Raw genomic sequence first — 57671 nt, 5'->3', positions numbered from 1 at the left:
TCGCCGGCACGGCAGCCGACGCGCAGGCCGCGACACAGGGCGCCACCAGCATGTCGCCGGCCGAGCGCAACGAGGCGCCGCTCGGCGCGCGGCTCCAGGGCGTCCAGCATTTCGGGCTGACGGTGCAGAACATGGAGCGGGCCTATCAGTTCTACACGGAAGTGCTCGGCGGCACCGAAGTGTTCCGTCACGGCGACTTCCAGGGTGACGAGGTGCAGAACACGCTGCTGGCCGACCAGGAGATCGAGGCGAATGCGCGCGGGGTCAATCCGCGAACCATCGGCGTGCCCGACTTGCGGAGCGGGGCGCAGCGGCTCGATGTCCGCTTCATCCAGTTCGACAACGTGGTGATCGAACTGCTGCAATATCGCGAGGCCGACCAGCCGATGGGCGGCGCGAAGAGCTTTGCCGAGCCGGTGGAGCATATGAGCCCGGCCTTCCCGCGCATGATGCACATCTGCTTCTATGTTCGCGACGATGTCGACTTCAACAAGTTCATCGCCGACCTTGAAGCCGAATCCGCGCGGCGCGGCATGACGCAGGTGCGGGCAAACCGCACCATCCGCGTCATGACGGAGGCGGATCGCAAGGCCGCTCCCCGCAGCACCAACACGAACCGGGTCACCGCAGAACCCTCGAATGGCTGGGAGCTGATCTATTGCAAGGGGCCGGAGGGCGAGCAGCTCGAGTTCGTCAAAGCGCTCGGCCCCGTCAAGCAGCGTTTCAGCGAGGCCCTGGCAAAGCGGCAGCAGACAATCATTCGCTGACCCGTCAAACGTCGCGCGACCGGCTTTTTGCCGGTCGCACGACAAAGCGCTCACCATCACGATGTGAAGGACTTCATCATGCGAACTCTCGTCCGCAATTCGCTATGCCCCCTGCTGTTCGCCGCCGCGATGGCCATGACGGCGCCGTCCGCGGTCGCCCAGGAAGCCCCGCGCGTTCGCTATCAGGAGATTCCTGAAGGTGCCTATTCGGTGGTGGCGCAGGTGCGAGCCAAGCCTGGAAAGGAAGACGCGTTGCGCGCGGCCACGCTGCCGCTGATCGATCTGGTTCGCGGCGATCCCAAGAACCTGGTCTATTTTCTGCAGGAAGACCGCGCCAAGCCCGGTCATTTCATCTTCTACGAGGTGTTCGCGAGCCAGGCCGATTTCGACGCCCATAATGCAATGCCTTACGTGAAGGACTGGTTCGCCAGGCTTCCCGAGCTTGCCGATGGCGGCGTCGAGGTCATGCGCATGGCGGTTCTTGGTGTGCCCAAGAAATAGCCGGCGCCTGCGCGAGCCGTTTTGTCGCAGCCATCCTGCGGGCAAATGCCCGTCGCAATCGTGCGAATTCAGAACGGCTCACTCCAACAATTTTGCAGCGCATGATAATTGCTGGTGATCTCTTCGATCGATTGGCAATGATCCATGCAGGCTGCCACCGAGACACGGCAACGGGGCACACGCCGACGGGAACTCACATACTGTTTCGGCCCGTTTCGACTGGTTCCCAGCCGCCAGCTCCTGCTTCTTGACGGGCGTCCTGTCAAATTGGGCGGGCGCGCATTCGAGCTCTTGCAGCTGCTGGTGCAGCGCCGCGGCGATCTGGTCAGCAAGAATGAGCTGATGGCGGCGGCCTGGCCGGGCACCTTCCTCCACGACAGCAATCTCAAGGTCAACATGTGGAGCTTGCGGCGCTCGCTGGGAGACGCCCAGATCGAGCCCGCCTACATCGCGACCGTGGCGCGCCGCGGCTACAAGTTCATCGCGGAGGTGCAAACCAGCATCGGCGAGATCGGGGACGATCCGGCACTGGCCGGTCCACTCCCCCTGTCCAATCCGCCATTGCCGCGCGGCATCGTCGGCCGCGAGGCGGAAATCGTCGAGATCGCCGATCTATTGGCCGACAACAGGCACGTAACCCTGGCTGGCGCAGGAGGCATCGGCAAGACGACCGTTGCCGTGGCCGTCGCCAAGGCGTTTGCGCCGCGGTGCCGCGACGGCGTCTGCTTCGTCGATCTCGCGACAATTTCCGATCCTACGCTGTTCGGTGCGGCGCTCGTGACGGCACTGGGCATCAGAGGCAATACGGACAACGGTCTGGCTGCAGCCCTCGATTATCTGAGGCCGCGGCAGATGCTGCTCATTCTGGACAATTGCGAGCATGTGCTGCCCGCCGCCACGATCTTCGCCGGCAAGTTCCTGACGGACACATCGCCGTCCAGGCTGCTGGCGACGAGCCGCGAGCCGCTCGGCACTGCCACCGAGCACATTGTGCGGCTTGGTTCGCTGCCCTCACCGAAACCCGGCCGCACCCTGAGCGTCGATCAGGCCGTGACATTTCCGGCTGTGCAGCTGTTCGTCCGCCGCGCCGCCGAATGGTCGGGCTACCAGTTCGTCAATGATGATTGCGAGGCCGTCGCCTCGATCTGTCATGCGCTCGACGGCCTTCCGCTGGCGATCGAACTGGCGGCAGCCCAGATCGGCAGGTTCAATCCTCGCGAATTGGTGGCGCTGCTCGACCAGAAACTGGGCTTTCGCGCTCCCAGCGCCGAGGGTGCGCCGCCGCGCCATGAGACCCTGATGGCGACGATCGACTGGAGCTTCCGGCTGCTGTCGCAGAAGGAGGCCACACTGTTCGGCCTGCTGTCCGTGTTCAGCGATGCCTTCGAGGTCGAGGATGCTCTCTTCGTCGCGGAAGCCGCAGGGCTCACTCCGGTCGACGTCGTCACCGGCCTCGGCAGTCTCGTCACCAAATCGCTCCTCGGCGCGCAAGCCCGCGGCGCGCACCTTCGCTACCGACTGCTCGACAGCACGCGCCGCTATGCGGCCGAGCGGCGCCAGGCCGATCCCGCCTGCAGCCAGGCGCTGCGCCGCCATGCGCAGCGCGTTCTCGCGCTCTTCGAACGGTCCGAGGAGGAGTGGAACTGGCGCGAGCCGGCCGATTGGACCCAGCGCTACCTCGGCCGCATCGCCGATTTGCGCGCTGCGCTGTCATGGGCGGTTGGCGAGGAAGGCGATCCCGTCCTCGGCATCAGGCTCGCGGTTGCGGCAATCACCTTGTGGTCGGAAACCTTCATCCTGTCGGAAGCACAGGCGCGGCTGGAGGACGCGCTCGCCCTGGCCAAGACCGTCGCGTGCGACGATCTGTCAAAGGCAAAGATCGCCTGCGCTCTTGGATGGAGCCTGTTCTACGCCCGCAACATGTCGAACGAGAACGAGGTTGCCTGGCTCGACGCGATCGCCTTCGCAAGGCGCGCCGGCAGCATCGAGTACCAGCAGCGAGCGCTGGTGGGTTTTTCCTTTTATCTGTTGCAGATCGGTGAGATCCCGCGCGCCATAACCTATCTCGAGGAGGCCACCGCGCAGGCCGACCGGGATCGCGACCTCACGGCGACGTCCGAAGCCGATCGGGCACTCGCCTGGGCCCACGCCTTTGCCGGAGAGTTGAGCAAGAGCCGCCCGGTGCTGGATCGTCTCGCGTCAACCTATTCGCTGGCCGAGGGCCATTCGCGCAAGGATGCGAACGAGGTCTACCGGTTCATCACCGTCCGCTTCAACCTGCCCTTCGTGGCGTGGATGCAAGGGCAAGCCGACTACGCGGCGAGGCTCGCCCGCGACGCCGTCGACGCCGCAGACCGCAGCGGCCATTGGGTGTCGCAATCGAACGCACTTGGGCTTGCCGCACTTCCGGTCGCGCTCGAAACCGGCAATCTGGACGCGCTCGAGAGCTTCACGATGCGCCTGCGTCGCAACCTGGAACGTGAGCGCATCTCGCGCTGGGTTCCGGTCGAGCGCTATTTTTCCGCCTGCCTTCGCGACTTGCGCGGCGATCCGCGCGCGGTGGAGGATATCCGGGCCGCGATCGACGAACTGATCGAATGCCGCTTCCTGATGCGGATCGGCAGCTATCTCGCGGCCCTCGCCCGCGCCTATCTGCGGCAAGGGCGGATCGCTGAGGCAAGCGAGGCCATCACGCGGGCGATCGGCCATCAGGAACGTCAGGGCGAGCGCTGGTGCCGATCGGAACTTCAGCGGGTCGACGCATTGGTCCTTCTCGATGCCGGCGAGCCGCTGCGCGCTGAAAAGCGGCTACAGCAGGCACTCGCCGAAGCGCGCGCCATCGACGCGATGACCTTCCAGTTGCGGATCGCCACCGATCTCGCAGCACACTGGATTGCGACCGGCCGCAGGGCCAAGGCCGTCCGACTGCTCGCCCCGATCTATGACGAGTTCACGGAAGGCTTCGAAACGCTGGATCTCGTTGCGGCCAAGCGGCTGCTGCAGCGCGTGCAGCCAACGGCGGGCGGCTGCGGCCACTATCGCCGGTCGGAGCCGGTGCACGCTCGCGGTGCATAGCTGGCCTACCGTCGCGCTCACGGCGCGCGCTTTACGCCTCCCGGATTTCCTGATCCTCTCTCACTAACAGCCGGATCAACCGGCCTCGCCAGGGAGAGAGACGCCATGAAGCTCGGCACTGCGATTGCGGAAATCATGCGGCGCGAGGGAATCGAGATCCTCTGCGGCTATCCGGTCAACCACCTGATCGAGCATGCGGCCAAGGCCGAGATCCGTCCCGTCATGGTGCGGCAGGAGCGCGTCGGCATTCACATGGCGGATGCGATCTCGCGGGTGACGTCGGGGCGCAGCATCGGCGCATTCTGCATGCAGCACGGACCCGGCGCCGAGAATGCGATGGGCGGTGTCGCCCAGTGCTTCGGCGAATCCGTGCCCGTGCTGGTGCTGCCGATGGGCTACCAGCGCCGGCTGGCGCATATCGAGCCGAACTTCAATTCCAGCGAGGCGATGAAGCCGTTCGCAAAGTCCTCCGAGCCCATCATCCTGGCCGCGGAGGTCGCCAACATCTTCCGCCGCGCCTTCACCAAGCTGAAGAACGGCCGCGGCGGGCCCGTGATCGTCGAGATCCCCTCCGACATGTGGAACGAGGAGGTGCCGGAGCCGCTGAACTACACGCCGGTGCTGCGCACCCGCTACGGCGCGGACCCCGTGCACGTGAAGGAAGCAGCCGGCCTGCTCGTGAATGCGAAACGGCCGGTGATCTATGCCGGCCAGGGCGTGCATTACGCGCAGGCCTGGCCGCAATTGAAGCGGCTGGCCGAACGGCTGGCCATTCCCGTCACCACCAGCCTCGGGGGCAAATCGTCGTTCCCGGAGACGCATCCGCTCTCGCTCGGCTCCGGCGGCCTCGCGGTGCCGCGCGCGGTCCCGAAATTCCTCGCGGAGGCCGACGTCATCTTCGGCATCGGCTGCTCGTTCACGGAGACCAATTTCGGCATCGCGATGCCGAAAGGAAAAACCATCATCCACTCCACGCTCGATCCGAACCATCTCAACAAGGATGTCGAGGCCAGGATCGGCCTCGTCGGCGACGCCGGCCTCGTGCTCGATGCGTTGCTGGAGGAGATCGGCAAGACCGTTACCGCGGACCGCGACGCGTCGGCAGTCGTGGCCGAGATCGCGGCCTCGCACAAGGAGTGGCTGGCGAAGTGGATGCCGAAGCTGACCAGCAATGACGCGCCCTTGAGCCCCTATCGCGTCCTGTGGGACTTGCAGCACACCGTCGACATCAAGAACACCATCATCACACATGATGCCGGCAGCCCGCGCGACCAGCTCTCGCCGTTCTGGAAGGCGGTCGAGCCCCTCACCTATCTCGGCTGGGGCAAGACGACGCAGCTCGGCTACGGCCTCGGCCTTGCGATGGGCGCAAAGCTGGCAAAGCCCGACAAGCTCTGCATCAATGTCTGGGGCGATGCGGCGATCGGCTTTACGGGCATGGATTTCGAGACCGCGGTGCGCGAGCGCATTCCGATCATGTCGATCCTGCTCAACAATTTCTCGATGGCGATCGAGCTCAAGGTGATGCCGGTCTCGACCGAAAAATATCGCTCGACCGACATCTCCGGCGACTATGCCGCGATGGCGCGCGCCTTCGGCGGCTATGGCGAGCGGGTGACCAAGCCGGAGGACATCGTCCCCGCGATCAGACGCGGCATCCAGAAGACACAGGAAGGCGTCCCGGTGCTGCTGGAGTTCATCACCAGCAAGGAGACCGAGGTGTCGCGGCCGGGCACGTGAGATCTTCTTGACTTGAGTCTTGGCCGGCCGGGCGTTTGGCGCTAAAGGCGCAGGCTAAGGGACACGCTCCCGGCCGCACCGGACGATCAATGACCGCGCTTACCGAGGATATGGCCGACGCGCTGAGGCGCAGGATCGACGAGCTCGAGCAGCAGCTGAAATCGAGCGCGGCGGAGAACGCGCGCCTTACCGATGAAAGACGGGAAGCCCTCGAGCGGCAGGCCGCGACGACCGAGATCCTGAAGGTGATGGCGGCCTCGCCGTCCGACGTGCAACCGGTGTTCGACGCCATCGCCGCCAATGCCAACCGACTGATCGGCGGCTTCTCCACAGCTGTGCTGCGCTACATCGACGGCGCCGCGCACCTTGCGGCCTTCACGCCGACCGATCCGGCCGGCGACCGCGTACTGCAGGCCTCGTTCCCGGTGCCATTCGCGCAATTCCCGGCGTACGAGCTCGTGGCCGATGGTGCGGCGGCGCAATTGCCCGACACCGAGCTCGAGCCGGCCGCGCGCGACATCGCGCGCGCCCGCGGCTTTCGCAGCATGCTGTTCGTCCCCTTGATGAGCGAGGGTGCGGCGATCGGCGTCATCATCGCCACGCGCCGGACGACCGGCATGTTCGGCGAGCACCATATGCGCCTGCTTCAGACCTTCGCCGACCAGGCGGTGATCGCGCTGAGCAATGTCAGCCTGTTCAATACGACCAGGGAGGCGCTGGAGCGTCAGACCGCGACTGCCGATATCCTGAAGGTGATCGCGGCCTCGCCGGCCGACGTCACCCCGGTGTTCCGGGCGATCTCCGACAGCGCCAAGGCGCTGATCGGCGGGCATTCCTCTACCGTCACCCGCGTCATCGACGGCATGCTGCATCTGACCGCCTTCACCACGGACAACGAGGCCGGCAATGCGGATCTGCTCAGCTCTTTCCCGGCATCGCTATCATCGTCGGGTATCCACAGCCGCGTCGCGACGAGCGGGCAATATGCCTCCCGCAGCGACATGCAGAACGAGCCCGACCTCACCGACGCCATGAAGGAGCTGGCGCGGACCCGCGGCTATCGCAGCATCCTCGTCGTGCCGATGCTGCGCGACGGCGTCGCGATCGGCACCATCGCGGTGACGCGGCCGGAGGCGGGTCAGTTTCCGGACAAGGCGATCAATCTGCTCAAGACCTTCGCCGACCAGGCCGTGATCGCCGTCGAGAACACGCGCCTGTTCAACGAGGTGCAGGACCGCACGCGGGAGCTCGCCAGATCGCTCGACGATCTGCGCGCAGCGCAGGACCGGCTGATCCAGACCGAGAAGCTGGCCTCGCTCGGCCAGCTCACCGCCGGCATCGCGCACGAGATCAAGAACCCGCTCAACTTCGTCAACAATTTTGCCTCGCTCTCCGCCGAGCTGACGAGCGAGTTGGACGAGGTGCTGGCGCCCGCTCCGCTCCCTGACGATGTCCGCAGCGAGGTCGACGAGCTGACCGGACTTCTGAAGGACAATCTGGACAAGGTCGTGCAGCACGGACGGCGCGCCGATTCCATCGTCAAGAACATGCTGCTGCATTCGCGCGAGGGCGGCGGCGAGCATCGCTTAAGCGACATCAACGCGCTGGTCGAGGAGAGCCTCAACCTCGCCTATCACGGTGCCCGCGCCGAAACACCGCGGTTCGACGTAACGCTGAAGCACGAGCTCGATCCCGCGGCCGGGCAAGCCGAAGTGTTTCCGCAGGAGATCACGCGGGTGCTGCTGAACCTGATCTCGAACGGTTTCTATGCGATGGCCAAGCGTACCAGCCAGGCCGGCGGAGACTTCGAGCCCACGCTCAGCGCCGCAACCCACGACCGCGGCAGCCATGTCGAGATCCGCATCCGCGACAACGGCACCGGCATCCCGCCGGAGGTGAAGGAGAAGATGTTCAATCCCTTCTTCACGACCAAGCCGGCCGGCGAAGGCACAGGCCTTGGCCTCTCCATCAGCCACGACATCATCGTCAAGCAGCACGGCGGCACGCTCGACATCGAGACAGAGCCCGGCGAGTTCACCGAGTTCAGGATCGTGCTGCCGCGAAAGAGCAATTTTTCGGACAAGGACAGCGGATAGCCGTATCGTCTACCGGATCAGGAAATCGTCGCTCGATGGGTGCTTTGAAGAATCTGGCTTGGCTCATTCGGCGACAATTGGTCTCGCTAACCGGCGTCGGCCTCATGCTGGGCGCCCTGTTCTTCGCGGCCGCACTGACGCCGACGCTGGTACCGCGGAGCTATCTCACCCAGGGCGCCCTCGCCGGCGCCTGCTTTGCGATCGGCTACCTCGCCGGCAACCTCTGGCGCTGGCTGTGGCACTATCTCGAGCTGCCCGAGCCCTCGCCGCGCCTGCGCTCGCAGGCCAATGCGCTGGTCGCGGCCGGCTGCCTGATTGTCGTCGTCATCTATCTCTGGCGCGCCGCCGAATGGCAGAACTCGATCCGCGCCGTGATGGAGATGGCGCCGGTCGAGACCGCGCATCCGCTCAAGGTCTGCGCCATCGCGCTCGTCACGTTCATGGTGCTGCTGGTGCTGGGGCGGCTGTTCGCAACCGTCGCCCGCTTCCTCGCGGCGCGCATCCGACGCGTCATTCCGCGCAAGGTCGCGAACGTCATTGGCGTCGTGGTTGCAGGCCTGCTGTTCTGGTCGATCGCCAGCAATGTCCTGATCCGCACGGCGTTCAACGCGCTCGACTCCTCCTTCCGCGAGCTCGATGTCCTGCTCGAGCCCGAGCGGCCACAGCCGACTGATCCGGGCCGGACCGGAAGCCCGGCATCACTGGTGAAGTGGCAAGAGCTCGGGCGCATGGGGCGCCGGTTCATCGCCTCGGGCCCGACCGCAACCGAGATCAGCGCCGTCACCGGACGGCCCGCGCAGGCCCCCGTGCGCGTCTATGTCGGCCTCGCTGCGCAAGATACGGCGCAGGCGCGCGCGAAGCTCGCGCTCGAGGAGCTCAAGCGCCAGCACGGCTTTGAACGCAAGATCCTGATCGTGATCACGCCGACCGGCACCGGCTGGATCGATCCGTCCGCCATGGATACGGTCGAATATCTCCACCACGGCGACGTCGCGAGCGTCGCGATGCAATATTCCTACCTCAACAGCCCGCTGTCGCTGCTGTTTCAGCCGGAATACGGCGCAGAGGCTGCGCGCGCGCTGTTCGCGGAAATCTACGGCTACTGGACGAGCTTGCCGAAGGACAAGCGACCGAAGCTGTACCTTCACGGGCTCAGCCTCGGCGCCATGAACTCGGAAAAATCCGCGGAGCTGTTCGAAACGATCGGCGATCCCATTGCCGGCGCGCTCTGGAGCGGGCCACCGTTCGAGAGCCGCATCTGGCGCTCGGTCACCGCGAACCGCAACCCTGGCTCGCCGGCGTGGCTGCCGGAATTCCGCGACAGCCGCTTCGTGCGCTTCATGAACCAGAACGGGCCGACGGTTCCGCCTGATACGCCCTGGGGTCCGATGCGCGTCGTCTACCTGCAATATGCCAGCGACGCGATCACGTTCTTCGCCTATCGCGATGCCTTTCAGGCCCCGGCCTGGATGAGCGCGCCGCGCGGACCGGATGTCTCACCGGAGCTGCGATGGTATCCGATCGTGACGATGCTGCAGCTCGCCCTCGACATGGCGGTCGCGACCAATACCCCGATGGGCTTTGGCCATGTCTACGCGCCCGAGCATTACGTCGATGCCTGGGTCGCGGTCACCGATGTCCGTGATTGGACTTCCGATGCGCTGGCGCGGCTCAAGGAACAGCTCGCGGCGAAAGCGCGGAAGACGGGCGCAGGCAATGCCGACGACGATCCCGACCGCGGGGGCTAACCCCTACTCTACTCGGCCATCTCCACCTGCTGCGTGACGGTCGGACCGGCCAGCGGCCGCTCCTCCATCATGATCAGACAGAGCGCAGCGCCCGTCATCAGCGCGGTGGCGGCGCCGAAGACGTAGCGGAATGCGTGCCGCATGTCCTCTGTGGGGATCGCAGGAATGCCGCCCGCGACATGATGTTCGCCGGCAAGCGGCACGTCGGCGCCGAGCGCGATCAGCAGGATCGCCGCGAAGGCCGCGACCGTGAACGAGGACATCAACGAGCGGAAGAAATTCAGCGCGCCGGTGATGGTGCCGACTTGCGGCCGCGAGACCGAATTCTGGATCGAGACCACGCAGACCGGGAAGGTCGTACCAAGGCCGAGCGCGAACGCGGCCATCAGCGTCAGCAGCCCCCACAGCGGCAAGGTGGTGACCGTGAGACCAACGCCGCACAGTGCGGCCCAGGACGTGCCGACGATGGCGACGCGCTTGTAGTGCTTGGCACGCGCCATGGTGCGGCCGGCGATCGCCGCACCGCAGGTCGAGACCGCCGCGAGCGGAATCAGCGCAAGACCGGCCTCGCTGGCACTGAGATGGTAGACCGACTCGTAATAGAGCGGCAGTTGCACGGTGAGGCCCGTGATCGCGCCGAGCGCACAGCCGCCCGCGGTCAGGCCGAACGGCACCACCGATCCACCGAGCAGCGGCAGCGGCAGGAACGGCTCGTCAGCACGCCGCGCGTGCCAGATGAAGGTGACAGCAAGCGCGACCGCGCCGCCGACCATCGCGAGCACGGTCGGCGACAGCCAAGGAAAACGCGTGCCGCCCCAGGTCAGCACCAGCATGAAGACCACGGCGGAGGCCATCAGCAGCACGCCGCCGAGCCAGTCGACCTTGCGCTTGCGGTGGAACACCGGGATCTTCTTCATCTTCGGCAGCAGCAGCGCGAGCGCCGCGGCCGTGAGCGGAAGGTTGATCCAGAAGATCATCGACCAATGCAGATGCTCGGCGAACACGCCGCCGATGACGGGGCCGAGGATACCTCCGACCATCCAGACGCTGGAGAAATAGGCCTGGTACTGCCCGCGCTCGCGCGGGCTCACGACGTCGGAGATCACCGTCTGCACGACGGGCATGATGCCGCCGCCGCCAAGCCCCTGAAGGCCGCGCGCGAGGATCAGCATCGGCATGTTCGGTGCGATCGCGCACAGGATCGAGCCAGTCACGAACAGGCTCAGCGAAGTGATGATCATGGCCTTGCGGCCGTAGATGTCGCTGAGCGTGCCGAACACCGGCGCGACAGCGGTCGAGGCGAGCAGATAGGCGGTGATGACCCAGGACAGGTTCGAGACATCCTGGAACTGACGTCCGATGGTCGGCAGCGCGGTCGCGACGATGGTCTGGTCGAGGGCGGCCAGGAACATCGTCAGCATCAGGCTGATGACGATGGTGCGGACCTCGTCCTGCCCCAGTGGCGCCGGCGGCGCGAGCGAGGGCGCGTCGTCGACGCTGATAACCTCGCTCGGAAGTCGGGAGAGCTCCTCGGCGATGTCGTCGGGCAATGCCTGGATGTCGGCAGAACTGCTCTGCCGGTCGAACTTGTTCATCTCGATCGGACGCATGGGGCGGCGCAACGCCGCGAAGGATTCGTTCTATGCAGCCCAATGTAGACAGCAAAGTTCTTCCCAGGCAGGCACCGCGGCGCATGGGTGCATCCCGCCCCCGGGTCATCCCGAAGACGTGATAGCCAACAGAGCCAAACGACGGATCAGTCCTTCGGACGTCGCTTCAGACGTGCCCGCTTCGGCAGCACCGCCGGCCATTGCACGATGTGATCCTCGAGCTCCTCGTCCGGGACCTCTTCCTCGCTGCCCTCGACCCGGCCGCGTACGGAGACACCGGCTTCATGAACGGTGTTGGGATCGCCCGACACCAGCGGGTGCCACCAATAGAGGTCGCGCCCCTCGGCGACGAGCTTGTAGCCGCAGCTTGGCGGCAGCCAGTTCAGGGTGCGGACATTGGCCGGGGTCAGGCGGACGCAGTCCGGAACCTTGTCGGAACGATTCGGGTAGTCCTTGCAGGCGCAGGTCGCGCCATCGAGCAGCTTGCAGCCGATATGGGTGAAATAGATCTGGCCGGTGTCCTCGTCCTCCAGCTTGTTCAGGCAGCAGCGGCCGCAGCCGTCGCACAGGCTTTCCCATTCCTCCCCAGACATCTCTTCCAACGTCTTGGTTTTCCAGAAGAATCCTTCCTGGCCGGAAGGTCGTTTGGGAGCTGCGGTCATGCGCCTCAACAAGATTCGAAAGAGCTACGGCAATGCCATCTAGGGCGGGCGGACGTAAGGGTGCAAGCAACGTCCCCGGAACGCCCGTAATGAACCGGGGTTCGATTAGGCCTGTTGTTCAAAATCGCGAGCCTGACCATTGGTTTATGGGCCCTGCTCGGCTAGAAGGAACACAGAGTCCCCAGAGGACGCGAACCGGGCGCCTTGGGTTTGCCGCAACATTCCCTCAAGACGTCTCGATGCCGCCCCCGGCCGGGTGCTTGAACGCTTTCGAACCAAGCCTCAAGGGTTCTAGGTGCGCCAGATCATACCACCGCATTGGAAGCAGAAGGTCCGGAATTTCTTCCTGGATCTCGATGCGCGCATCGACTCCTCGCTGTTCTCCTCGGCCAAGGGCATCCGCGAGCTTTATGAGCGCTACTCGACCTTCATGGACCGCTTCTATGTCGGGCGGTGGAAGCGCTGGGTGTTCATCGAGCCGCTGTCGGAGGCCGCGACCCTCGGGCTCGGCGGCCTGGTCGTGATGCTCACGCTCGCCATCCCCGCCTTCCGCGAGACCGCGGACGAGGACTGGCTGAAGAAGTCCGATCTCGCGGTGAGCTTCCTCGACCGCTACGGCAACCCGATCGGCAGCCGCGGCATCAAGCACAACGACTCCATTCCGCTGGAAGACTTCCCGGACGTCCTGATCAAGGCGACGCTGGCGACCGAAGACCGCCGCTTCTACGAGCATTTCGGCATCGACATCGCCGGCACCGCGCGCGCGCTCGTCACCAACGCGCAAGCCGGCGGCGTCCGCCAGGGCGGCTCCTCGATCACCCAGCAGCTCGCCAAGAACCTGTTCCTGAGCAACGAGCGCACCATCGAGCGCAAGGTCAACGAGGCCTTCCTCGCGATCTGGCTGGAATGGCGCCTGACCAAGAACGAGATCCTCAAGCTCTATCTCGACCGCGCCTATATGGGCGGCGGCACTTTCGGCGTCGACGGCGCAGCGCATTTCTACTTCAACAAGTCGGCGCGCGACGTGACGCTTTCGGAAGCCGCGATGCTCGCCGGCCTGTTCAAGGCGCCGACCAAATACGCCCCACACATCAACCTGCCCGCGGCGCGTGCCCGCGCCAACGTCGTGCTCGACAACCTCGTCGATGCCGGCTTCATGACCGAGGGCCAGGTGTTCGGCGCCCGCCGCAACCCCGCCTTCGCCGTCGATCGCCGCGACGAGGCTTCGCCGAACTATTATCTCGACTACGCCTTCGACGAGATGCGCAAGCTGGTCGACACCTTCCCGAAATCCTACGTCGAGCGCGTCTTCGTGGTGCGCCTCGCCATCGACGCCAACGTGCAGAAGGCGGCGGAGGACGCGATCGAGAACCAGCTGCGCCAGTTCGGCCGCGACTATCACGCGACCCAGGCCGCAACCGTGGTCTCCGATCTCGACGGCGGCATCCGCGCCATGGTCGGCGGCCGCGACTACGGCGCCAGCCAGTTCAACCGCGCCACCGACGCCTATCGCCAGCCGGGCTCCTCGTTCAAGCCTTACGTCTACACCACGGCCCTCCTCAACGGCTTCACGCCGAACTCGATCGTGGTCGACGGCCCGGTCTGCATCGGCAATTGGTGCCCGCAGAACTATGGCCATTCCTATTCCGGCTCGGTCACGCTGACGCAGGCGATCACGCGCTCGATCAACGTCGTGCCGGTGAAGCTGTCGATCGCGATCGGCCAGAAGGAACAGTCGAAGGCGCCGAACCCGGCCAAGATCGGGCGCGCCAAGATCGTCGAGGTCGCGCGCCGCTTCGGCCTTAAGGCGCCGCTGCCCGACACGCCCTCGCTGCCGATCGGCTCCGACGAAGTCACCGTGCTCGAGCACGCGGTCGCCTACGCGACCTTCCCCAACCGCGGCAAGTCGGTGACGCCGCATTCGGTGCTTGAAGTGCGCACCGGCGCCGGCGATCTGGTCTGGCGCTGGGACCGCGACGGGCCGAAGCCGAAGCAGGCCATTCCGCCGAACATCGCCGCCGACATGGCGGGCATGATGAGCCACGTCGTCAGCGAAGGCACCGCGCGCCGCGCCGCGCTCGACGGCATTCCGACCGCGGGCAAGACCGGCACGACCAATGCGTATCGCGACGCCTGGTTCGTCGGCTACACCGGCAATTTCACCTGCGCGGTCTGGTACGGCAACGACGACTATTCGCCGACCAACCGCATGACCGGCGGCTCGCTGCCGGCGCAGACCTGGCACGACATCATGGTCGCCGCGCATCAGGGCGTCGAGGTTCGGGAGATCCCCGGCATCGGCATGGGCCAGAAGCTGCCGCCGCAGCCGAAGGACGCGAACGCGCAGGCCAGCGCGGCGCCGAAGGTGCTGGAGACCAAGCCCGGTCCGCCGCCCGTGCTGACCAAGCGCGGCGCCGACATCCTGGTGCGGGTCGAGAAGCTGCTCGACGACGCCGCCAGGACCGCGACCAAATCGACGGCTGATGACAGCAAGACGGCCAAGCCGTCCTCGGCATCGAGCGCACTCGCCTTCCCGCAGAATTATGCGGAAGAGAATGCGAACGCATCCGCTCCGCGCAAGAACTGATCGAAACCCGTGCGGCTGATCCTGATCACATTGACGGCCCTTCTGCTCGCGACCGTGGTCGGCGTCGGCGCCACCTGGATGACGACGACGCGCGGCACCGAGATCGGCGCGCTGACCATCGGCGCCTGGACCGCGCGGCCGCGCACCGGCACCGCCGACGTCGATCCCTATTCGCGCGCCACCATCGTGCGCAACGGAGAGCTGCCGATCGGCACCGGCGACGGCGTCGCCTTCACCGCGACCACTGATGACAAGAAGAAGGCGCTCGACGGCCGCTGCGACGTGATCGTCTCCGGCGTGACGCCGCCGGCGCGGTTCTGGACGCTGACGCTCTACGACCGCAAGGGCCATCTCGTCGCCAACTCGCTGCAGCGCTACGGCTTCACCAGCCAGGAGATCGTGCGGTCGTCCGACGGCACGTTCGAGATCCGCATCGCCTCGCGCTCGCGCGCCGGCAACTGGCTGCCGACCGGCGGCATCGAGCGCTACGCCCTGATGCTGCGCCTATACGACACCCCTGTCGGCGTCGCCACGCGTACCCAGCGCGATGCGCCGATGCCCACCATCTCGACGGTGGGCTGCTCATGATCCGCCTCGCCTTCACCATCGTTGCCGGCGTGGTGCTGGGCCTCGTGGTCCACCTCGTCAGCGTGCTGGCGCTGCCGCGGATCGCGACGCAGGACGCCTATTCGCGGCTGACGCCGATGACCAAGCTCAACGGCGTGACGCAGCTGCCCCTCGCCGATCCGCAGACCTCGCCGATGCCGTTCATGGACCCGGCCTTTGCGCTCGCGATCTGCCGCTACGACCTCTCGGGCGGCCCGATCAAGCTGACCGTGCCGGTGAGCCAGGCCTACACCTCGGTGTCGTTCTACACCCGCAACGAGATCGCCTATTACGCCATCAACGACCGCTCGGCCGGCAAGAAGGTGATCGAGCTCGACCTGATGACCGAAGCGCAGCACGAGGAGCTGCCGGAGGACGAAGAGGTCACCGCCGCCGACCGCCTGATCATCGACTCCCCCAGCACCACCGGCCTGATCGTGATGAAGGCGCTCGCCGCCGAGCCCGGCCTGATGCCGCAGGCGCAGGCGACGCTTGGCGCGGCCACCTGCGGCCCGCAGACCGACCAGCCCGCCAAGGCCGAGGCGCCGCGCGGACGGCGCTGAGCGGCCATTTCGGCAGCGCCAAACAAAAAAGTGCGAAAACAACCCCATGCACAGTAGCGGGGGTGTTGGAATCATTATGCTCTTCGGCTCGGTGATGTTGAGGCTGCCGGCTCCGCGTGCGCAGCTTTGACACGTCGGGCAAAACACCGGCATACTGGCATCATCGAGAGTTCGTCACACCCGCGCGGAGCCGTCCGTCGCGGGTGTTTTCGTTTCAGACGGACAAGCTGGCCTCGCGACGATGAATGCAGTGATCACGCGAACAGTGAAACATCTCCTTTGCGGAACCACCCCCGGCTCCGGCGGACCGGGGCCTGCAAGCGAAGGCGGTATTTGCGCTGCGACAATCCTGACCGGCACGAGGCTTGGCTGTGCCGTTGTTATGAGCTATCCCCTCCCAGGGGATAGGATATAACCATGGCACAGCACATCCACGAAAGTCACCCGGACATCGTCAAGCGGCTCAAACGCGCCGAGGGGCATCTGCGCAGGGTCATCGGCATGTTCGACGACGGCCGGTCATGCCTCGATCTCGCGCAGCAGCTCCACGCCGTCGAGAAGGCGATCTCCGAGGCGAAGAAAGCGCTGATCCACGATCACGTCGATCACTGCCTCGACGCGGCCGCCAATGGCGGTTCCGGCAAATCGCCCAAGAACGTGCTCGCCGAGTTCAAGGCGATCTCGCGATATCTGTAAGGCGGAGCTTTCGATGTTCTCGGCCCCCCATTCGGCCGCGGCGATTCTGTCGGTCCTGCTCGCCGTCACCGGCGTCAACCCGCAGGCGTTCGCACAATCCGCGCCCGCCAAGCCGGACGGCGGGAAGCCGTCCGTGATCGTCATGGACGATGCGCGCATCAAGCTCGCCGAGATCGAACTGCGCGAGGCCGGTCCCGCCCCGATCGCGCGGCGGCTGATGGTACCGGGCACCATCGTGCCCGATGCCGGACGGGTCGCTCATGTTTCGGTGAAGCTGTCGGGCACGGTCGCCGAACTGCGCAAGAACATCGGCGACGACGTCGTCAAGGACGAGGTCTTGGCCGTTCTGGAGAGCCGCGAGGTCGCCGACGCCAAGAGCGAATACCTTTCAGCAAAACTCTCCAACGAGTTGCAGCAGGAACTGACGGCGCGCGACAAGTCGCTGTCGGAAGGCCGCGCAATCCCCGAGCAGCAATACATCAAATCGCGCAACGCGGCGGCGCAAACCGAGATGCGGTTCGGCATCGCGCGCCAGAAGCTGATGGCGCTTGGCGTGACCGACACGGAGATCGCAGGCTTGCCGCAGGCTCCCGACGGAACGCTGCGCAGTCAGAACATCCGGGCGCCGATCTCCGGACGTATCGCCGAACGCAAGGTCGAAGCTGGCACCGCAGTGGGCCGGGACAGTCTTGAAACGGAGCTGTTCGTCATCGTCGATCTGAGCCGCGTCTGGGTCGAACTGGCGGTTTCCTCGACCGATTTGCCGCTGGTGAAGGAGGGCCAGTCGGTCGAGATCGCGCTGCGCGGCATGACGGAAACCGGCTCCGGCAAGATCGTGTTCGTCAGCCCCCTCCTCGACAAGGAGACGCGCGCAGCCCGCGTGGTGGCCTCGCTCGGAAATGCCGACGGCCGCTGGCGGCCCGGCTCGTTCGCCACCGCGGGCATTGCCGTCGAACGCCGCGACGTCGCCGTCGCAGTTCCGTTCTCCGCCATCCAGACGGTGGATGGCCGCAAGGCTGTCTTTGTCCGGTCCAAGGACGGGTTCGAGAAACGCGACGTCGTGCTGGGACGACGCGACGGTCCTGTCGTCGAGATCGTCTCGGGGCTCTCGGCTGGCGAGACCGTCGCCAGTTCGAACACGTTTTCGCTCAAGGCCGAGCTCTCCAAGCCCAGCGATGAGGACTGAGCGATGATCGAGCGGATCGTCGAATTCTCCGTCCGGCGGCGATGGCTGGTTCTGCTGGCGACTCTCGCCCTGGCAGCGACCGGATTCTGGTCGCTGACGCGTCTTCCCATCGACGCGGTGCCTGATGTCACCAACGTCCAGGTCCAGATTAACGCGACCGCGCCGGCGCTCACGCCTGTCGAGATCGAGAAACAGGTCACTGTCACGCTCGAGACCGCGCTCGCGGGAATGCCAGGTTTGGAGTCGACACGGTCCTTTTCGCGCAACGGTTTTGCGCAGATCACGGCCGTGTTCGCCGACCGCACCAACATCTATTTTGCGCGGCAGCTCGTCACGGAACGTCTGAACGAAGCCAAGGGCAGCCTGCCACCCGGCGTCGATGTCCGGATGGGGCCGGTTTCGACCGGCCTCGGCGAAATCTACTGGTGGGCCGTCGAGTACGAGAAGCCGGGCGCATCCCTGCCGGTCCGGGACGGACAACCGGGATGGCAGAGCGACGGCAGCTATCTCGCGCCCGAAGGCGAGCGGCTGACCGATGATTTCCAGCGCACCGTCTATTTGCGCACCGTGCAGGACTGGATCGTCCGGCCGCAGATGAAGACCGTGCCCGGCGTCGCCGGGGCGGACGCGATCGGCGGCTTCGTCAAGCAGTTCCAGGTGCAGCCGGACCCGGCAAGACTGGTCGCCTATGGTCTCTCCTTCAAGCAGGTCGTGGACGCGATCGAGGCGAACAACACCACGCGCGGCGCCAACTACATCGAGCAGAACGGCGAAGGCCTCGTCGTGCGAGCCGCCGGCCGCGTCGAGACTCTGGAAGACATCGAGCAGATCGTCGTGACGACGCGCGGTGGCGTTCCCGTTCGCATCAGGGACCTCGCGGATGTCTCGATCGGAAAGGAGCTGCGCACCGGCAGTGCGAGCGTCAACGGCCGCGAGGTCGTGCTCGGCACCGCCTTGATGCTGATCGGCGGCAACAGCCGCACCGTCGCCGCGGCCGCCGACGCCAAGATCAAGGACATCAGCAAGACCCTGCCGCCGGGCATCCATGCCCGCACCGTCCTCAACCGGACCCAGCTTGTCGATGCCACGATCCATACCGTCGCCAAGAATCTGGCTGAGGGCGCCCTGCTCGTCGTCGCCGTGCTATTCCTGCTGCTCGGCAACTTCCGCGCCGCCCTCGTCACCGCCTGCGTCATCCCCATCACCATGCTCATCACCGCGACGGGGATGCTGCAAGGACGCATCAGCGCCAATCTGATGAGCCTCGGCGCGCTCGACTTCGGCCTGATCGTCGATGGCGCCGTCATCATCGCCGAGAACAGCCTGCGCCATCTCGCCGAACGCCAGCGCGCGCTCGGCCGCGTGCTGTCGCTGGACGAGCGCCTCGACACCGTGAAGGTTTCGACCTCCGAGATGATCCGCCCGTCGGTCTACGGCCAGATCATCATCATCCTGGTTTATACGCCGCTGCTCGCCTTCACCGGCGTCGAGGGCAAGACGTTCGAACCCATGGCCTTGACGGTGATGATCGCGCTGGCCGTGGCTTTCGTGATCTCGCTGACATTCGTCCCGGCCGCCGTGGCGATCTCGATCGGCGGCCTCGTCAACGAGCGCGAGAACGTCCTCGTCCGGACGTTGAAGCGCTGGTACGCGCCGCTGCTCTCGGGTGCGATCGCGCGGCCCATCCCTATCGTTGCCGTCGCAGCTCTGCTCTTCGTCGGCGCCGCGCTGCTGTTCACGCGTCTTGGCCAGGAGTTCACGCCGACGCTGGACGAGAAGAACATCGTCATGGAAGTGAAGCGCGTCCCGAGCACCGCGCTGGCGCAGTCGCAGGCCATGCAGCTGCTGATCGAACGACAGATCAGCAAGCTTCCCGAGGTCGCCTTCGTGTTCTCGCGTACAGGCACGCCCGATCTCGCCGCCGATCCCATGCCGCCGAACGCGTCGGACACCTACATCATCGTCAAGGCGCAGGACGAATGGCCCGATCCCGCCATGACCAAGGATGATCTGATCAAGAAGATCGAGACCGAGGCCGGAAAGCTGCCGGGCAACAAGGTGGGATTCTCGCAGCCGATCGAGATGCGGTTCAACGAGCTGATTGCCGGCGTCCGAGAGGATCTGGCGGTCAAGGTGTTCGGCGACGATTTTGCCCAGATGCAGCGGACCGCGGGCCAGATCGCCGACGTGGTCCGCAAGATCGACGGCGCCGAGAACGTCAAGGTCGAGGAGACCTCCGGCCTGCCCTTCCTGGAGATCAAGATCGACAAGGCCGAGATCGCGCGGCGCGGGCTCAGCCTCGCAGCCGTGCAGGATCTGATGCAGACGGCCATCGGCGGCACCGATGCCGGCCTCGTCTTCGAGGGCGACCGTCGCTTCAAGATCGTGGTGCGCCTCGCCGACGCGCAGCGGAACGACATTCCGACGCTGGAGGAGCTGCCCGTTCCGCTTCCGCGCGCCAATCCCGACGCTCCGGCGGCCTCGATCCCGCTGCGGACGATCGCCTCGTTCGAGCAGACCACCGGCTACAACCAGATCAGCCGCGAGAACGGCAAGCGGCGCGTCGTCGCCACTGCCGAGGTCCGAGGCCGCGACATCGGCTCGCTGGCCTCCGAGGCCCAGGCAAAGGTCGCCGAGCAGGTGACGCTGCGGCCCGGCAGCTATCTGGCCTGGGGCGGCCAGTTCGAGAATTTTGCCGTCGCCCGGCAGCGGCTGGTGTTCGTGGTGCCCGCGGTCTTCGCCCTGATTTATTTGCTGCTGCTCGGGGCCCTCGGCTCGGCGCGCGACGCGCTGCTCGTCTTCAGCGCCGTGCCGCTTGCGCTCACCGGCGGGATCGCGGCCCTATGGCTGCGCGGCATGCCGTTCTCGATCTCGGCGGCCGTCGGCTTCATCGCGCTCTCGGGCGTCGCCGTGCTGAACGGGCTCGTGATGCTGACGCAGATCCGCAAGCTGATCGCCGAAGGCATGGAGCCGAAGCGCGCCATCGGCGAAGGCGCCTTGACGCGCTTCCGTCCCGTCGCGATGACCGCGCTCGTCGCCTCGCTCGGCTTCGTGCCGATGGCGCTTGCGACCGGCACCGGCGCCGAGGTGCAAAAGCCGCTCGCAACCGTGGTGATCGGCGGCCTCCTCACGGCAACGCTGCTCACGCTCGTCGTGCTCCCGGCGCTCTACGCACGCTTTGCCACACCACGCAGGCCGACCAAGCGCAGCGAGGCGCCTCCGGCCCTCGTCCAGGACCACGCAGCGGAGTAGAGGCCATGCTGGCCGTCCTCGCCGACCTTCATCCGAAGTGGCCGTGAGCAGCGCACTTCAACGCTCCTCCGATATGGCGTGATCGCTTGGATTTCGATCCGCTTGATCGCCGCGTTGGAACAAGTCGCTTGCCCATGCAGTTTCCTCAACTGGAGAGGAAACCCAGATGAAAACAGCAACGCTTACTTTGGCGATCTTACTGGCCTGCTCGACCGGCTATGCCTCGGCCCACAGCGCCAAACGCCATCACCACCACGGGTGGTTCAATTCAATGAACATGATGCACGGCCCCGGCCGGACCGCGGCCAGGACCGACCCGAATGGGACGGCCGGCGGGCCGACGAGCGTCAGTGGCACCGGCTCGTCAAAGTTCGGGGGACAAATCCCCGGAGCCAGCGGCGCGGCACGACAGTAGTTCTGCAAATTGCAGTTTCAACGTACGCTCGGGCTTGTCCCGGGCATACGTTGGACGTTTGAACGTCACCGTTCACCGATCCGCGAACCATCATGCATGTGGCCCTATTGGCAACCTACGAGCACCTTTGACTCGTCGGGCAAAACACCGGCATACTGGCACCATCGAAAGTTCACCCGCGCGGAGCAATCCGTTGCGGGTTTTTGTTTCGCGCGGACATTGCGCGATCCATCGCGCATCCTCCGATAGGTTTACTGGCTTCGTCCGCTCCAGCTCTTCAGATCGAGCTTCCATAACGGTGGCATGTCGGCAAAGGGAGGGGCCGTGTGGGCGATGACGATGGCCGCGCGACGGCTGTCGGAATCGACCTTGCTGTTGATCGCCTTGATATGCGCCTTGATGGCGTCGAGACCAACTCCGAGAGCATTGGCGATCTCCTCGTTGGATTTGCCCTGGGCAATGCAGGACGCCACCTCGACCTGGCGCGGCGTGAGCGCCGGAAACGCCAGACGCAGCCGGTCGGCCGGCGTCAGTTTGGCGAGCGTCCGGTCCTGCGCCTGACGATAGCAGCGCAGAATATGCGGACGCAGCCCTTGCAGCCGGTCGCGGTCCGCGTCGCTGAACGGCGATCGTCCTACAATACGGTGACCGGTAATCGAAACGGCATAGCCCGAGTATTCCAGCACGATCCCCATGATCCGGCGCGCATTGGAGGGCAGAAACGCTTCCCGCGCCATTGGAAGCTGGGCGAACTCTTCGTCGGTGAAGAAATCCGACTCACGCAAGGCCCGCTCGCCATAGAAGGCGGGATCATGCTGCCAGAACGGATGCGAGTGCATGTGCCGCGCAAATGCCTGCATCGCACGTGTGCGGTTCTCCGGCTCATCCTCGACGGATATCAGGGCACGAAAGTCTCTGCTCGGATGATGGAACTCGGTGAAACTCACGACGTCCGCATCGATGAGAGGGCCGATGGCCTCGAACAGGGCGAACGGCAATTTGTGCAGATCGGGTTCGGACTCATAGAGACGGATGATTTCAAGATCGAGTTTGCTGTCCCTGTCCACCACGCATTCCTGACGACGAATTCCAAGCCGATTTCAGATTTGCAGACCATTCACGTTCCCGCGCGAGCGCACCCGGCCTCACAATGCGTCAGCCCGCGAACGTTGTTTATGCTCCGACTACCCGTAGGGGTAATAGTCAGACGGCGATCTATCGCAGAGTATGGCGAACGTGTCCATCGCGACACATCTTGGGGATTCGATCGATGCCGGCGGAATTCGTTTAGGGACTGAATTGCCACCAATGTCTCGACAACGGCCGGGGGAAGTATGCGGTGACGACGTGGCAAGCTGCGGCAAGACGCGCCGCTTTCAAACAGTCGGGCGCTAACCAGCGCGCGCCATTTCAGGCGAAATCCCAGCCGGCATCCCGTTGCAAGGCGGCGCTTCCTTCAGGAGCCCTCAAGCTCTCCACTGTGCTGACCACGATCCTTGCGCCGCTCGTTGCAGCCACTGGTCTGGCTATGGTCGCCGCTGCGCCTGCTTCTGCGCAGATCGTCATCTATGATGGCAGCGCCGCCAATCCCAATCCCGCTCCAAACGTGATCATCGACAATGTCACCCCCGGCCAGGAAGTGCACTTCCAGGCAAACACAACAGAAGGAACCGTCGGCGACGCCGGCACTGCGGTAATCCGCAATGGCAGTGTGACATTGTTTTTGAACAACAGTACGGCTGGCAGCGCCCTCATTCTAAATGAGGGCGGTGGCTACACGACATTCCAGGACACGAGCACCGCCGGCAATGCGATCATCACCAATAACTACGGAAGCTCGATATTTTTCTACGGTAACAGCAACCCCGGCAACGCTGCGTTCATCAATTTCAGTGCGGGCGACGTTGTCGACTTCTCGGGTACAAGCGGTCCCAACGGGGATCACAAGATCAGCGCCGGCGACATTCATGAATCCGGAACATTCAAGCTTGGCGCCAACGAGCTGACCCTCACAAGTAATGTCGATTACGCCGTCAGCGGCACGATTCAGGATGGCGGCATATCGGGTGGTGTCGGTGGCAGTCTGGTCAAAGCCGGCTCGGGCACGCTGTCTCTGACCGGCACCAACACCTATACGGGCGGCACAACGATCGCCGGCGGCACGATTTCCATCATCTCCGACGCCAATCTGGGCGGCACGTCGGGCGCCCTGACCTTCAATGGCGGCAGGCTGGCCACATCAGGGACCTTCAGCATTGCCCGGGCGATTTCATTGCAGCAGGCTGGCGAGATCGACATCGTGGATCGCTCGGCGCTCTACCTGACCGGCGTGGTGTCAGGCCCCGGCGATCTGATCAAGACAGGCTTATCGGGCACACTGTACCTCAACAACGCCGGCAATGCCTACGGCAACACACTGGTTGCTGAAGGTCTGCTGATCGGCAATGCCAGCTCGATCTCGGGCAATATCGGCGTCAGCAACGTCGCTTTTGCCGCCTTTGACCAGGCGAGTGACGGAACCTTCGCCGGCAATATCGGCGGCTATGGCGGCACTTCCGGCATTATGATCAAACAGGGCTCGGGCAAGCTCACGCTCACCGGGAATTCGAGTCTCGACTGGGGGATACAGTCCGGAGGGCTTCTCACCGCCGCCGAGCGCTTCACCGGTAATGCGGACATTGGATCGGGCGCGTCGGTGACCTTCGATCAGACCGCCAATGCTTCCTATGGCGGCGTGCTCTCCGGTGCGGGCGCATTCATCAAGGCCGGTAACGGTGTGCTGACCTTGACCGGCGCCAGCACCTACACGGGCGGCACCACCATCTCGGGCGGCACGCTGCGGATTGGCAATGGCGGCACCACAGGCTCCGTCACGGGTGCCATCGTCAATCATGGCACGCTGGAATTCAATCGTAGCAACACCATGACTTTCGGGGGAACCGTCACCGGCACGGGCGCGGTCAACCAGATCGGCTCCGGCAGAACCATCCTCACCGGCACCGGCAGCTCGGTGGGCGCAGTTACGGTCAGTGGCGGCACGCTCGAGTTCGGCCAGACCGGGACATTCACCGCGGCAAGCTATACGACCGGGAGCGGCGGAAGCACGGCCGTCGACGGCACCGCGCAGCTCGTTGTGGCCGGAGCCTTCACACAAAGCGCGGGCTCGACGCTGAACGTTGCCATTGGCGCCAACGATCCCGCCATCACCGCGGCGACCGCATCCCTGGACGGAACGCTGAACGTCGCCGGCTATACCGGAACGCAATATACGGTGATCCACACGACCGGCGGCATCACCGGTGACTTCGCAAATGTCAGCATCGGCGGCTCGTCGAGCCCAGTCGATTATCTGACAGTCGGGGGGCGGATCAGCGGGAACGACTATATCGTCCACACGGACCTGACCTGGAACGCCGGCACGGCGCTGGGTAATGGCGTCTTCACCCTGACGAATGCCACCGACGCGTTCACTGTCGGCGTGGCGCTCACAGACCAGAGCGGAACCTTCGCCAGCGGCTGGGACGGCAAGAGTCTGACCAAGAACGGAGACGGCACGCTGACGCTCTCGGCGATGAACACCTACACCGGCGCCACCACGATCAACGGCGGCACGCTGGCGATCGCCGCGCCGGGCAGCATCACCTCCGACGTCGTCAACCATGCCAACTTCGAGAACGCCGGCACGGTGGCGGGCAGCGTGACCAATCACGCCGGGGCGGTCTTCACCCAGACGGGCGGCAGCGTCTCAGGTGGCGTGACCAATGACGGCACGGTGAACGCCAACGGCGGCGCGCTCAACGGCGCGATCGTCAACCATGCCGGCGGCAGCTTCAACGTCGGCGGCACCGTGACCAGCGACAGCACGTTTGACAACGCCAGTGGCGCGACCCTCGCGGTGGCCGCAACCGGCAACTACACCCTCATGGGGATTTTGACGAATCGCGGCGGCATCGGCGTAGCCTCAGGTGGATCGCTGACGGCGAACGCGGGCATCGTCAACAATGCCACCTTCGCGAACGCGGGGATGGTGGCGGGCGGCGTCACCAATAACGCCGGGGCGGTCTTCACCCAGACGGCCGGCAGCCTCTCTGGCGGCGTGACCAATTCCGGGTCCGTGAACGTCAATGGCGGCCAACTCAATGGCGCGATCATCAACAATGCCGGCGGTCTCTTCACCATCGGCGGCGCCGTCACCGGCAATGACACCTTCGCCAACGCCAGCGGCGCAACCCTCATAGTGGCGAACGGTGGCAACACCACATTCGCCGGACTGACCAACAGCGGCTCCGTCGCGGTCGCCGCGGGCGGCTCGCTGACAACCACTGTCGGCATTATCAATACGGCCAACGGGGTGATCACCAACAACGGCACGGTGACCGACGATCGCCAATGCCGGGCTCGTCACCAACAATGCGATCTACAATGCCAATGTCGCATCCAACACCGGAACCATCACCAACAGCCCTGGTGCGACCTGGAACGGCAATTTCAACACGGCGGGCATCGTCAACAACGACGGCACGATCAACGGCAGCCTGACGCAGAGCGCCGGAACGACGACCAACAACGGCACGATCACCGGCGCCGTCACAGTCTCGGGCGGCCTGTTCACGGGCATCGGCTCCTCCGGCGACCTGACGATCAACAGCGGCGCGACCATTGCGCCGGGCCAAAATGGCGGCATCGGCACGATGAGCGTGGCCGGCAATGTCACGTTCAATGCCGGCTCGATCTATCAAGTCGCCGTCAACGCTGCCGGCCAGGGCAGTCGCATCATCGCCACGGGCGCGATCACAATCAACGGCGGCACAGTCAATGTGCTGGCGGGCTCGGGCAACTATGCGCCCAGCACCACCTACACCATCCTCAGCACGACGGGTGGCGGCAGGACGGGCACGTTCGGCGGGGTCATCTCGAACCTGGCCTTCCTGACGCCCTCGCTCAGCTATGACGCCAGCGACGTCTATCTGACGATGACCCGCAACAATACCGACTTCGCCGACGTCGGCGGCACGGTGAACCAGCGGGCCGCCGGCGGCGGTGTGGAGACGCTGGGTCTTGGCAATTCCATCTGGGACGCCGTCGTCCAGCTCGACACCGCGAGCGCGCGCAGGGCCTTCGACCAGCTCTCCGGCGAAGTCCACGCCTCGGCCAAGACGGCACTGATCGAAGACAGCCGTTTCGTGCGCGATGCGGCCCTCGACCGATTGCGGTCGGGACGCTGCGGCATCTCGGGCGGCACGACCACGTTCGCGACCGGCAATGCCGGTGGCCGTTCGGGCACGGGCTGTGATGGCGCCGAGGCCACAATCTGGGCCAGGGCCTTCGGGTCCTGGGGCGCCACCGCCGGCGACGGCAACGCGGCAAAACTCGCCCGCGCGACTGGCGGCTTCTTCATCGGCGCCGATGGTCAGCTATTCGATAGTTGGCGGGTCGGCATCCTCGGGGGCATTGGCCACACCGACTTCAATGTGAAGGATCGCAGCTCGTCGGGCACGAGCGACAATTACACGCTCGGCCTCTATGCAGGCAACCAGTGGGGCAGTCTCGCCTTCCGCTCGGGTGCCGCCTATACGTGGCACAACATCTCCAGCAGCCGCTCGGTCGCGTTCTCCGGCTTCTCGGACAGCCTCAAGGGCCATTACAACGCGGGCACGACGCAGGCGTTCGGCGAACTCGGCTACGACGTGAAGACTGGCGCCGTCACCTTCGAGCCCTTCGCCAACCTCGCTTATGTGAACCTGCACACGAACGGCTTCAGCGAGCATGGCGGCGCCGCGGCGCTCACAGGCCGGAGCGGAAGCACCGACACCTCCTTCTCGACGCTCGGTCTGCGCGGCTCGACCAGCTTCAACCTTGGCGGCCTTATCGCCACGGCCACCGGCTCGCTCGGCTGGCGTCATGCCTTCGGCGACGTGACGCCGCAATCGAACCTGCGCTTCGCGGGCAGCAGCGCGTTCGCTGTCTGGGGTGTTCCCATCGCCAGAAACGCGGCCGCCATCGACACCGGCCTCGACCTCGCCATCAGCAACAACGCCACGCTCGGCGTTTCCTACAACGGCCAGTTCGGCTCGGGCGTCACCGACAACAGCGTCCGTGCAAACTTCCGCATGAAGTTCTAAAGCGCGATGAGATTGGAATGAATCGTCATCGCGCTTTAGGTTGTTGTTTGCGCATGATCTACGCTTCGCACTTTTCCGGATCATGCTTTAGGACACCGCCTGCAACCGGTGCCGTCGCCGGATGCGATAGACCGATGCCGGCGGAATATTGAGCGCGGTGCGCCCGACCAGGCTCGCCTTCAGCCCGAGACGGTCGAGGGTTGGCCGGGGCACCGGGCAGCGCGGTCCGTAGGTGAACTGGTAGAGCGTGCCGCCCTCCTGCATGTGGCGGAAGGCGCCCGTCAGGATCGCGATCACCTTGCGCGGCGACATCGACAGAAGCGGAAGGCCGCTGACGACGGCCGAGGCCGGCGCCGTGAACCGCTCGTACTGGGCGAGCTGGCGCGCGTCCATCCAGAGCACGCGCGCCCGCGGGAAGCGCTCCTGCAACAGGCGGACGAAATCCGAACCATATTCGATCAGCAGCAGGTCGCGCTCGGCGACGCCGCGCCGGAGCAGCGCCCTGGTGAAGATGCCGGTGCCCGGTCCCAGTTCGATCACCGGCCCGCTTCCTGGCACGATCTCCTGCGTCATCAGGCGCGCCAGTGACTGGCCTGATGGCGCGATGGCGGAGACCTGCCAGGGATTGGACAGGTACGAGCGGAAGAACTGGAAGAAGTCTGCAACTGCGGTGGCGTTCATTGCGATCCTCTGTTTCCCGCTCGCGAGGAGCAGACGGGTCTGTCCCGAAGAAGGCTGGTGCGACTACGATGCGATGTTGTGTTGCCGAGCCTCGCCCTGAGCGGCGTTGGAGTCAGCCTCCCAAGCCTCCCATGTCGCAAGACGATCGGCATAGGCCGCGCGGGCACGCGGCAATCCCTCAGTGCCGACAAAGAATCGGAGCGGAGGGTTTTCGGCGTCGACGATCTTCAGGATCGCATCGGCCGTCGCCTCCGGCTCGCCGAAGGCAAGCCTGGCGCCGGCGGCAAACACCTCCGCCCGCGTGTTGCTGTAGGCGTTGATGAGGGGCGAGATCCTGAGCGAGGCAGTGCTGCCAAACCCCGTCGCATAAGCGCCCGGCTCGAGCAGCGTGACCTTCAGTCCGAGACCCCCGACCTCCTGCGCCAGGCTCTCATGAAGAGCTTCGAGCGCGAATTTCGAGGCGTTGTAGAACCCGATGATGGGCCCGGCGACGATGCCGGCAACACTGGACACGCCGATGATGTGGCCGCTGCCCTGTCGCCGCAGCAGGGGAAGCGCGGCCTGGATCACACGGAGAGCGCCGAAGAAGTTGGTGTCGAACTCGGCACGGACGTCGGCCTCGTGTGCCTCTTCGATCGCCCCGACCAGCGCGTAGCCTGCGTTGTTGAGCACGACGTCCAGCCGTCCGAAATGCGCGTGTGCCCGGGTCACGGCATTCTGCACCGCATGGGCATTGGTCACATCAAGGGCGATCGGCAGTACGGCCTCGCCATAGGCTTCCGAAAGATCAGCCACGTCAGCGAGGATGCGGGCGGTGGCAGCGACCTTGTCGCCGCGCTTGAGGGCAGCCTCTGCCCAGACGCGGCCGAAGCCGCGGGATGCCCCGGTGATGAACCAGACTTTGCCAGACATACGATATCCTCGATGGATTGAGTTGGACTTACTCGGCAAGTCCTATGCTCGCAGACCTCGATCGGCAGTGACGAGGCGCGCCAACGAAGTTGCCGCAGGTGCCAAAAGGGACGCAGCAACCGTCAGAGCCCCGTTCCGATGAAATCGGAACGGGGCTCTGGATTCCTATTGTGACGCGTTTTCTTGACGCGAACCGGTATCCACTTCGCTCGAAAATGCTCTAGTGAATCTTGTTGCCGTGCAGCTCGCGCCAGCGGCTCGGCGTCACGCCTTCCCAGTAGCGGAAAGCGCGGTAGAACGAGCTTGCGTCCTGATAGCCCAGGAGGCACGCGACCTCGTCGATGTCGGCCGTCGGATCCGACAGAAGCTGCCGCCCGAGCTCCTGACGTGCTTCGACCAGGAGCTCACGGAAGCTCGCACCTTCCTCGGTGATGCGGCGCTGAAGGGTCCGCTCGCTCAGGCCGAGATCGCGCGCCACGTCTGACAGCTCCGGCCGTCCGCTGGCAAGGCTGCGCTTGAGGACGACCTTCACCTGCTCCCTGACGGAGCTGCGCGCTTCCAGCTCGCCCAAGGCGGAGGCCAGTGCCGGCGTCAGGATTTCGAGCAGTTCCTTGTTGTGCCCTGGAAACGGACGGTCGAGGTCGGCAGATTTCAGGACCAGCAGGTTGCGCGCCGCGCCATAGCGGATTTGGCATTCGAAATATGTGTGGTGGATGTCGCTCTTGGGGCGAGGACGAACCAGCTCCACCCGCTTCGGCGTCAGGTGCTGTCCCGTCCCGCGACGCCCGAGCTCGACCAGCGAGGCGAAGGTCACGTCGGTCGAGATCGCGGGCTCCGGATCGGTTGCGTACGGCCATTCCGTCGTGACCACGCACGCGTCCTTGCCTTCGTCGACGTGCAGCTGCTCGGGCGAGCACAGCCGCTTGAAGCGCGCGAGGCGGTGCAGTCCGTCGCGATAATCCCGCGCATAGAACGCAGCGAGGCTCGACGGCGGATGCACCGCGGTCTCGACGCTCTGGACCAGCATCAAGCCGAGCCCGGGCTCCGGCTTCAGCTCCTCCAGCGCTCGCCAGAGCGCGAAATATTGCACTGTGGTGACCTGCCCCTGGTCGTTCAGGTGCAAGGTCGCCGGCAGCTTCGCCTGCCGCAACAGCACGGCCGGCGGCACGCCGATATGTTCGACGGCCTGCCAAAAGGCTCGGGGAATCTTGCACCTGTCTGCCGCCGTTCCGCTCATGACCGATCCTTAGCGCATCTGGCGGCTCATGATGATGCGGTCGAACGCCCGATCGCCAAACCATTCGCGGATCTTGATCATGGGCAGGGCGTACTTGCCCGCAACGTAACGCGTCCGCGGCCTAGCCTCTTTAACCGCCCTGGAGACGACGTCGGCGATGACGCTCGGATTCGTGCCGAGGCCGTGGCCATAAGCATCCCGGGTCGATTTCGCGACCGCCTGCGTCACCTTGGCGTAAGGCCCCGTCCCCGAGCGCTTGAGCAGGCCGTTGGCAACGACATCGCCAAACGCCGTCTCGATCATGCCGGGCTCGACGATGACGACCTTGATGCCGAACGGTGCAAGCTCGAGCCGAAGGCAATCGGACCAGCCTTCCAACGCATGCTTGGTCGCGTGGTACCAGGCGCCCAAGAGTGTGTAGATCTTGCCGCCCATCGAGGTGATGTTGACGATGGTGCCTGCGCGCTTCTCGCGCATCTTCGGCAACAGGAGCTGCGTCAGGCGGGCGGCGCCGAACAGGTTTACCTCGAACTGGTAACGCGCTTCGTCGATGCCGACGTCCTCGACGGGACCGTAGAGGCCGAAGCCGGCATTGTTGACGAGCACATCGACGCCGTCCACCTCGCGCAGGATGGCATCGACCGCCGCCTGGATGTCGGCCTCGCTCGATATGTCCATGCGCAGGGACCGCGCCCCGAGCCCGACGAGATCATCCATCTTGTCGACGTGGCGCGCGGCGACGAAGACCTGAAAGCCGTCCTTGATCAGACGCCTTGCGATTTCCTTGCCCATGCCGGAGGAGGCTCCGGTGACGAGCGCGGTTCTTTTCGATCTGTCGAACATGTCAACCTCTCTTGGTTCCGATCCTTATCCTGCCGCCTCCCCGGTCCGGATCGACTGACCAAACGCGCCAATAGATTTGCACAACGCGCCAATCCTGGCGACCACTCAAGCTGCTGTACTCGCGAGGAAAAAGCGCGGTTCGGGCGACCGCGCTTCGGCAGAACGGTTCGGGATTGGCGGAAGGCCTACCTACCCGCGAACGCGGTGGAATGAGCGGGTTTGCCCCATCGCCGGCAGGCCGAGATACCCTCTCAGATGCATCTTGCCGTCCTTGACGCTGGCCTTGCAGTTGTAGGTGCGCCCGGACGAGGCGTCGTAGATGGAGCCGCCGGTCCACTCGCCATTTTCCCAGTGCAGGCCGGTGATGAACACGATGTTCTTGAGCGATCGCGAACGCAGCGTGGGATCGGGGTTCTTGGCGTCCTTCTTGAAGGTCAAATTGTCCGCCTCGACGATCTCGTTGCCGTAGAGCATGCGCGCCTGGAATTCCATTCCGGCCTTGAACATGTCGAGCTTCACGGTGCCGTCGTCTGCCTCCCAGGTCCCGACGATCGCGTCGGGGACCGGCGCCTCGCCGTGCGCCATCGGCATCAGTCCGATGTTCACGGTTGCCATCAGCAGGAAGATGGCGGATCGACGGGAAAGCGAGAATGATTGCATGGTCTGTTCCTTGGTCTGCGGTTGGCAGGAGCGATCAGGCCGCTCGCTGGTCTCGCAGGTGTCTCTAGATTTCAGGAACAGCGTTGGCAGCGGCAGAAGGCGCCAACGGGATTGCGAGACGTGCCAATCAATGACGCCGCGCCCGGCGACGCCGCCCTCCACTATCGCGCTAAAGACCGAGACGTATCCCTAATGGATGATCTGGCCGAGGAAATCCCTCGCCCGCTCACTCCGGGGCGCGCGGAAGAAGGTCTCGGGATCGGCTTCCTCGACGATGGAGCCACGATCCATGAACACCACCCTATCAGCGATCTCGCGGGCAAAGCCCATCTCGTGCGTAACGCAGACCATGGTCATGCCGTCCCGCGCGAGCTCCACCATGGTGTCGAGCACTTCCTTGACCATCTCCGGGTCCAGCGCGGAGGTCGGCTCGTCGAACAGCATGATCTTTGGCTGCATGCACAGCGCCCGCGCGATGGCGACGCGCTGCTGCTGGCCGCCGGAGAGCTGTCCCGGATATTTGTCCGCCTGGTCGTGGATGCGCACCTTGCGTAGCAATCCGATCGCACGCTCGTGCGCCTCGGCGCGCGACAGGCCCCGCACCTTCATCGGCGCCAGCATGCAATTCTCGACGACCGAGAGATGCGGAAACAGGTTGAAGCTCTGGAACACCATGCCGACCTCGCGACGGACGCCGTTGATGTCGTCCGTCCGGCCCGACAGCTCGACGCCATCGACGACGATCCGCCCGCCATCGTGCTTCTCGATGTGATTGATGCAGCGGATCAAGGTCGACTTACCCGAGCCGGAGGGACCGCACAGCACGATCTTCTCGCCGGCCGCGACAGTCAGGTTGACGTCATTCAGCGCCGTGAAATGGCCGAACCGTTTCACCAGATTTTCCACGGTGACGATGAAAGTAGTCGGCCCCATCTGATTCCCCGCAGCGAGCTGAAGCATTTTCCTCTCCAAAGAACAGGATGATCCGCTAGCGGCCCGCAATCGCATATCGCTTGCGTAAGGACGCCACGCACTGCGAAGCCGCCGAGCTGATTGCGAGGTAGACCACCGCAATGACCAGATACATCTCGACCAGACGGCCATTGAGCTGCGCCAGCTTCGAGGCCGCGCCGAGCAGATCGGTGAGCGAGAGCACGTAGACCAGCGAGGTGTCCTGGAACAGGATGATGGTCTGGCTCAGGATGATTGGGCTGGCGACGCGGAGCACCTGCGGCAGGATCACGGAGCGATAGGTGTCGAAGGTGGACAATGCGAGCGCCTGACAGGCCTCGAACTGTCCACGGTTCACCGCGCGCAATCCGACGCGGATGATCTCCGAATAATAGGCGGCCTCGAACAGGCCGAAGGTGATGAACGCCGTCCAGGTGGCGCCGATCGGAACCGGCCGTCCGTTTCCGCTGAGATGGCCGAGCACGATCGGCACCAGGAAGAAGAACCAGAACAGCACCAGGATCAGCGGGATCGAGCGCATCAGGGCGACATAGCCACGCACGAGCCTGCCGAGCGCGGGCACTTCGAAGTGCTGCACCAGCGCCAGGCAGGTACCGAGGACCAGGCCGACCACGAAAGCAACAGCGGTCAGCGCCAGCGAAAACAGCAGGCCCGACCAGAGGTAAGGCCACGCCTGGAGAACAACGGAGAAATCGAGGCTGTTCATTTCACGACCTCCATCGCGTCAGGCAGGGAGTCGATCGGTTGCGTGACGTTCGTCGCGGCCGGCTTGGCTGCATCGTCCGCACGCCCGGCGCCCGGAATGCGCACGGCCCTGTCGATCAGGGCCATCCCCTGATAGGCGATCAGCGCCAGCGCGAGATACACAAGCGTCGCGGCGCCGAAAGCGGTGAACGTCTGGAATGTCGCTTCGCTGATCTGGCGGGCCCGCGCCGTCAGCTCCATCAGCCCGATGGTGAGCGCAACCGAAGTGTTCTTATAGATGCCCATCACCTCGCTGGTCAGGCTCGGGATGATCAGGCGTAGCGCCTGCGGCACGATGATATGGCGATAGGTCAGATAGCCGCTGAGCCCGAGCGCGCTTGCCGCCTCGACCTGTCCTTTCGGCAGGGCCTCGATCCCGGCACGAACCTGTTCGGCGATCCGGGCCGCGGTATAGAGACCGAGGCACACGAGCGCCGGAAAGAACGATCCCCAGGGCGGCGGGATCTGCTTGATGGCGTTCCCGAGCGAGACAGGAAGGATCTCTGGCAGGACGAAGTACCAGAGAAACATCTGCACCAGCACGGGGATGTTGCGGAAGATCTCCACATACAGGCGCGCAAGCGCCGCGATGGGCCGGTTCTGCACGGTGCGGCCGATGCCGACGACGACCCCGACGGCAAAGGCAATCCACCAGCCGAAGAACGCCAGCGCCAGGGTCCAGCCGAGGCCCGACACGAGCCAGTCGATATAGCGCTGGCCATCCGCGGTCTGTTCAAGAAGCACTGCAAACATGGCGAACCTCGGGGCTCGGTTTGCGGGACACTCTCCGCCTTCGCGATTAGTCGACGGCGTCGCTGGGATGCGCGATCCGTTCCGTGAGCTCGACGGTCAGCGGGAACGCCAAATTCTCATTCTTGGGCGGAATCGGCCTGGTGAACCACTTCGCATAGGTCTTCTCGAACTGGCCCGACGCCATCTGCTTGGACAGCACGTCATCGACGAGCGCCTTGAAGCCGGTATCGCCCTTCGTGAACATCAAGCCATAATAGATCTTGGCGTAGCCCTCGGGGAGGAATATCAGCGCATCCGGCTTCGGAGCTGCGGCCTTGAGGCCGGCGAGGAGAATATCGTCTTCCATGAAGGCGGCCGCGCGGCCGGTGTTCAGCATCAGGAAGGACTCGGCGTGGTCCTTGGCCTGGACGATGTTGAAGCCGAGCTGCTCCTTCGCATTCACGCCTTGCGCGAAGCCGACGGCATTGGAGCCCTGGGTCACGACGACAGTCTTGCCCTTGAGATCGCCGGCCGTCTTCAGGCCGCTGTCCGCCTTGACCAGCCAGCGCGGCTGGCTGACGAAGGTGGCGACGGAGAACGAGACCTGCTCCTGCCGCTTCCTGTCGTTGGCCGTGCCGCCGCACTCGATATCGACGGTGCCGCTCTGGATCAGCGGGATGCGGTTGGACGAGTTCACCGGAACGTAGTTGACCCTCAGATTGGGCAGGCCGGTCTCCGCCTTGATGCGCTCGACGATGGCGGCGCACAGATCGAGCGAAAAGCCGATCGGCTTCTGGTCGGGACCGAGATAGGAGAAGGGTATCGAGGCCTCACGATGGCCGATGGTGATGGCGCCGTTCGATTTGATCCTGGCGAGCGTGGGACTGTCGGCGGCAGCCGAGGGTCCACCAAGGCCGCCAATGACCGCGAGGCCGGACAGAATGCTCAAGACACGCGCAAATTTCGTCATGTACGTCTCCTTGATGGACAGCCTATGCGGCCCTCGATGATGGCTTCACGCCGCGCCGCCGGATGATCTCGATCAGGCGGTCGACGTCGGCAATCGTGTTGAACATCCCGAACGACACGCGGATGCCGTCCCGTTCCGGCGACACGCGGACGCCGTTCTCCTCGAAATGGCCGAGCCATTCGGCCGCGGGCAGCGCAATGACGTAGATGTGCGGCGCGCGATGCTGCCGCGCGCGAGGGCCGACCAGGCGAACGTCGAGCGCGTCGAGCCGGGCGATGAGATGGCCGCCGAGATCGAAGCAGTGGTTCTGGATGTTCTCAACGCCCAGTGCGTCGATCATGTCGAGCGAGGCACCGAGGGCATGGATCGCCGGAAGATTGAAATTGCCGAGCTCGAAGCGGCGCGCGCTCGCGGCAGGCTCGAGCCTGTCGGGCCGGGCGATGAGATCGGCTGGGACTTCCGCAAGGCTGGCGGCCGCAAGATAGGCAGGCTCGAGCTCGGTCCTGGACTTGTCCCAATACAAAAGGCCCAGCCCTTGCGGCACCAGCAGCCCCTTGTGACTGCCCGAACCGATGAAGGTCGCGCGCATCGCCTTCGCATCGATCGGCACGACGCCGATCGCCTGCATCACGTCGACGACGAAATAGAGCCCAATCTCCGCGCAGAGCGCGCCGATGCTTTCGACATCGAAACGGTGACCGGCATGGAATGTCACCTGCGACATCGAGATCGCCCGTGTGCTTGCATCGATGTGCGGACGAATACTCTCGGCGTTCACGACCTCGGTCATGGGAACGAACTCGACCGTGACGCCCTTGCGACGCAGATTGAGGAACGCATAGGCGTTGTTCGGATGATCGCCGTGGATCATCAGCACCTTGTCGCCGGCGCGTAGCGGCAGCGCATTCGCGGCGATGTTCATGCTCTCCGAGGTATTCTTGGTGAAGGCGATCTCGTCGGCCGATGCGCCGAGAAACCGCGCCAGTTTCCCGCGGGTCTGCTCGACACGATCGAGCCAGACGCTCTTGGGGCCGGCGGTCTCGAGACCTTCGCTCAGGAAACGGTCGATCGCCGCTTTGACGGGACGCGCAAGCGGCGTCTGGAAGCCGGAGTCGAGATAGGTGATCCGCTCAGCAGCCGGAAACTCCTTCCGCACGGCATCAACGTCGTAGTGGCCTGACATCCCAATCTCCTGAGCCGGTCCGCGGCGGCTCGCACTGCACAAATCCTGTTCACCGCCGGGCAACGCCAACGATATGGGCAAAGGCGCTAGGGTTCCTATAGTAATTTTCATATTTCAGTGGTTTTCATTCCGAAAAATGATAATTATTTGGAATCCAGGCGGAGAATGACAAAATGCAGCAGCCGAGTACCGATGGGCCACTGGATCGCGCCTTCGCGGTCATTGGCTACGTTGCCAGCCAGACCAGGGCAGCCTCGGTCGCGGAGATCGCCGGCGCGCTGTCCCTGCCGCTGCCGACCGCGCACCGGCTGATCGGAAATCTGGAGCAGCGCGGACTGCTTCAGAGAGCCGTGGGAACGAAGCGCTACGTGGTCGGCAATCAACTGGTCACGCTGTCGGCCAAGGTCATCGGCGCAGCTTTCCGCATCGCGCGCCGGCACGCGGTGCTCCGCGCCGTCGCCGCTGAAATCGGCGAGCAATGCGAGATCGGGGTGGTGCGGGACAATGTCGTTGCCTATGTCGACAGCGTCCGCGTGTCACAGCCTCAAGGTCTGCAGTTCAATCCCGGCGAAGCGGCGCCGCTCCACTGCACCTCGACCGGCAAGATCTACATGAGCCGCTTGCCCGAGCGGGCGCGCGAAAAGCTGTGCCGCGCACTCGCACTCACCAAGTACACCGAGACGACCATCGTCGATGTCGAAAGCCTGATGAAGGTGCTCGACGAGACCCGCAAGCGCGGCTGGGCCAAGACCAATGAAGAATATGTGCGAGGCGTGGTCGGCTGCGCCGTTCCGATCCTGTCGCCGGATCGCGAGCTGATCGCGTGCCTGGGCGTCTCCGTTCCCGTGGCACGCGTGAGTTTTGCCGAGCTGGATCGGTTCATCGCTCCACTTCAGAAGGCTGCGGCGCTGCTCTCGGAGACGATCCTCGGGGATGACGCAAGCGACGCGCCGGCGAATGCCTGATCCCGCCTGCTCGACGGTCCGCGCTCGAGACGCGAGCCCTCTCGCTACTTCACCCGCGCCGCACGCTGCGCCATCCGCGCCCAGAGCAACGCCAGCGGACCGAGCGCAATGCCGACCGCGAGAACGGTGAACGCCAGCAGCCAGCCGCTCGCGCTCTGCGGGCCGCCGGCGATGTCGAGTGCGGCACCGGTGCTCCACGCTCCAAGTGCAGACAGGCCGAAGCCGACCGTCGAGTGCAACGCCAGCGTCGCGCCGCGATGCTCGGATGCGGCCGCGGCCGACATGCCGGCCGTCAGCGCGCCTGAATCGGCCGGCACGGTCAGGCCATAGAGGAGCAGCAGCAGTGCGAGCAGCGAGGCCGGCGCCGTCGCGTTGAGCCCGATCACCAGCGCCACGCAGGCCGATGCGATCATCACGACGGTGATCGCGCGGTGGCGTCCGAATTTCAGCGCGGCCTCGTTGCCGAGGATGCTGGCGGGCATCGAGATCACCGCGAAGCAGAAGCTCAGCACGACCGGGCTCAGCCACGACGGCGCGCCTTGATGCGCCACGACGAACGTCCAGAACCCCACCAGCCAGGTGCGGATGCCGTAGAGCTCGAAGCAATGCGCGCCATAGCCGAGGATGTAGCCGAGCGCCTCGCGGTTGGCGAAGACGGGGGCGAAGTTGAGCAGACGCCCGGCCTTCGGCGCAGGCTGACGCGCATCGATCAGGAGACACGCGACCACCATTGCGATCGGGCCGAAGCCGGTGACGAGGAAGGCGGCCCGCCATCCCCAACGGTCGGCGATCAGTTGCGCGACGAGGAACGAGAGGCCGACGCCGACCGAGAAACTCGACGTGTACAGCGTGACGGCCCGCGAGGTGTCGCCAGTGGGAAGCCGGTCGGTCAGCGCCTTCAGGCCGGGCATGTAGGCGCCGGCAAAGCCAAGTCCCGCAAGCGACCAGATCGCAGTGCCCGACCAAAAACCTTGTGCAAAGAGACCGAACGCTGCGGTCGCAAGCCCGCTGACGATCGAGCCCCACAGCAGGACGAGGCGCGCATCGATGCGGTCGGTCAGGGTCGTCAGCACGGGCACGGCGAGCATGTAACCGAACGCATAACCGCTCGCCATCAACCCGCCTTCGGCGGCGGAGAGCCCCCACGCCGGCATCAAATGCTGCGCGAGGTTTGCGGACAGCGTCACATGCGGCAGCAGGTTTCCGACCTGGCCGATGCACATCACCGCAATCAGGGACCGACCGCTCAGCTTATGAATTTTGCTCTCCCACCTTGAGGGGCGTCGATGTTGCCTGCTCGCTACGTAACAGCAAGAGTGCAAGGAAGGCCGAGAGCGAAACGAGCGCGCTGATCCACAGCGCGCTGCTGCCGATGTGCTCTACCATCAGCCCCAGCGCGAGCGGTGCGGCGGCACCCGTTACCCTTGAAGGCAACGAGATCATGCCGACGCGCTTGCCGAAACCGGCCGGCCCGAACAGCGCAAGGGAAAGTGTCCCGCGGGCAATGGTGATGATGCCGTTGCCGGCGCCGTACAGCACCGTGAAAGTCGTCGCGAGCAAGGGGCCGCCCGCGACCAGCGCGACGACGCCGATCGGATTCATGAGCATGGCCAGCCTCGCCGAGAGCAGCGGATGAAATCGGGCGAGCCATCCCGCTTCCAGAAGGCGCGCGCCGACCTGTGCAGGGCCAACCAAGGCTCCCGCGAGCAGCGCCTGCGCCGGGCTAGCACCGAACGCAACCAGCATGGTCGGCAGAATGGCCGAGATTCCCGAACTGACGAAGCTTGCCGCCGCAAACATGTAAGCGAGCAGCACCATCGCGAAGGTCTCGCTCTGGCGTCCGGATTGCCGGCTCGCAGCCGTGCCGGGTTGAGGCTGCTGGTCCAATGGAACGGCGCGCGGCAGCGAGAGATTGAGCGGCAGCGCGAGAGCGATATGGATTGCCGCCCACACCTGGCAGGCCACGCGCCAGCTATACTCGGACTCCAGCCACGTCGTGAGCGGCCAGCCGAGTGTGCTGGCGAAACCGGCGATCAGGGTGATGCCGGTGATGGTTCGCCGGGCATTGGTGCCATAGATGCGCGCAAGCGTTGCGAAGGCTGCTTCATAGAGGCCCATGCCCATGCCGACCCCGAGCAGCACCCAGGCCGCGATCAGCACCGCCGCGCCATGGGCCACCGACAGCAGGAGCAACCCTGCCACAAACACGAGGTTCGAGATCGCAAGCAGGCTGCGCCCTCCGAACGTGTCGATGGCATGCCCGACCCGCGGGCCGAGCAGACCGGAGATGACGAGCGCCCCTGAGAGCGCGCCGAACACATAGGTCGGCGCAAGACCGAGGTCGTGCGCGATCGGTGCAGCCAGGATGGCAGGAAGATAATAGCTCGACGCCCACGCAACGGTCTGCGCGGTGCCGAGCGCGACGACCACGGCGACCGGACCAGCAGACTGGCCCGCAGTAACCTGCCTCATGAACAACCACACCCTGATGCGCCCGACTTCTTTGCCGTTTCGTCGGCGGCACAGCAGGCCGATGAAACTTCCTTCGCGGGCCCGCCGCAGCATCCCGACGCTGCAGCGGTCTCGAGGCCGCCGCGCGTGCATACGCCTGTTTCGGGCAGCACCAGCTCGACTCTCGCCGCCGCCTTCTTGTCGCCGGCGAGATCAGCCGCGATCGAGCGGACCTGCTCATAGCCCGTCATCATCAGGAAGGTCGGCGCACGACCGTAGGATTTCATGCCGGCGAGATAGAAGCCCGGCTCGTCATGCGCGAGCTCGCGCGCGCCGTGAGGGCGGACCGTGCCGCAGCTGTGCTCGTTGGGATCGATGAGCGGCGCGAGCGCGGCCGGCGCCTCGATGGCCGGATCGAGCCGCAGGCGCAGCTCGGACAGCAATGACAGATCGGGACGAAAGCCGGTCGAGACGATCAACTGATCCACGATCACGCTTCGCGTGCCGCAGCGGGCGCCGGCTGCGATATCGAGGCGACCTTCGGATTCCGACAGACGGATGACGCCGAATTCAGTCTCCACCCTGATCTTCCCGGCGGCGACGAGCGCCGCGAAGGCGGTGCCAAGCTCGCCGCGCGCGGCAAGCTTGTCATTGCGGCCACCGCCGAAGGCCTTTGCGGGATCCTTACCGCGCAACAGCCAGATGGCTTGCGTGCCGGGCACCTCATCGGCAAGGCGAACGAGATCGATCGGCGTGCCCACCGCGGAATGGCCCGCACCGAGCACGGCAACGGTTTTGCCGGCATATCTGGCACGATCGGCGCCCCGCACATCGGGCATGCCATAGGCGATGCGCTCCGCGCGCTCGCCTTCACCGATCGCCGGCAAGCCGTTGCTGCCGGCCGGATTGGGAGAGAACCATGTGCCTGATGTATCGATCACAGCGTCGGCGCGCAGCACTTCGGGACCCCTGCCATTCTGGTAGCGGATCTCGAACGGCGCCTGCTCCCGCCCTTTCGTCTTCGCCTTGTCGAAACCGGCCCGGCTGATGGCCGAGACGCGGCTGGAGGTCTGGATCATTTCGCGCAGCGGTGTCCGTGTCGCGAGGGGGCTTGAGATATCCATCGATCAGTTCGCCGCCGGTCGGATAGGACTGCGGGTCGGGCGAATTCCAACCCGTCGGCGCCAGCAGGCGCGCGGCTGCCTTGTCGACATTGTATTCCCACGGCGAGAACAGCTGGACGTGCTGCCATTGACGGACCGCATGTGCCGCCTCGGGTCCGGCCTCGAGCACGATGGGCGACATGCCGCGTTCGAGCACATGCGCCGCGGCTGCGAGACCGACCGGCCCTGCCCCGATGATGGCGACCGTCCTGGCATTCATTCGGGCTTCTCCCATCTTTCTAGAATCATCGAATAATTGGGCAAAACGATCACGCCGCCGTCTGCGCGCCCTTGCATCCGATTTCGTCCGCGCAGCACTCCGCCGCCAGGAAATCGACCAGCCCGCGCATCGCATCGAAATTCGCGTGGCAGACCAGGGTCGTGGATTCCCTGACCTGACTGACCAGCCCGACCGAGACCAGGGTCTTGATGTGATGCGACAGCGTCGACGCCGGAATCTTCAGCTTGTCCTGCAAGCGCCCCACGGGCATGCCCGAGTGCCCCGCCCGAACCAGGGCGCGGTAGATCTGAAGTCGCGTCCGGTTGCCCAGGGCCTCCAGGCGTGCTGCTGCGTCGTCGATCTTCATGATGGTGAGGATGACCCGTGGGAGCCGACCTGTCAAACTATATTTCTAGAATATTGGAAATAGTAAACTACCCCCTCTGCTGAGGCCGGCTTTCAACAGCACTCTTGGTTTCGCTGAATCGGCGGACAGGGAACTGATCCGTAGGAACAAAAGACGCAGCAATCGCCGCTCTTGGGCTTCAGCCGCGTCCCGCACCCCTTGCAATCGTAGAAGAACTGGCAGGCATCAGTCGGCATGGTTTCGGCTGACGCATGCTGGCAGACCGGACACGTGATTATCGATTGCGTTTGCATGGCAAATTTTCCGCGATCGCAAGACACAGCATACTAATCAGTCAGCACAACCGGAGCCAATGGATTGACGCCGCCCCTATAATTCCATAAGTCTGGATATATGGAAACAGAAGAAGCCGTTCTCGCGCTCGCGGCACTGTCGCAGTCCACCCGCCTGGAGGCCTTCCGGGCGCTGGTCCGGCACGAGCCCGACGGGCTTGCGGCCGGCGACCTCGCCCGCCTGCTGGAAGTTCCTCAAAACACGCTCTCCGCGCACCTGTCGATCTTGAGCCGCGCACGCCTCGTGTCCTCCGCGCGGCACAGCCGCTCGATCGTCTACCGCGCCAACCTCAGCGAATTTCGCGATGTCGCAGTTTTCCTGCTGCGCGATTGCTGCGGCGGACGGCCGGAGGTCTGCGAGCCGGTCGTCGACAGCCTTCAGGCCTGCTGCTCGCCAAAACGAAAGGAGAAAAGCCGTGCCTGACCAGTTGTACAATGTCCTGTTCCTGTGCACCGGCAATTCAGCGCGCTCGATCCTCGCCGAGTCCATTCTTCGCAAGGACGGCGCCGGCCGCTTCCGGGCCTTCTCCGCCGGCAGCACGCCGAAAGGCGCGGTGCACCCGCTGGCGCTGCGCACGCTGGAAAGCATGGATTATCCCGCCGACGGGATGCGCTCGAAGAGCTGGCTGGAGTTCGCCGCTCCGGATGCGCCGGTGATGGATTTCGTCTTCACCGTTTGCGACAACGCCGCCGGCGAAGCCTGCCCGATCTGGCCGGGACAGCCGATGACCGCACATTGGGGAATCGAAGACCCCGCCTCTGCCGAAGGCACCGACCTGGAGAAGCAGGCCGCGTTCGTCACCGCGTTCCGCTATCTCAAGAACCGGATCGACACGTTTGTGAGCCTCCCGCTCAGGAGTATCGATAAACTGTCCCTCGGTACCAGGCTGCGCGAGATCGGCCGCTCCGAGGGCGCAACACATCCAGCACCGAAGGCCGGCTGATGGAGACGTTCGACCTTTCGCGGCGACTTGCAGCCGAAGCGCTCGGCACGGGCATCCTCGTCGCCACCGTCGTCGGCTCCGGCATCATGGCGGAGACTCTGACCAGGGATGTCGCGCTTGCACTGCTCTGCAATACCTTGCCGACCGGCGCCATCCTGGTCGTGCTGATCACCGTGCTTGGTCCGATCTCCGGTGCGCATTTCAATCCGGCGGTCACGCTGGTCTTCACCGGCAGGCGCGAGCTGCCGGTGAATGAGGCCGCGCTCTACATTGTCGCGCAGATTGCCGGCGGCATCGCCGGGACGATCGCAGCGCATCTGATGTTCGGCCTGCCCCTGCTCGATCTGTCGACCAAGGTCAGGACCGGCGGGCCGCAATGGTTTGCCGAAGCAGTCGCAGCCTTCGGGCTGGTCGCGACCATCCTCGCCGGCATCCGCTTCCAGCGCGCGGCTGTTCCCTGGCTGGTCGGCCTCTACATCACAGCCGCGTACTGGTTCACGGCGTCGACGTCGTTTGCCAATCCGGCGGTGGCGATCGCGCGTTCGCTGACGAACACCTTTTCCGGCATTAGGCCCATCGACCTTCCCGGCTTCATCCTCGCCGAGCTCTGCGGGGCCATCGCCGGCATGCTAATGATGAACTGGCTGCTCGGTCACGCCAAGGCGCGCGGCCCTGTTCCTGTTGCGGAGACCCGATCATGAGTGTCACGATCTATCACAACCCCGACTGCGGCACCTCGCGCAACACGCTTGCGATGATCCGGCAGAGCGGCACCGAGCCAGTCGTCATCGAATATCTGAAGACGCCGCCATCGCGCGACAGGCTCAAGGAGCTGGTCTCGGCGATGGGAATTCCCGTTCGCGCGCTGCTGCGCGAGAAGGGAACGCCGTACAAGGAACTCAGCCTCGCCGACCCCAAATGGACGGACGACGAGCTGCTCGACTTCATGATGGCGCATCCCATTCTCATCAACCGTCCGATCGTCGTCACGGCGAAGGGCACGCGGCTGTGCCGGCCCTCGGAGGCCGTCATCGATCTCCTGGACAATCCTCCCGGCCGCTTCGTGAAGGAGGATGGCGAGGTGGTCGAAGCCAAATAGGCTCGAACGCCACGAACGCATTTCGCGCCGACGGCCCGATCCAAATCGGACACCGTTTCAGCTCTTCGTGCTCGCCGTCTTGTCGAGCGCGGCCCGCAAACCATTGGCGAGCTTGATCGCGTCGTCGTTGGCCCAGAAGTGCATGAAGAACAGGCGCGGCTGCTCGTCCAGCATGTGGCTATGAAGAGCGGTCACGGCGATGCCGTGCGATCGCAACGCCCTAATCACCGGGTTCACCTCGTCACCGGTCAGCACGAAGTCGCCGGTGATGGCCGCCTTGCCCGCGCCGGTCGGCTGGAAGTTGATGGCGGTCGCAACCCCCAGCGGTCCGACCGGGCTCAGCTGCATGCCCTGCTCGGTGACGGGATCGCGGCGGGGCACGTTGAACTGGTAGACGCCGCCATTGGCCTGTCCCTTGACGCCGATGATCTGGTCGAGCTGCGCGGTGTCGAGATCGACCGCGGGCGGCGGGGCCGCGGGAGCCGGCACTGAGAGCGGCGTCTTGCTTTCGGCGAGCGCCTCCTTGATGGCGGTCGCGATCCTGACGGGATCGCCGTGGCCGGCCACATGCATGTAGAACGTCGCCGGGCTCGCACCGAGCAGATGATTGTGCACGGCCGTGATCTCGAGCCCGCTCGCGATCATCTTCAGCATGACCGGGTTGATCTCGGACTCGAGCAGCACCAGATCGCCCATCGCCATGGCGCCGCCATGTGCGGGCTTGAACGCGACCCAGCCGCCGAGCGCCAGCGCCGGCTTGATGGTCACGTCATCAAGCGTGACCGTGAGATCGGTGCGCGGAAAGCCGTAGCGATGCACGTCGCCGGCAACAGTCGGCTTGCGGCCGAGCGTATCATCGACCTTCTGCCAGTCGACCTCCTGCGCGCGGGCGGTCGCGATGAAGCACGCGCCGATGGCCATCAGCGCCGAGATTATCTTGCGCATTGATCCGCTCCCTTGAGCTTGAATTCGGTTTCCGGAGCCGCCTCAGTTCCGCTCCTTGATCTGGCCGCTGCTGTCGACAACGAGCCGCACCGGCTTGCCGTTCTTGATCGCCATGGCGGTCGTTCCCTCTGCGGTCGACTTGATGTCGCTGACCTCGGTGTAGCCAGCCGCCTTGATCCTTGCGACGAGCTCCTCCTCAGTCAGCGCGCGTGCGGCCGACGCGCCGCCGATCAACGCCAGAATGAGGAAAGCCTGAAGGATTGTCCGTGTGCGCATGGTCGTTCTCCTGGTCGTGTCCCCGCCCCAGGTGAAGTCCGCTTCGCAAGTTACGCATCGACAAGGCCGACGTGCCGCGCCGGACTGATGAGCTGAAATGATGCGTTGGATGATATCGTGGTGTCGGATGACATGCGGCGTCCTTGCTGAGAACCAGGACGCGATTCTTGGGCATGTCGCCTCACGGGGAGATCGCACGTCCCCGACAGGCCGAGTAGAAGCCGGGGTGGCCGGGCTGTCAACTCGCCCGTCCCTGGGGGTTCTCACAAAGAATTTTACGCTTCGTTGGAACCATGCCGACAACTCTTGAAACCTGAAGACCATCTCACGTAATCTGGTCTGCACGGGGACAATGCAGACTCCCCTTGAGACCCCGGTCCAAGCTCTGCGCAGCACGCAACTACGTGGAGCTTGCGCATGGACACCGAACGTCACTCCTCTCCCCGCCAGACCGTAGCCATCCTCTCACGCGGCGACGCTGCCGTGCGCCGCGAGGCCACGGCGCAGAACAGCCGCTTCGTCCGCGTCTTCGAAGCGCTCGCCGCTGTGGGCATCGAAGCCTCGCCCGTGATCTACGACGAAAGCTTCGCCGGCGCGGTCCGCGATCAATTGCTCGCCGCCGACGGCGTGCTGGTCTGGGTCGATCCGATCCACCAGGGCAAGACGCGCGCCGAGCTCGACGCCCTGCTGCGCGACGTCGCAGCGCATGGACCATGGGTGAGCGCGCATCCCGAAATCATCCTGAAGATGGGCGTCAAGGAGGTGCTCCACCGCACGCGTCATCTCGGCTGGGGCGCCGACACGCATCGCTATGACACCGCGGCAAGCTTCCGCAGCCAGTTTCCGGCCCGCCTTCGTGCCGACGGCCCGCGCGTGCTGAAGCAGAACCGCGGCAATGGCGGCCAGGGCGTCTGGAAGGTGGAAGCGCTGCCCGATACCGACGGCATGGTGCGCGTGCTGCATGCGCAGCGCGGCAGCGTCCTAGAGGACATGCCGCTCGACGCCCTCTTCGCGCGCTGCGAGCCGTATTTCGGCTGGGGCGGCTGCATCATTGACCAGGCGTTTCAACCGCGCCTGCCCGACGGCATGATCCGCTGCTACATGAGCGGCGCCAGGGTTGCAGGCTTTGGACACCAGAAGATCAAGGCCCTGATCCCGCCGCCACCGGAGGGACCGAACTCGCCCGAAGCGCAGCCGGGCCCGCGCATCATGCACGGCCCTGACGCACCGCAATTCCAGGCGCTGCGCAGAGCGATGGAGGACGAATGGACGCCGCAGATGATGGCGACGCTCGGCATCGATGAGCCGTCATTGCCGGTCATCTGGGACGCGGACTTTTTGTATGGGCCGAAGGATGCGGCCGGCGCCGACACCTACGTGCTGTGCGAGATCAACGCGAGCTCGTGCTTTGCGATTCCCGAGGAGGCACCGGCGGCGATCGCGCGGACGGTGACGCAACGCATGCTGCGGACTACAGGCGTGCATTCGGGCGCATAGCGGAGCAGCGGGCGAGCTTCCGCAGATCAGATCTTCGGGAGCTTCGCCCGCTCCACCACGCCGGTCCATTTGACGATCTCGGACTCGATCAGCGCCTTCATCTCGGCCGGCGAGCTGCCGCGAACCTCGCCACCGACGGCCGTCTCCAGGCGCTGCTTGATATCAGGGTCCCTGAGCACCTCGAGCGTCGCTGCATTGAGCGTCGCCATGATCGCGGGTGGCGTGCCCTTCGGAGCCAGCAGGCCCGCCCAGGTGCACACGTCGTAGCCCTTGATGCCGGCCTCCTGCACCGTGGGGACATCAGGCAGCAAGGCCGTGCGCGCCGGCGAGGTCACCGCGAGGCCGCGGATCGCGCCGCTCTGGATCTGCGGGGCGAGCAGGACGGGCGTGCCGACGATGATGGGCACTTCGCCGCCAAGCAGCGCGGTGATGGACTGCGAATCGCCGCGATACGGCACGTGCACGATCTCGACGCCGGCCGCCGCGTTCAACAGCTCTCCCGCAAGATGATGCGTGCTGCCGAAGCCGACCGATCCGAAGCTGAGCGCGCCGGGCTTCTCCTTGGCGATGGTGATGAGATCGCCGAGCGATTTTGCGGGATGATCGTTGCGCACGGCGATGACGAGCGCGTAGTAGACCAGCGTCGAGATCATGTCGAAACTCTCGACCGGCTGGTAGGCGAGGCTCTTGTAGGTCGCCGCGGAAATCGCATGCGCGCCGGTGACGAGCCCGAGCGTGTAGCCGTCGGGTGCGGCTTTCGCGATGGCGTCCGCGGCGATGTTGCCGCCCGCACCAGGCTTGGCCTCGACGATGATCGGCTGCCCGAGCTTCTTCGAGAGCCCGTCGGCGATGATGCGCGACAGCGTATCGGCCGCACCGCCCGCGGCAAATCCGTGCAGCAGGCGGATCGGGCGCGACGGATAAGTCTCGGCCGACACGGGGCCGGTTGCGATACAGATGCCCAGCAGAAAAATGGCCGCAGCAAGCCGCTTCATCCAGAGCATGGATGCTTCTCCCTTTGATTGTTATGTCTTTGGCCGCAGCGCGTGCGGCGTCTTCAAGTCGTCGTCTGAACCGCTAGCGTGCGAACTCCGTGCATTCCGGCGATGGCGCCATGCCCCAGACGTCGCGCGGCAGGCCGACCCAGACCTTTGGCCGCTGCGGACGATCGCGGTGCCACGGGCGCGGCTCGAAATAGCCGAGCGCCTCGTCGGTCATGCGGTCGAGATCGCAGAACAGCTCGACCAGATGGCCGTCGGGATTGCGGTGATAGATCGCGGTGTTGTGGCCGGGGCCGTGACGAACCGGTCCCCAGAGCACGGGCAGCTTGTGCCGCGCGAGATGATCGCAGGCCCGGTGCATGTGCTCGGGCCCCCGCAGCTCGAAGGCGAAATGATGAAGACTGCGCTCGGGGGCGCGGGCGAAGTTGAGCGTGTGATGCTCGAACCCGCTGCGCATGAAGACGAAGCGGTCCTCGATCCAGTCGGAGACCCGCAGGCCCATCACATTCGCATAGAAGTCCGAAGCGGCTTGCGGATCGGGCGTGCGCAGCGCGACATGGCCGAGCTTGGCGACCGCGAGGGCGCCGATCCGCTCCTGCGCCGGCGTCGGCGTCCAGCCCTGGATCAATTCGAAGCGCGTCCCTTCGGGATCGCTGAAGGACAGCAGCCGGGACACGCCAGGCAGGGAATCGCTGTGGAGCTCGGGCCGTAAGTCAGCCTGCTTCAGCGCGGCGCCGAGCGAGTCGAGCTGAACATCGGGGGATATCTCGAAGGCAACGCTCTTCAGCGCGGCGTCGCCGGGCTCGATCACCAGCGAGAGCTGTTCGGAATCATTGGCGAGGAACAGGCGGCCGCCGTCGCGAGCGACGAGACCGAGACCGATCACGCCGCGGTAGTAGTCGAGCAGCCGCTCCGGATCTGGCGAGGTAAAGGTCGCGTGCCGCAGCCGGGTGAAGCGTGCAATGGGTGCTTGTGTCATCGTCCACCCCCTCATGGCGTCATGATGATCTTGCCGAGCGCGGAGCCCTGCTCCAGCAGCGTATGCGCCTTCCTGACCTCGTCGAGCCTCAAGACCGCCGAGATCGCCGGCTTGATCGCATCGCGGCTCAGGGCCTCGATCACGCTGCGCATCAGGGCGCGGCGGCCGTCGCGATCGTGGTCGTAGATGTGGAAGGAGAAGCAGCGCACGGCCGGACAGATGTCGAGATGGTTGCGCATCGCCGCCATCAGATTCTCTTCCGGCAATCCGGCGAAGGCGTTGTACGAGAGCAGCGTGCCCCATTTGCCGAGCGCGCCGAGATAGTCGGTGAACTCGGGCCCGCAGACATGATCGAGCACGAGGCCGACGCCCTCGCCCTTCGTCAGCTCGCGCGTGCGCGCCACGACGTCCTCGCTGCGGTAGAAGATGGTGTGATCGGCGCCGTTGGCCTTCGCGAACGCGGCCTTCTCCTCGGTCGAGACCGTGCCGATGACAGTCATCCCGGCGAGCTTTGCCAGCTGCACCAGCGCGGTGCCGACGCCGCCGGCAGCCCCAATCACCAGCACGCTTGTGGGCGCGCGCGGATGGCGGCACTCGTGCAGCAGCGCGTAGGCGACCTGGTAGTTCGACAGGCACACGGCGGCTTGCAGATCGACATGGTCGGGCAGCGCGTGAACGGCATCCGCGGGCGCGAGCACATAATCGGCGTAGCAGCCGCCGCGCTGGGACAGATCGCGCGCGCTCAGCAGCACCTTCTGGCCGACGGCAAAACCCTCGACATCAGGCCCGAGCGCGGAAATGCGACCGGCGACGTCATTGCCGGGATTGGCCGGCAGCGGCGGCATCCATTTGTAGACGCCGCGCCGGATCAGCGCGTCGGGCTGCCCGACCCCGAACGCCTCGGCCCGGATCTGCACCTGGCCTGCGCCCGGCACGGGCACCGGAAACTCGACCACCTCGAGTGCATCCGGCCCACCCGGCTGACGCACCAGCACTGCCCTCATGTTTTCACGCTCCCCAGACCTCTTCAAAACCGTATTTTCGAAAATCATACCGTTTACGAAAATTATTGCAAGATGGTCGTTGCCGCGGCATGTTGAGGCATCGATTCATTGGCTGAGCCATGTCCGAAAGCGCCATTCGTCCCCGCAAGGAATTCGGCAAGACCATCGCCGCCGACATCACGCATCGGCTGCGCGAGGAGATCATCGCCTGCGGCCTTGCGCCGGGCGAGCCGCTGCGCTTCGACGTGCTGCGCGAACGCTTTGGCGCGAGCTTCACCACGCTGCGGGAGGCGTTGACGGCGCTTGCCGCGGAGGGCCTCGTCGACGCCCAGGAGCAGCGCGGGTTTCGCGTGGCGCCGGTCAGCCGCCAGGATCTGGTCGAGGTCACCGATGCGCGGGTTCTGATCGAGGTGGAATTGATCCGCCGCTCGATCGAACGGGGTGATGACGACTGGGAAATCGCCGTGATCTCGACGCTGCACCGCCTGAAGCGGATCGAGCAGCGCGATCCCGAGCATCCCCTGCGCGACCCCGAATGGAAGATCGCCCATCGCCAGTTCCACCAGGCGCTGGTGTCCGCCTGCGGCTCGGCGACGCTGCTCGCCATTCGCGCCGAGTTGTTCGACCGCGCAGAGCGCTACCGGCACCTCTCCGCCAATTTCCGCCCGCGCCCGCGCGACAAGGCCGGCGAGCACCAAGCCATCATGCAGGCCGCGATCTCGCGCAATGCCGATCTCGCCGTGCAGCTGATCGAGGCGCATATCCGCTCGACCTCCGACAACGTGGCGACCTACGCGGGCCATCTGCTCGACGCCGAATAGGCGCCGGCAAATTCACGCACGGTGGACTTGCGCGCGGCCTAATTTTCGAAAATAATACAAAAGATCGAAAATCAAAACCCTCGGGGCGAAACCATGAAGCTGCTGTCGTTCTTGGACGGAAATCGGGAAAGCTGGGGCGCCGTTGTCGAAAACGGCGTGGTGGATCTCGGCCGCGCCCTGCCCCAGTACCCAACCCTCGCCGACTTTCTCGGCAGCGACGACTACGCGCGCCGCGCGGCCATCGTCGCCGGGCACAAGCCCACCCTGGCGCTGAGCGACGTCAAATATCTCCCCGTGATCCCGCGCCCGGAGAAGATCGTCTGCGCCGTGCGCAACTATCTCGACCACCACAACGAGGCGGTGGCGTTCGGCATGAAGCGCGAGATCACCGAGTTTCCGCCGATCTTCCTGCGGGTCTGGCGCTCCCAGGTCGCGCACAACGCACCGGTGATCCGGCCGAAGGTCTCGGACAATTTCGACTGGGAAGGCGAGCTCGCCGTCGTCATCGGCAAGGGTGGCCGCCACATCAGCCAGGCCGATGCCTGGAATCACGTCGCGGGCTACTCGATCTACAACGACGTCAGCGTGCGCGACTGGCAGCGCCACGCCCAGCAGATCGCTTCGGGCAAGAACTTCGTCGGCACCGGCCCGTTCGGACCGTGGCTGGTCACGCCGGACGAGATCGGCGACCCCGCCAAGCTGAAGCTGGAGACGCGCGTCAACGGCGCGACCGTGCAATCCTCCGACACCTCGATGCTGATCTTCTCGATCCCGCGGCTGATCGAATATTGCTCGACCATCTTCGACCTCGTGCCCGGCGACGTCATCGCCACCGGCACGCCGGCCGGCGTCGGCTTCACCCGCAAGCCGCCGATCTTCCTCAAGCCTGGCGACGTGGTCGAGGTCGAGATCGAGAACATCGGCGTGCTCAGTAATCCCGTCGTGGACGAGGCGTAAGACCGCGCATGTCCCACGACATTCGCAAGACCGCGCTCAGTGTCGAGACGATCTGGCACGAGCGCGGCCCGCGGCTGGAGAAGCCGCTGCTGGTCGGAACGGCCATCGCCGTGATCCGCAATCCCTTCGCCGGCCGCTATGAGCCCGACCTGATGCCGTTCCAGGCGTCCTTGCGTGAGCTCGGGCGCGAGCTCGCAGGCGGGCTGATCGCGCAGCTCGGTGGCGCATCGCGGATCGAAGCCTATGGCAAGGGCATTATCGTCGGCGAGGACGGCGAGCTCGAGCACGGCGCCGTCTGGCACGAGGCCGGCGGCCACGGCATGCGCGAGGTGCTGGGACAGCCGAAGGCCATCGTGCCTGCCGCGAAGACGATCGGCGGGCCCGGCACGCGGCTGATGGTGCCGCTCGGTCACATCCACGCCGCCTATGTCCGCAGCCATTTCGGCACCGCGGAGATGACGCTGTGGGACGCGCCACGCCGTGACGAGATCGCCTTCGGCCTCGTGATGGCGACCGGCGCTAGGCCGCATGCGCGCATCGGCGGCCTCAAGGCGTCGGAGATCTCCGTGCACGACGGGCAGCGGTGACGCGCCGCACGCGCTCAATGCGCGCCGCAGCGGCAGCGCTCGTAATCGGCGGGATCGTGGCTGTTGACGATCCTCACGCGGTCGCCGTGGTCGCGCTTCAGCGCGCGCAGCCGCGCCTGGTTGGCGATCCGCTTGTCCCGGTCCATGTCGCCGCGGCGCTGGAAATAGCCAAGCATCAACGGCACGCGCGGCGATGCGTCGAGCTGGGCGTGATGGAAGTAGCTGTCGCCGGCGTGCAGCAGCCATGTGTCTCCCGAGCGCACCGCGATGCCGCAATGACCGAGCGTGTGGCCGGCGAGCGGGATCATGACGATGTCGGCCTCCTTGTCGCCGAGCGCGCGCACGCCCCTGAAGCCGAACCAGTCCTCGCCGGCCTCGTCATAGAAGGCCCAGCGCGGCCCATGGCTCCACTGCCCCGTGACGTAGCGCCCCTCGGGCGGCGCGGGCTTGCGCAGCACCGCCATGTCGTATTCGGCACGGTGGACGTGGATCGCGGCATCGGGAAAGTCGGGCACGCCGCCGGCGTGATCGCGGTCGAGATGCGTCAGCAGCACGTGGCGCACGTCCTTGGGTGAATAGCCGAGCGCCTTGACCTGCTGCACCGCCGTCTCCGCGGGATCGAGCGTTGGCGCGGTCTGCCGCAGCCATCGCCGTCCCAGCCGGCCGGGTGTTGCGATATCGCCGAGCCCGATGCCGGTGTCGACGAGCGCGAGGCCGTCATTGGTCTCGACCAGCAGGCAATGGCAGACCAGGCGGGCGCGCTGGAACAGGCTGCCGGTGCCGTTCACCAGGCGGCGGCCGACCGGGCACATCGTGCCGGTGTTGAGATGATGGATTTTCATGGATGACCCTCGCCTGTCGTGACAGGCGCGTTCTTGCCACCGCGTGATCCATAGGTAAAATATCGAATATTGATACTATCTCTAGGCTAACCCTATGGACATCCGCGAGCTTCGCTACTTCGCCGCCGTCTACCGCGAGCGCAATCTGACCGCCGCGGCGCGCGCCTGCTTCGTGTCGCAGCCGTCGATCTCGACCGCGATCACCCATCTCGAGGCCGAGCTCGGCACCACCCTGTTCATCCGGCACAAGAAGGGCGTCGCGCCCACCGCCTCGGCGGAGCAGTTTCACACCCTCGCCCGCCGCATCATCGACGAGGCCGATGCCGCGCGCAGCCTGTTCAGGAAGCCTGCGACCAAGACCACGGTGACCCTGGGCCTGATGCGCACGCTCGACGTGCCCCGGACCATCGCGCTCCTGAAGCCGCTGACGGCGCGCAGCGACATCGCGCTCCGCCTCGTCGGCAGCGACGAGCGCGCCGATGCGCGGATCATCGCCAAGACCATGCTGCGCGCCGACGAGCATTTCGTTGCGCTGTGGAGCGAGCGCTATGTCGCCGCGCTGCCGCCGTCGCATCCGCTGACGCTGAAGGAGAAGCTCCGCGCCGCCGATCTCGCCGAGGTCCCGCTGATCGACCGTTGCCATTGCGAACAGAGCGCATTCTTCGGCCGCAATGCGCAGCGGCGCCAGACCGCGGCGATCGCGCAATCGGAGGACTGGGCGATGGCGCTGGTCGCCGCCGGCGTCGGCATCGCCATCGTCCCGGAAGGCGTTGCACGCGGCAATCCTGACGTCGCGGTGCGCGAGATCGAGGTCAAGGTCAGGCGCGAGGTAGGCCTCGCCTATCGCGCATCGGCGCCCCTCGCGGATGCGCTGAAGGATTTTGTCGCAAAGCTTCAGAAGCAGCGAAAAGTCGATCGGACTCCCGGCCGGCGCATCGCGCGGAAAGCGCCTAGCCCTTCACCACGACCGCGCGCCCGTAGGGCGGCTGGCTCATGACCGGCGGGTTGGCGGTCTGGGCGGCGAGCTCGCCGATCAGACGATCGGCGTCGGCGGCCATGCCGTCGGGCGCCTGGATCACCAGGCGCTCCAGCGCCCAGCGATACGACGAGACGCGCTGCTCCAGGCACTGCTGCACCCACTGCACGATCAGCGAGTTCTCCTGCATGCGCGCGACCGCATCGTCCCTCTCCCTTGGCGAGAGCGCGGAGACACGCGCCATGGTGGCGTCGCGCTTCCTGTCGAGGTCGATGACGCGGATCGCGGAGGCGAAGAACGGCTCGAAGCGGGTGATGTCGTTGCGGACGTCCTCGATCAGCTGCGCATAGCGCGAGGAATGCGAGCGGTGCGGCTCGTCGATCAGCGTGCGGCCGTACATGGTGCGGTCGAACACGATCTTCTGCTGCCAGGGCGATGGCAACGGCTTGTAGTCGCCGAACACGCTCTTCCAGGCCGGGCGCGACAGCGGCGGCTCGATCATGGGATAGGCGAGGTCGCGAAGCTGGCGTTCCTCGTCGGTGAGCTGGAATTGCGAAGGCCTCAGGCCGACGCTGCCGGTCGCCTCGGCGCCGAGCCAGCGATGCATGTCGTCGCTGCGCATGTCTGCGCGGGTGCGGCCGAAATCGCCGCCGCTGCAGGCGCCCAGCATCGCAGCCAGTAGCGCGAGCAGGACGGCCGATACGAAAGGCCGGATATGGCGGATGGGGTCCGGCATTGCAAAGAGCCGGACGTCAGCGACGGCGACGACGGCGCCCCGGCGCTGTGCCCTGTTCCGGCCCGCGATCGCCGCTGGTTTCGTCGCTCTGGCGCTCGATGCGGATCACCGGGAGGATCAGAATCGTCCCCATCTCCGCATGCGGTGTGACGTCCCCCGACGAGCTTACCCGGCGACCGGCCGGAAATTCGATGATGGTCCCCATGTCAGCTCTCTCAATTGCCGCGCGATCAAATACGCCCCTGCAACATGGCGATCATTAAGATCAGTTCATGGTTAACGGGGTGTAAACATGCCCTTCGGACCGTAACCGCACGGACCCGCGCCGCGCCGTCCCGTTGCGGCACGAGAAGGCCCTAAATTTAAGGGTCTGCTTCACCCCTCGTTTTCCTTAACGAGCCTTTAAAGGAACCTGCGCTAGGCTCCCCTCCGCAGGTATCTTTTCCGAGTTGCGTACGCCTCCATGACCAAGTCGCTGTTTCCCGGATTCGACGGGCTGATGAGCCTCTCCCGTCGCGAAGGCGTCGATGTTCGGCCGACGCTGCTGCGCGTGCTGACTGACCTCTATGTCCAGACGCGCGTCCACAGCGATGACGAACAGCGTCAGTTCATCGAGCTTGCAACGCGGCTGATCGACCAGGTCGACGATGCGACGCGCGCCGCCATCAAGGCGAAGCTCGCGGTCTATCCGCAGACGCCCGTCCCGGTCCTGCAGAAGCTCGGGCTGGTCGCCGCCCAGGAAGGCCGCCGGGTTCCGCTGGCGCGCGAAATTCCCGCGCCCGCGCCGGCCCCCTCCCCGGCCCGCGCGCCGACCGAGGCCGAGCAGCGCATGGCCGCGAACTTGGCGATGCAGCCGAAGGACGCCGCCGAGATCCACGACATGTTCTTCCGCGCCGGCGCGCCCGAGCGCGCGCTGATCCTGCACAATCTGGCGCAGACGCCGCTGAAGGCCGCGCCGCGGATTCCGACCGTGCGCGCCAAGCGCGCGATCCATATCCTGGAGATGGCGGCGATCGCCAATGATGTCGAGAACTTCACCCTCGAGCTCGGCGACAGCCTGATCCTTCCCTCGCGCGTCGCAGCCCAGATCGTCGACGATCCCGGTGGCGAAGCGCTCGCGGTCGCCGCGCGCGCGCTCGACATGCCGAGCCCGAACTTCCAGCGTATCCTGCTGTTCTTCAAGCCGGAGATCGGCAATTCCGTGACCGAGGTGTACCGGCTGTCGCGGCTCTACGACCGTCTCGACGACCGCTCGGCGCTGGTGATGCTGGCGGCCTGGCGCGGCTCGACGCTCGCGGTCACGCGGGCGAAGTACCAGTCGACGCTGCACGACGGCGAACGCCAGCGCGCCCGCGCGGGCGCAAGCCAGACGCGGCCGGGCGTGCAGCCGGGATCCGCGCCTGCGGTGCGGACCGGCACCGGCGGGTCGTCCGATCACTAGAGCGCCGGCTCGATCCAACTCGACACGGACCACGAGCTGGTCCAAAAGGCGGAGCGTCGTCGTCCGCAAACGCGGCTGTGCGTAGACCGACCAGACGGATCAATAAACCATGGGCCAGATTGCTCCGACGGCTTTCAGGGAGATCACTGAAGCCGATTTCGACGACGTCGCCGATGCGATGATCGAAATGCAGGCCCACTATCGCGCCCGCTGCCCCGCGAGGGACTTGATCATCGACGGGCTGAGGTCGAGGCCGACAGGATCGCGTATCCTGCTGGCCTGCGAGAACGACGGGGTCGCCGGCTTTGCGTGCTTCAGTGCGATCTATCCCGGCCCCGGTTTGACGTCGGGCTTCTTCCTGAAGGAGCTCTACGTGCGTCACGATCGACGTAGCAGCGGACTGGGGCGGAGGCTCATGGCGCGCCTTGCGGCGATCGCCCGGCAAGAAGGGCACGACCGCATCGATTGGACTGTCGATGCGGCCGATCTGCGGCTTCAGCAGTTCTATGAAATGCTCGGAGGACAGGCGCTGCCGGAAAAGCGGTTCTTTCGCATCGCCGGCACAAAGCTGACGGAGCTCGCCGAAAGGTAATTGGCCGTTGCGCCAGTCAGGTCTTCGCCAGTTCGAGAAAATGCCGCCCGGCGCGATCCTCGGTCTCGACGATCCATGCATCCGGATCGAAGCGGAGCTCCTTGGTCAGCCGTTCCTCGATCGTGTGCTCCGGCAGCGGCTGCGGAGCAACCGGCACGAAGAAACGATCGACCGGCCGGCCGTCGTCATAGACGGTCTGCGGCGCCGGCACGTAGAGCATCGCATGGCCGTCGAGCAGCGACACTTTCACGAACACCGCACCCGCCTCCTCGGCGCCGCGACGGCGCACCGCGCCGAACACGCCCTCGGTCTGACAGCGGCGCAAATAGGCCGCGACCCATATGTTGGATTTCAAACGCATGGAAAGGACGATAGGCCAGTGCCGCGATCAGCACCAGCCTTGCGCGGAGGCGTGACGATCATTCGACGGGATGACCGATCGCGGCGGCGAGCTCGCGTAGCAGGCGATCGGAGACCTGGCCGGTGACGGGCATCTTGTGCTCGCGCTCGAATTTCTGGATCGCGGACTGGGTTTCGCCGCCCATCGTGCCCGTGATCTTCAGGTTGCCATAGCCGTATTCGGACAACGCGCGCTGCACGCCGGCGATGCGCCGCGCGGCCGGGCTCTGCTGCGGGATCGGCGCTGGCGGACGGATCGCGGACGAAGGCGTCGACGTCGTCGCCTTGACCAAATTGGTCATGGGATCGTTGCCCGCGCGCGGCGTCGATGCGGTCGCCTCGACCGGCTTCTCCACCGGCTTCTCAGCGGCGCGCTCGGCAGGTTTCGGCTCGACGCGAAACTCGGTCGCTCTCGGCTCGAGTGGCGAGGTATCGGCGCCGACCGGGCGCGGACGCGGCATGGGATTCGACAGCGGCACCGAGGACGGCGCGGGAAGATTGATCACGGTGCCGAACA

The 57671-nt window shown here is 65.3% G+C and carries 52 protein-coding genes and 2 pseudogenes (2 of these 54 only partly in view); 26 read left to right on the top strand and 28 right to left on the bottom strand.

From position 1 onward, the window contains the following. The 6 genes from XH79_RS32205 to XH79_RS32180 all read left to right on the top strand — a co-directional run. Positions 1-767, top strand: partial view of a VOC family protein gene (locus tag XH79_RS32205; protein WP_271584273.1) — the 3' portion only. It extends 85 nt beyond the left edge of the window; only the last 767 of its 852 coding nucleotides appear in the window; its start codon lies off the left edge, out of view; the stop codon is at positions 765-767. A gap of 78 nt (positions 768-845) precedes the next feature. Beyond that, the gene (locus XH79_RS32200) at positions 846-1268 is read left to right on the top strand and encodes a putative quinol monooxygenase (protein ID WP_212343922.1); all 423 of its coding nucleotides are present in this window, start codon (positions 846-848) and stop codon (positions 1266-1268) included. 144 nt (positions 1269-1412) lie between these two features. Further along, complete coding sequence (locus XH79_RS32195) at positions 1413-4343, top strand: ATP-binding protein (RefSeq protein WP_271584272.1); 2931 nt, start codon at positions 1413-1415, stop codon at positions 4341-4343. Continuing rightward, positions 4344-6083, top strand: coding sequence for a thiamine pyrophosphate-requiring protein (locus tag XH79_RS32190; RefSeq protein ID WP_271584355.1), 1740 nt, complete (start codon positions 4344-4346; stop codon positions 6081-6083). Between the two features lie 89 nt (positions 6084-6172). Beyond that, positions 6173-8179 (top strand): GAF domain-containing protein, encoded by a 2007-nt coding sequence (locus tag XH79_RS32185; RefSeq protein WP_271584271.1) that lies wholly within the window; start codon positions 6173-6175, stop codon positions 8177-8179. Between the two features lie 104 nt (positions 8180-8283). Further along, positions 8284-9927: an alpha/beta hydrolase gene (locus XH79_RS32180; protein WP_271584270.1), complete on the top strand. Its 1644-nt coding sequence runs from the start codon at positions 8284-8286 to the stop codon at positions 9925-9927. A gap of 8 nt (positions 9928-9935) precedes the next feature. Here the strand turns inward: XH79_RS32180 and XH79_RS32175 are convergent, their stop codons facing one another. Both XH79_RS32175 and XH79_RS32170 read right to left on the bottom strand, forming a co-directional pair. Next, a complete protein-coding gene (locus XH79_RS32175) occupies positions 9936-11522 on the bottom strand; it encodes an MDR family MFS transporter (RefSeq protein WP_271584354.1) in 1587 nt (528 codons plus the stop codon). Positions 11523-11683: 161 nt separating this feature from the next. Next, positions 11684-12199, bottom strand: coding sequence for a YcgN family cysteine cluster protein (locus tag XH79_RS32170; protein ID WP_212343919.1), 516 nt, complete (start codon positions 12197-12199; stop codon positions 11684-11686). 295 nt (positions 12200-12494) lie between these two features. On the opposite strand from XH79_RS32170, the gene XH79_RS32165 reads away from it, so the two are divergent. The 6 genes from XH79_RS32165 to XH79_RS32140 all read left to right on the top strand — a co-directional run bounded on the left by XH79_RS32165 (position 12495) and on the right by XH79_RS32140 (position 21089). Continuing rightward, entirely contained in the window at positions 12495-14786 is a 2292-nt protein-coding gene (locus tag XH79_RS32165; RefSeq protein WP_271584269.1) for a transglycosylase domain-containing protein, read from the top strand. A 9-nt stretch (positions 14787-14795) separates the two neighbouring features. Continuing rightward, positions 14796-15374, top strand: coding sequence for a DUF1214 domain-containing protein (locus tag XH79_RS32160; protein WP_271584268.1), 579 nt, complete (start codon positions 14796-14798; stop codon positions 15372-15374). Continuing rightward, positions 15371-15955, top strand: a complete 585-nt coding sequence (locus tag XH79_RS32155) for a DUF1254 domain-containing protein (RefSeq protein ID WP_212343916.1) — start codon at positions 15371-15373, stop codon at positions 15953-15955. Before XH79_RS32160 ends, XH79_RS32155 begins: the two co-directional genes overlap by 4 nt. Positions 15956-16372: 417 nt before the next feature. Next, positions 16373-16651, top strand: coding sequence for a metal-sensing transcriptional repressor (locus XH79_RS32150; RefSeq protein ID WP_271584267.1), 279 nt, complete (start codon positions 16373-16375; stop codon positions 16649-16651). A 13-nt stretch (positions 16652-16664) separates the two neighbouring features. Then, positions 16665-17837: an efflux RND transporter periplasmic adaptor subunit gene (locus XH79_RS32145; protein ID WP_271584266.1), complete on the top strand. Its 1173-nt coding sequence runs from the start codon at positions 16665-16667 to the stop codon at positions 17835-17837. Between the two features lie 3 nt (positions 17838-17840). Then, on the top strand, positions 17841-21089 hold the full coding sequence (locus XH79_RS32140; protein WP_271584265.1) for an efflux RND transporter permease subunit: 3249 nt from the start codon (positions 17841-17843) through the stop codon (positions 21087-21089). A gap of 666 nt (positions 21090-21755) precedes the next feature. On the opposite strand, the gene XH79_RS32135 is transcribed toward XH79_RS32140, so the two are convergent. Next, positions 21756-22571 carry a helix-turn-helix transcriptional regulator gene (locus tag XH79_RS32135; protein WP_212343905.1) on the bottom strand — a complete coding sequence of 272 codons (816 nt, stop codon included), beginning with the start codon at positions 22569-22571 and terminating at the stop codon, positions 21756-21758. Positions 22572-23032: 461 nt separating this feature from the next. Between XH79_RS32135 and XH79_RS43340 the strand changes: the two are divergent. Further along, positions 23033-25114 (top strand): annotated as a pseudogene (locus XH79_RS43340) (autotransporter-associated beta strand repeat-containing protein); the annotation flags it as partial. 1081 nt (positions 25115-26195) lie between these two features. After that, on the top strand, positions 26196-27626 hold the full coding sequence (locus tag XH79_RS32115) for an autotransporter outer membrane beta-barrel domain-containing protein (RefSeq protein WP_271584264.1): 1431 nt from the start codon (positions 26196-26198) through the stop codon (positions 27624-27626). Between the two features lie 87 nt (positions 27627-27713). Here XH79_RS32115 and XH79_RS32110 read toward each other — a convergent pair whose 3' ends face one another. The 10 genes from XH79_RS32110 to XH79_RS32065 form a co-directional block, all read right to left on the bottom strand. Then, positions 27714-28307, bottom strand: coding sequence for a class I SAM-dependent methyltransferase (locus XH79_RS32110; protein WP_271584263.1), 594 nt, complete (start codon positions 28305-28307; stop codon positions 27714-27716). Positions 28308-28370: 63 nt separating this feature from the next. Beyond that, on the bottom strand, positions 28371-29219 hold the full coding sequence (locus tag XH79_RS32105) for an SDR family NAD(P)-dependent oxidoreductase (RefSeq protein WP_271584262.1): 849 nt from the start codon (positions 29217-29219) through the stop codon (positions 28371-28373). Positions 29220-29439: 220 nt separating this feature from the next. Further along, the gene (locus XH79_RS32100; protein ID WP_271584261.1) at positions 29440-30456 is read right to left on the bottom strand and encodes an AraC family transcriptional regulator; all 1017 of its coding nucleotides are present in this window, start codon (positions 30454-30456) and stop codon (positions 29440-29442) included. Positions 30457-30465: 9 nt separating this feature from the next. Continuing rightward, entirely contained in the window at positions 30466-31299 is an 834-nt protein-coding gene (locus XH79_RS32095; RefSeq protein ID WP_271584260.1) for an oxidoreductase, read from the bottom strand. 189 nt (positions 31300-31488) lie between these two features. Beyond that, positions 31489-31959 carry a DUF2147 domain-containing protein gene (locus XH79_RS32090; protein WP_271584259.1) on the bottom strand — a complete coding sequence of 157 codons (471 nt, stop codon included), beginning with the start codon at positions 31957-31959 and terminating at the stop codon, positions 31489-31491. Between the two features lie 189 nt (positions 31960-32148). Beyond that, entirely contained in the window at positions 32149-32919 is a 771-nt protein-coding gene (locus tag XH79_RS32085; RefSeq protein WP_271584258.1) for an amino acid ABC transporter ATP-binding protein, read from the bottom strand. Between the two features lie 28 nt (positions 32920-32947). Further along, positions 32948-33637: an amino acid ABC transporter permease gene (locus XH79_RS32080; protein ID WP_271584257.1), complete on the bottom strand. Its 690-nt coding sequence runs from the start codon at positions 33635-33637 to the stop codon at positions 32948-32950. Next, on the bottom strand, positions 33634-34428 hold the full coding sequence (locus XH79_RS32075; RefSeq protein ID WP_271584256.1) for an amino acid ABC transporter permease: 795 nt from the start codon (positions 34426-34428) through the stop codon (positions 33634-33636). Before XH79_RS32075 ends, XH79_RS32080 begins: the two co-directional genes overlap by 4 nt. A 46-nt stretch (positions 34429-34474) precedes the next feature. Beyond that, positions 34475-35377, bottom strand: a complete 903-nt coding sequence (locus XH79_RS32070) for an amino acid ABC transporter substrate-binding protein (protein WP_271584255.1) — start codon at positions 35375-35377, stop codon at positions 34475-34477. 22 nt (positions 35378-35399) lie between these two features. Continuing rightward, positions 35400-36560 carry an aminotransferase class V-fold PLP-dependent enzyme gene (locus XH79_RS32065; protein WP_271584254.1) on the bottom strand — a complete coding sequence of 387 codons (1161 nt, stop codon included), beginning with the start codon at positions 36558-36560 and terminating at the stop codon, positions 35400-35402. Positions 36561-36733: 173 nt separating this feature from the next. Between XH79_RS32065 and XH79_RS32060 the strand changes: the two genes are divergently transcribed. After that, positions 36734-37525 (top strand): IclR family transcriptional regulator, encoded by a 792-nt coding sequence (locus XH79_RS32060; protein ID WP_271584253.1) that lies wholly within the window; start codon positions 36734-36736, stop codon positions 37523-37525. Positions 37526-37569: 44 nt separating this feature from the next. Here the strand turns inward: XH79_RS32060 and XH79_RS32055 are convergent, their stop codons facing one another. The 5 genes and pseudogenes from XH79_RS32055 to XH79_RS32035 all read right to left on the bottom strand — a co-directional run bounded on the left by XH79_RS32055 (position 37570) and on the right by XH79_RS32035 (position 42019). Beyond that, positions 37570-38748, bottom strand: coding sequence for an MFS transporter (locus tag XH79_RS32055; protein WP_271584252.1), 1179 nt, complete (start codon positions 38746-38748; stop codon positions 37570-37572). A gap of 28 nt (positions 38749-38776) precedes the next feature. Then, positions 38777-39997, bottom strand: a complete 1221-nt coding sequence (locus XH79_RS32050) for an MFS transporter (RefSeq protein WP_271584353.1) — start codon at positions 39995-39997, stop codon at positions 38777-38779. Further along, positions 39994-41359: pseudogene (locus XH79_RS32045) on the bottom strand (NAD(P)-binding domain-containing protein). The gene XH79_RS32050 and the pseudogene XH79_RS32045 overlap by 4 nt, the downstream one beginning before the upstream one ends. A gap of 49 nt (positions 41360-41408) precedes the next feature. Then, a complete protein-coding gene (locus XH79_RS32040; protein WP_212343846.1) occupies positions 41409-41726 on the bottom strand; it encodes an ArsR/SmtB family transcription factor in 318 nt (105 codons plus the stop codon). A 92-nt stretch (positions 41727-41818) separates the two neighbouring features. Continuing rightward, entirely contained in the window at positions 41819-42019 is a 201-nt protein-coding gene (locus XH79_RS32035) for a GDCCVxC domain-containing (seleno)protein (RefSeq protein ID WP_245003863.1), read from the bottom strand. A gap of 100 nt (positions 42020-42119) precedes the next feature. Here XH79_RS32035 and XH79_RS32030 point away from each other — a divergent pair, with 100 nt between their 5' ends. From XH79_RS32030 to arsC, 4 genes are read left to right on the top strand one after another with little or no spacing between them, the layout of a single operon-like run. After that, positions 42120-42482, top strand: a complete 363-nt coding sequence (locus XH79_RS32030; RefSeq protein ID WP_212343844.1) for an ArsR/SmtB family transcription factor — start codon at positions 42120-42122, stop codon at positions 42480-42482. Continuing rightward, on the top strand, positions 42475-43002 hold the full coding sequence (locus XH79_RS32025) for an arsenate reductase ArsC (RefSeq protein WP_212343842.1): 528 nt from the start codon (positions 42475-42477) through the stop codon (positions 43000-43002). Before XH79_RS32030 ends, XH79_RS32025 begins: the two co-directional genes overlap by 8 nt. Next, a complete protein-coding gene (locus XH79_RS32020) occupies positions 43002-43703 on the top strand; it encodes an aquaporin (RefSeq protein ID WP_271584251.1) in 702 nt (233 codons plus the stop codon). Before XH79_RS32025 ends, XH79_RS32020 begins: the two co-directional genes overlap by 1 nt. Continuing rightward, entirely contained in the window at positions 43700-44101 is a 402-nt protein-coding gene (gene arsC, locus XH79_RS32015) for an arsenate reductase (glutaredoxin) (RefSeq protein ID WP_271584250.1), read from the top strand. The genes XH79_RS32020 and arsC overlap by 4 nt, the downstream gene beginning before the upstream one ends. A 57-nt stretch (positions 44102-44158) precedes the next feature. On the opposite strand, the gene XH79_RS32010 is transcribed toward arsC, so the two are convergent. Continuing rightward, entirely contained in the window at positions 44159-45046 is an 888-nt protein-coding gene (locus XH79_RS32010) for a DUF1259 domain-containing protein (protein WP_271584249.1), read from the bottom strand. 42 nt (positions 45047-45088) lie between these two features. Next, a complete protein-coding gene (locus tag XH79_RS32005) occupies positions 45089-45322 on the bottom strand; it encodes a hypothetical protein (protein ID WP_271584248.1) in 234 nt (77 codons plus the stop codon). Positions 45323-45739: 417 nt separating this feature from the next. On the opposite strand from XH79_RS32005, the gene XH79_RS32000 reads away from it, so the two are divergent. Next, positions 45740-46819 (top strand): Cj0069 family protein, encoded by a 1080-nt coding sequence (locus tag XH79_RS32000; protein WP_271584247.1) that lies wholly within the window; start codon positions 45740-45742, stop codon positions 46817-46819. Between the two features lie 26 nt (positions 46820-46845). Here XH79_RS32000 and XH79_RS31995 read toward each other — a convergent pair whose 3' ends face one another. The 3 genes from XH79_RS31995 to XH79_RS31985 form a co-directional block, all read right to left on the bottom strand. Further along, positions 46846-47823 (bottom strand): tripartite tricarboxylate transporter substrate binding protein, encoded by a 978-nt coding sequence (locus tag XH79_RS31995; RefSeq protein ID WP_271584246.1) that lies wholly within the window; start codon positions 47821-47823, stop codon positions 46846-46848. Positions 47824-47896: 73 nt separating this feature from the next. Further along, a complete protein-coding gene (locus XH79_RS31990) occupies positions 47897-48799 on the bottom strand; it encodes a VOC family protein (protein ID WP_271584245.1) in 903 nt (300 codons plus the stop codon). Between the two features lie 11 nt (positions 48800-48810). Beyond that, positions 48811-49803, bottom strand: a complete 993-nt coding sequence (locus XH79_RS31985) for a zinc-dependent alcohol dehydrogenase family protein (RefSeq protein ID WP_271584244.1) — start codon at positions 49801-49803, stop codon at positions 48811-48813. Positions 49804-49922: 119 nt separating this feature from the next. Between XH79_RS31985 and XH79_RS31980 the strand changes: the two genes are divergently transcribed. The 3 genes from XH79_RS31980 (at position 49923) to XH79_RS31970 (ending at position 52168) form a co-directional block, all read left to right on the top strand. Beyond that, positions 49923-50624, top strand: a complete 702-nt coding sequence (locus XH79_RS31980) for an FCD domain-containing protein (protein ID WP_271584243.1) — start codon at positions 49923-49925, stop codon at positions 50622-50624. 93 nt (positions 50625-50717) lie between these two features. Then, a complete protein-coding gene (locus XH79_RS31975; RefSeq protein WP_271584242.1) occupies positions 50718-51581 on the top strand; it encodes a fumarylacetoacetate hydrolase family protein in 864 nt (287 codons plus the stop codon). A gap of 8 nt (positions 51582-51589) precedes the next feature. Then, entirely contained in the window at positions 51590-52168 is a 579-nt protein-coding gene (locus XH79_RS31970; RefSeq protein WP_271584241.1) for an amino acid synthesis family protein, read from the top strand. A 14-nt stretch (positions 52169-52182) separates the two neighbouring features. On the opposite strand, the gene XH79_RS31965 is transcribed toward XH79_RS31970, so the two are convergent. Further along, a complete protein-coding gene (locus XH79_RS31965) occupies positions 52183-53010 on the bottom strand; it encodes an MBL fold metallo-hydrolase (protein ID WP_271584240.1) in 828 nt (275 codons plus the stop codon). Between the two features lie 94 nt (positions 53011-53104). Between XH79_RS31965 and XH79_RS31960 the strand changes: the two genes are divergently transcribed. After that, entirely contained in the window at positions 53105-54007 is a 903-nt protein-coding gene (locus XH79_RS31960) for a LysR family transcriptional regulator (RefSeq protein WP_271584239.1), read from the top strand. Here the strand turns inward: XH79_RS31960 and XH79_RS31955 are convergent. After that, a complete protein-coding gene (locus tag XH79_RS31955; protein ID WP_212343818.1) occupies positions 53961-54722 on the bottom strand; it encodes a hypothetical protein in 762 nt (253 codons plus the stop codon). The two genes, XH79_RS31960 and XH79_RS31955, sit on opposite strands and share 47 nt — an antisense overlap. Before the next feature lie 16 nt (positions 54723-54738). Beyond that, on the bottom strand, positions 54739-54927 hold the full coding sequence (locus XH79_RS31950; RefSeq protein ID WP_271584238.1) for a hypothetical protein: 189 nt from the start codon (positions 54925-54927) through the stop codon (positions 54739-54741). A gap of 258 nt (positions 54928-55185) precedes the next feature. Between XH79_RS31950 and XH79_RS31945 the strand changes: the two genes are divergently transcribed. Both XH79_RS31945 and XH79_RS31940 read left to right on the top strand, forming a co-directional pair. Further along, on the top strand, positions 55186-56163 hold the full coding sequence (locus XH79_RS31945) for a DUF2336 domain-containing protein (RefSeq protein ID WP_271584237.1): 978 nt from the start codon (positions 55186-55188) through the stop codon (positions 56161-56163). Positions 56164-56272: 109 nt separating this feature from the next. Next, entirely contained in the window at positions 56273-56755 is a 483-nt protein-coding gene (locus tag XH79_RS31940) for a GNAT family N-acetyltransferase (RefSeq protein WP_271584236.1), read from the top strand. Between the two features lie 16 nt (positions 56756-56771). Here the strand turns inward: XH79_RS31940 and XH79_RS31935 are convergent, their stop codons facing one another. Continuing rightward, positions 56772-57116 (bottom strand): DUF1491 family protein, encoded by a 345-nt coding sequence (locus XH79_RS31935; protein WP_212343814.1) that lies wholly within the window; start codon positions 57114-57116, stop codon positions 56772-56774. A 58-nt stretch (positions 57117-57174) separates the two neighbouring features. Then, positions 57175-57671, bottom strand: the 3' portion of a protein-coding gene (locus XH79_RS31930) for a peptidoglycan-binding domain-containing protein (RefSeq protein ID WP_271584235.1). Its footprint extends 211 nt past the window's final position; 497 of the gene's 708 nt are visible here — the last part of the coding sequence; its start codon lies beyond the right edge, outside the window — the gene reads right to left on this strand; its stop codon occupies positions 57175-57177.

This window comes from Bradyrhizobium sp. CCBAU 45389 (genome assembly GCF_028128625.1).
Classification (GTDB): Bacteria; Pseudomonadota; Alphaproteobacteria; order Rhizobiales; family Xanthobacteraceae; genus Bradyrhizobium; species Bradyrhizobium liaoningense_B.
This window is presented reverse-complemented; position numbering and strand designations above follow the sequence as displayed.

Coding starts and splice junctions, on each gene's coding strand:
- XH79_RS32200 (WP_212343922.1), top strand. CDS start 846: ATGCGAACTCTCGTCCGCAATTCGCTATGCCCCCTGCTGTTCGCCGCC.
- XH79_RS32195 (WP_271584272.1), top strand. CDS start 1,413: ATGCAGGCTGCCACCGAGACACGGCAACGGGGCACACGCCGACGGGAA.
- XH79_RS32185 (WP_271584271.1), top strand. CDS start 6,173: ATGACCGCGCTTACCGAGGATATGGCCGACGCGCTGAGGCGCAGGATC.
- XH79_RS32180 (WP_271584270.1), top strand. CDS start 8,284: ATGCTGGGCGCCCTGTTCTTCGCGGCCGCACTGACGCCGACGCTGGTA.
- XH79_RS32175 (WP_271584354.1), bottom strand. CDS start 11,522: ATGAACAAGTTCGACCGGCAGAGCAGTTCTGCCGACATCCAGGCATTG.
- XH79_RS32170 (WP_212343919.1), bottom strand. CDS start 12,199: ATGACCGCAGCTCCCAAACGACCTTCCGGCCAGGAAGGATTCTTCTGG.
- XH79_RS32155 (WP_212343916.1), top strand. CDS start 15,371: ATGATCCGCCTCGCCTTCACCATCGTTGCCGGCGTGGTGCTGGGCCTC.
- XH79_RS32150 (WP_271584267.1), top strand. CDS start 16,373: ATGGCACAGCACATCCACGAAAGTCACCCGGACATCGTCAAGCGGCTC.
- XH79_RS32145 (WP_271584266.1), top strand. CDS start 16,665: ATGTTCTCGGCCCCCCATTCGGCCGCGGCGATTCTGTCGGTCCTGCTC.
- XH79_RS32140 (WP_271584265.1), top strand. CDS start 17,841: ATGATCGAGCGGATCGTCGAATTCTCCGTCCGGCGGCGATGGCTGGTT.
- XH79_RS32115 (WP_271584264.1), top strand. CDS start 26,196: ATGAGCGTGGCCGGCAATGTCACGTTCAATGCCGGCTCGATCTATCAA.
- XH79_RS32110 (WP_271584263.1), bottom strand. CDS start 28,307: ATGAACGCCACCGCAGTTGCAGACTTCTTCCAGTTCTTCCGCTCGTAC.
- XH79_RS32105 (WP_271584262.1), bottom strand. CDS start 29,219: ATGTCTGGCAAAGTCTGGTTCATCACCGGGGCATCCCGCGGCTTCGGC.
- XH79_RS32100 (WP_271584261.1), bottom strand. CDS start 30,456: ATGAGCGGAACGGCGGCAGACAGGTGCAAGATTCCCCGAGCCTTTTGG.
- XH79_RS32095 (WP_271584260.1), bottom strand. CDS start 31,299: ATGTTCGACAGATCGAAAAGAACCGCGCTCGTCACCGGAGCCTCCTCC.
- XH79_RS32090 (WP_271584259.1), bottom strand. CDS start 31,959: ATGCAATCATTCTCGCTTTCCCGTCGATCCGCCATCTTCCTGCTGATG.
- XH79_RS32085 (WP_271584258.1), bottom strand. CDS start 32,919: ATGCTTCAGCTCGCTGCGGGGAATCAGATGGGGCCGACTACTTTCATC.
- XH79_RS32080 (WP_271584257.1), bottom strand. CDS start 33,637: ATGAACAGCCTCGATTTCTCCGTTGTTCTCCAGGCGTGGCCTTACCTC.
- XH79_RS32075 (WP_271584256.1), bottom strand. CDS start 34,428: ATGTTTGCAGTGCTTCTTGAACAGACCGCGGATGGCCAGCGCTATATC.
- XH79_RS32070 (WP_271584255.1), bottom strand. CDS start 35,377: ATGACGAAATTTGCGCGTGTCTTGAGCATTCTGTCCGGCCTCGCGGTC.
- XH79_RS32065 (WP_271584254.1), bottom strand. CDS start 36,560: ATGTCAGGCCACTACGACGTTGATGCCGTGCGGAAGGAGTTTCCGGCT.
- XH79_RS32060 (WP_271584253.1), top strand. CDS start 36,734: ATGCAGCAGCCGAGTACCGATGGGCCACTGGATCGCGCCTTCGCGGTC.
- XH79_RS32055 (WP_271584252.1), bottom strand. CDS start 38,748: ATGTGCATCGGCCAGGTCGGAAACCTGCTGCCGCATGTGACGCTGTCC.
- XH79_RS32050 (WP_271584353.1), bottom strand. CDS start 39,997: ATGAGGCAGGTTACTGCGGGCCAGTCTGCTGGTCCGGTCGCCGTGGTC.
- XH79_RS32040 (WP_212343846.1), bottom strand. CDS start 41,726: ATGAAGATCGACGACGCAGCAGCACGCCTGGAGGCCCTGGGCAACCGG.
- XH79_RS32035 (WP_245003863.1), bottom strand. CDS start 42,019: ATGCAAACGCAATCGATAATCACGTGTCCGGTCTGCCAGCATGCGTCA.
- XH79_RS32030 (WP_212343844.1), top strand. CDS start 42,120: ATGGAAACAGAAGAAGCCGTTCTCGCGCTCGCGGCACTGTCGCAGTCC.
- XH79_RS32020 (WP_271584251.1), top strand. CDS start 43,002: ATGGAGACGTTCGACCTTTCGCGGCGACTTGCAGCCGAAGCGCTCGGC.
- arsC (WP_271584250.1), top strand. CDS start 43,700: ATGAGTGTCACGATCTATCACAACCCCGACTGCGGCACCTCGCGCAAC.
- XH79_RS32010 (WP_271584249.1), bottom strand. CDS start 45,046: ATGCGCAAGATAATCTCGGCGCTGATGGCCATCGGCGCGTGCTTCATC.
- XH79_RS32005 (WP_271584248.1), bottom strand. CDS start 45,322: ATGCGCACACGGACAATCCTTCAGGCTTTCCTCATTCTGGCGTTGATC.
- XH79_RS32000 (WP_271584247.1), top strand. CDS start 45,740: ATGGACACCGAACGTCACTCCTCTCCCCGCCAGACCGTAGCCATCCTC.
- XH79_RS31995 (WP_271584246.1), bottom strand. CDS start 47,823: ATGCTCTGGATGAAGCGGCTTGCTGCGGCCATTTTTCTGCTGGGCATC.
- XH79_RS31990 (WP_271584245.1), bottom strand. CDS start 48,799: ATGACACAAGCACCCATTGCACGCTTCACCCGGCTGCGGCACGCGACC.
- XH79_RS31985 (WP_271584244.1), bottom strand. CDS start 49,803: ATGAGGGCAGTGCTGGTGCGTCAGCCGGGTGGGCCGGATGCACTCGAG.
- XH79_RS31980 (WP_271584243.1), top strand. CDS start 49,923: ATGTCCGAAAGCGCCATTCGTCCCCGCAAGGAATTCGGCAAGACCATC.
- XH79_RS31975 (WP_271584242.1), top strand. CDS start 50,718: ATGAAGCTGCTGTCGTTCTTGGACGGAAATCGGGAAAGCTGGGGCGCC.
- XH79_RS31970 (WP_271584241.1), top strand. CDS start 51,590: ATGTCCCACGACATTCGCAAGACCGCGCTCAGTGTCGAGACGATCTGG.
- XH79_RS31965 (WP_271584240.1), bottom strand. CDS start 53,010: ATGAAAATCCATCATCTCAACACCGGCACGATGTGCCCGGTCGGCCGC.
- XH79_RS31960 (WP_271584239.1), top strand. CDS start 53,105: ATGGACATCCGCGAGCTTCGCTACTTCGCCGCCGTCTACCGCGAGCGC.
- XH79_RS31955 (WP_212343818.1), bottom strand. CDS start 54,722: ATGCCGGACCCCATCCGCCATATCCGGCCTTTCGTATCGGCCGTCCTG.
- XH79_RS31950 (WP_271584238.1), bottom strand. CDS start 54,927: ATGGGGACCATCATCGAATTTCCGGCCGGTCGCCGGGTAAGCTCGTCG.
- XH79_RS31945 (WP_271584237.1), top strand. CDS start 55,186: ATGACCAAGTCGCTGTTTCCCGGATTCGACGGGCTGATGAGCCTCTCC.
- XH79_RS31940 (WP_271584236.1), top strand. CDS start 56,273: ATGGGCCAGATTGCTCCGACGGCTTTCAGGGAGATCACTGAAGCCGAT.
- XH79_RS31935 (WP_212343814.1), bottom strand. CDS start 57,116: ATGCGTTTGAAATCCAACATATGGGTCGCGGCCTATTTGCGCCGCTGT.